This window comes from Brevibacillus sp. AG162, from assembly GCF_006715575.1.
GTDB lineage: Bacteria > Bacillota > Bacilli > Brevibacillales > Brevibacillaceae > Brevibacillus > Brevibacillus brevis.
In genome coordinates, this window is record NZ_VFNO01000005.1 from 461,374 (window position 1) to 518,238 (window position 56,865).

Annotated in this window: 51 protein-coding genes (1 of these 51 only partly in view); 6 read left to right on the forward strand and 45 right to left on the reverse strand. The window is 49.7% G+C overall.

Annotated elements, in window-relative coordinates:
- From FB479_RS18360 to FB479_RS18420, 12 genes are all read right to left on the reverse strand, one after another.
- On the reverse strand, positions 1 to 625 hold the 5' portion of the coding sequence (locus FB479_RS18360) for an ROK family protein (RefSeq protein ID WP_142066254.1). Its footprint begins 554 nt before the window's first position; the window shows 625 of its 1,179 coding nt (coding positions 1-625); its start codon is at positions 623 to 625; its stop codon lies beyond the left edge, outside the window.
- A 783-nt stretch (positions 626 to 1,408) separates the two neighbouring features.
- Complete coding sequence (locus FB479_RS18370; protein ID WP_106778703.1) at positions 1,409 to 1,687, reverse strand: hypothetical protein; 279 nt, start codon at positions 1,685 to 1,687, stop codon at positions 1,409 to 1,411.
- 317 nt (positions 1,688 to 2,004) lie between these two features.
- Entirely contained in the window at positions 2,005 to 2,886 is an 882-nt protein-coding gene (locus FB479_RS18375; protein WP_142066255.1) for a LysR family transcriptional regulator, read from the reverse strand.
- A gap of 129 nt (positions 2,887 to 3,015) precedes the next feature.
- On the reverse strand, positions 3,016 to 3,984 hold the full coding sequence (locus tag FB479_RS18380) for a threonine ammonia-lyase (RefSeq protein ID WP_142066256.1): 969 nt from the start codon (positions 3,982 to 3,984) through the stop codon (positions 3,016 to 3,018).
- 16 nt (positions 3,985 to 4,000) lie between these two features.
- A complete protein-coding gene (locus tag FB479_RS18385; protein WP_142066257.1) occupies positions 4,001 to 5,146 on the reverse strand; it encodes a M20 metallopeptidase family protein in 1,146 nt (381 codons plus the stop codon).
- Positions 5,147 to 5,162: 16 nt separating this feature from the next.
- Positions 5,163 to 6,578 (reverse strand): YfcC family protein, encoded by a 1,416-nt coding sequence (locus FB479_RS18390; RefSeq protein ID WP_142066258.1) that lies wholly within the window; start codon positions 6,576 to 6,578, stop codon positions 5,163 to 5,165.
- Between the two features lie 101 nt (positions 6,579 to 6,679).
- On the reverse strand, positions 6,680 to 7,801 hold the full coding sequence (locus tag FB479_RS18395) for an aminotransferase (RefSeq protein ID WP_142066259.1): 1,122 nt from the start codon (positions 7,799 to 7,801) through the stop codon (positions 6,680 to 6,682).
- A gap of 35 nt (positions 7,802 to 7,836) precedes the next feature.
- A complete protein-coding gene (locus tag FB479_RS18400) occupies positions 7,837 to 8,886 on the reverse strand; it encodes an ornithine cyclodeaminase family protein (protein ID WP_142066260.1) in 1,050 nt (349 codons plus the stop codon).
- Between the two features lie 130 nt (positions 8,887 to 9,016).
- The gene (locus FB479_RS18405; protein WP_142066261.1) at positions 9,017 to 9,748 is read right to left on the reverse strand and encodes an IclR family transcriptional regulator; all 732 of its coding nucleotides are present in this window, start codon (positions 9,746 to 9,748) and stop codon (positions 9,017 to 9,019) included.
- A 27-nt stretch (positions 9,749 to 9,775) separates the two neighbouring features.
- Positions 9,776 to 10,465 (reverse strand): amino acid ABC transporter permease, encoded by a 690-nt coding sequence (locus tag FB479_RS18410; protein WP_106655527.1) that lies wholly within the window; start codon positions 10,463 to 10,465, stop codon positions 9,776 to 9,778.
- Positions 10,466 to 10,529: 64 nt separating this feature from the next.
- The gene (locus FB479_RS18415) at positions 10,530 to 11,342 is read right to left on the reverse strand and encodes an ABC transporter substrate-binding protein (RefSeq protein WP_142066262.1); all 813 of its coding nucleotides are present in this window, start codon (positions 11,340 to 11,342) and stop codon (positions 10,530 to 10,532) included.
- 42 nt (positions 11,343 to 11,384) lie between these two features.
- On the reverse strand, positions 11,385 to 12,107 hold the full coding sequence (locus FB479_RS18420; RefSeq protein WP_106655525.1) for an amino acid ABC transporter ATP-binding protein: 723 nt from the start codon (positions 12,105 to 12,107) through the stop codon (positions 11,385 to 11,387).
- 213 nt (positions 12,108 to 12,320) lie between these two features.
- Between FB479_RS18420 and FB479_RS18425 the strand changes: the two genes are divergently transcribed.
- Complete coding sequence (locus FB479_RS18425) at positions 12,321 to 12,641, forward strand: hypothetical protein (protein WP_255438445.1); 321 nt, start codon at positions 12,321 to 12,323, stop codon at positions 12,639 to 12,641.
- Positions 12,642 to 12,723: 82 nt separating this feature from the next.
- Here FB479_RS18425 and FB479_RS18430 read toward each other — a convergent pair whose 3' ends face one another.
- The 7 genes from FB479_RS18430 to FB479_RS18460 all read right to left on the reverse strand — a co-directional run bounded on the left by FB479_RS18430 (position 12,724) and on the right by FB479_RS18460 (position 17,240).
- Complete coding sequence (locus FB479_RS18430; protein ID WP_142066263.1) at positions 12,724 to 13,536, reverse strand: metallophosphoesterase family protein; 813 nt, start codon at positions 13,534 to 13,536, stop codon at positions 12,724 to 12,726.
- The gene (locus tag FB479_RS18435) at positions 13,533 to 14,084 is read right to left on the reverse strand and encodes a riboflavin biosynthesis intermediates N-glycosidase (RefSeq protein WP_142066299.1); all 552 of its coding nucleotides are present in this window, start codon (positions 14,082 to 14,084) and stop codon (positions 13,533 to 13,535) included. Before FB479_RS18435 ends, FB479_RS18430 begins: the two co-directional genes overlap by 4 nt.
- A 21-nt stretch (positions 14,085 to 14,105) precedes the next feature.
- Positions 14,106 to 14,849 carry a YwqG family protein gene (locus tag FB479_RS18440; RefSeq protein WP_142066264.1) on the reverse strand — a complete coding sequence of 248 codons (744 nt, stop codon included), beginning with the start codon at positions 14,847 to 14,849 and terminating at the stop codon, positions 14,106 to 14,108.
- An 86-nt stretch (positions 14,850 to 14,935) separates the two neighbouring features.
- Complete coding sequence (locus FB479_RS18445) at positions 14,936 to 15,286, reverse strand: DUF6463 family protein (RefSeq protein WP_142066265.1); 351 nt, start codon at positions 15,284 to 15,286, stop codon at positions 14,936 to 14,938.
- 25 nt (positions 15,287 to 15,311) lie between these two features.
- On the reverse strand, positions 15,312 to 15,506 hold the full coding sequence (locus tag FB479_RS18450; RefSeq protein ID WP_142066266.1) for a hypothetical protein: 195 nt from the start codon (positions 15,504 to 15,506) through the stop codon (positions 15,312 to 15,314).
- Entirely contained in the window at positions 15,503 to 16,687 is a 1,185-nt protein-coding gene (locus FB479_RS18455) for an ArsA family ATPase (protein ID WP_142066267.1), read from the reverse strand. Before FB479_RS18455 ends, FB479_RS18450 begins: the two co-directional genes overlap by 4 nt.
- Positions 16,688 to 16,763: 76 nt before the next feature.
- Positions 16,764 to 17,240, reverse strand: coding sequence for a MarR family winged helix-turn-helix transcriptional regulator (locus tag FB479_RS18460; protein WP_106655518.1), 477 nt, complete (start codon positions 17,238 to 17,240; stop codon positions 16,764 to 16,766).
- A 145-nt stretch (positions 17,241 to 17,385) separates the two neighbouring features.
- On the opposite strand from FB479_RS18460, the gene FB479_RS18465 reads away from it, so the two are divergent.
- On the forward strand, positions 17,386 to 17,574 hold the full coding sequence (locus tag FB479_RS18465) for a small acid-soluble spore protein H (RefSeq protein WP_047071337.1): 189 nt from the start codon (positions 17,386 to 17,388) through the stop codon (positions 17,572 to 17,574).
- An 82-nt stretch (positions 17,575 to 17,656) separates the two neighbouring features.
- Here FB479_RS18465 and FB479_RS18470 read toward each other — a convergent pair whose 3' ends face one another.
- The 18 genes from FB479_RS18470 to FB479_RS18560 all read right to left on the reverse strand — a co-directional run bounded on the left by FB479_RS18470 (position 17,657) and on the right by FB479_RS18560 (position 43,797).
- Positions 17,657 to 19,840: a glycosyltransferase gene (locus tag FB479_RS18470; protein WP_142066268.1), complete on the reverse strand. Its 2,184-nt coding sequence runs from the start codon at positions 19,838 to 19,840 to the stop codon at positions 17,657 to 17,659.
- 4 nt (positions 19,841 to 19,844) lie between these two features.
- On the reverse strand, positions 19,845 to 20,552 hold the full coding sequence (locus FB479_RS18475) for a glycosyltransferase family 2 protein (protein WP_142066269.1): 708 nt from the start codon (positions 20,550 to 20,552) through the stop codon (positions 19,845 to 19,847).
- A 46-nt stretch (positions 20,553 to 20,598) separates the two neighbouring features.
- Positions 20,599 to 22,077 (reverse strand): glycosyltransferase, encoded by a 1,479-nt coding sequence (locus FB479_RS18480; RefSeq protein ID WP_255438447.1) that lies wholly within the window; start codon positions 22,075 to 22,077, stop codon positions 20,599 to 20,601.
- Positions 22,078 to 22,106: 29 nt separating this feature from the next.
- Positions 22,107 to 22,304 (reverse strand): hypothetical protein, encoded by a 198-nt coding sequence (locus FB479_RS18485; protein ID WP_106655514.1) that lies wholly within the window; start codon positions 22,302 to 22,304, stop codon positions 22,107 to 22,109.
- A gap of 14 nt (positions 22,305 to 22,318) precedes the next feature.
- On the reverse strand, positions 22,319 to 22,693 hold the full coding sequence (locus FB479_RS18490) for a DUF2642 domain-containing protein (protein ID WP_142066270.1): 375 nt from the start codon (positions 22,691 to 22,693) through the stop codon (positions 22,319 to 22,321).
- 221 nt (positions 22,694 to 22,914) lie between these two features.
- Complete coding sequence (locus FB479_RS18495) at positions 22,915 to 23,904, reverse strand: aromatic acid exporter family protein (RefSeq protein WP_106655512.1); 990 nt, start codon at positions 23,902 to 23,904, stop codon at positions 22,915 to 22,917.
- A gap of 95 nt (positions 23,905 to 23,999) precedes the next feature.
- Complete coding sequence (locus tag FB479_RS18500; RefSeq protein WP_255438448.1) at positions 24,000 to 25,763, reverse strand: YcdB/YcdC domain-containing protein; 1,764 nt, start codon at positions 25,761 to 25,763, stop codon at positions 24,000 to 24,002.
- 21 nt (positions 25,764 to 25,784) lie between these two features.
- Positions 25,785 to 28,019: a YcdB/YcdC domain-containing protein gene (locus tag FB479_RS18505; RefSeq protein WP_142066271.1), complete on the reverse strand. Its 2,235-nt coding sequence runs from the start codon at positions 28,017 to 28,019 to the stop codon at positions 25,785 to 25,787.
- A gap of 125 nt (positions 28,020 to 28,144) precedes the next feature.
- A complete protein-coding gene (gene hemQ / locus FB479_RS18510; protein ID WP_007715842.1) occupies positions 28,145 to 28,897 on the reverse strand; it encodes a hydrogen peroxide-dependent heme synthase in 753 nt (250 codons plus the stop codon).
- A gap of 121 nt (positions 28,898 to 29,018) precedes the next feature.
- Positions 29,019 to 29,783, reverse strand: a complete 765-nt coding sequence (gene nagB / locus FB479_RS18515; protein ID WP_142066272.1) for a glucosamine-6-phosphate deaminase — start codon at positions 29,781 to 29,783, stop codon at positions 29,019 to 29,021.
- Between the two features lie 33 nt (positions 29,784 to 29,816).
- Positions 29,817 to 30,710, reverse strand: coding sequence for a MurR/RpiR family transcriptional regulator (locus FB479_RS18520; protein ID WP_106655509.1), 894 nt, complete (start codon positions 30,708 to 30,710; stop codon positions 29,817 to 29,819).
- A 145-nt stretch (positions 30,711 to 30,855) separates the two neighbouring features.
- On the reverse strand, positions 30,856 to 37,410 hold the full coding sequence (locus tag FB479_RS18525) for a carboxypeptidase regulatory-like domain-containing protein (RefSeq protein ID WP_142066273.1): 6,555 nt from the start codon (positions 37,408 to 37,410) through the stop codon (positions 30,856 to 30,858).
- 233 nt (positions 37,411 to 37,643) lie between these two features.
- Positions 37,644 to 38,009: a YisL family protein gene (locus FB479_RS18535; RefSeq protein ID WP_106655506.1), complete on the reverse strand. Its 366-nt coding sequence runs from the start codon at positions 38,007 to 38,009 to the stop codon at positions 37,644 to 37,646.
- Between the two features lie 153 nt (positions 38,010 to 38,162).
- On the reverse strand, positions 38,163 to 39,167 hold the full coding sequence (locus tag FB479_RS18540) for a proline racemase family protein (protein ID WP_142066275.1): 1,005 nt from the start codon (positions 39,165 to 39,167) through the stop codon (positions 38,163 to 38,165).
- Positions 39,168 to 39,210: 43 nt separating this feature from the next.
- Positions 39,211 to 40,650 (reverse strand): aldehyde dehydrogenase family protein, encoded by a 1,440-nt coding sequence (locus tag FB479_RS18545; RefSeq protein ID WP_106655612.1) that lies wholly within the window; start codon positions 40,648 to 40,650, stop codon positions 39,211 to 39,213.
- A 14-nt stretch (positions 40,651 to 40,664) separates the two neighbouring features.
- Positions 40,665 to 41,549 (reverse strand): dihydrodipicolinate synthase family protein, encoded by an 885-nt coding sequence (locus tag FB479_RS18550; RefSeq protein ID WP_142066276.1) that lies wholly within the window; start codon positions 41,547 to 41,549, stop codon positions 40,665 to 40,667.
- Between the two features lie 32 nt (positions 41,550 to 41,581).
- On the reverse strand, positions 41,582 to 42,607 hold the full coding sequence (locus FB479_RS18555) for a 4-hydroxyproline epimerase (RefSeq protein ID WP_142066277.1): 1,026 nt from the start codon (positions 42,605 to 42,607) through the stop codon (positions 41,582 to 41,584).
- On the reverse strand, positions 42,604 to 43,797 hold the full coding sequence (locus FB479_RS18560; protein WP_142066278.1) for an NAD(P)/FAD-dependent oxidoreductase: 1,194 nt from the start codon (positions 43,795 to 43,797) through the stop codon (positions 42,604 to 42,606). The genes FB479_RS18555 and FB479_RS18560 overlap by 4 nt, the downstream gene beginning before the upstream one ends.
- Positions 43,798 to 43,931: 134 nt before the next feature.
- On the opposite strand from FB479_RS18560, the gene FB479_RS18565 reads away from it, so the two are divergent.
- Positions 43,932 to 45,692, forward strand: a complete 1,761-nt coding sequence (locus tag FB479_RS18565) for a sigma-54 interaction domain-containing protein (RefSeq protein WP_142066279.1) — start codon at positions 43,932 to 43,934, stop codon at positions 45,690 to 45,692.
- A gap of 664 nt (positions 45,693 to 46,356) precedes the next feature.
- Here FB479_RS18565 and FB479_RS18575 read toward each other — a convergent pair.
- The 7 genes from FB479_RS18575 to FB479_RS18605 form a co-directional block, all read right to left on the reverse strand.
- Positions 46,357 to 47,073 (reverse strand): ABC transporter ATP-binding protein, encoded by a 717-nt coding sequence (locus tag FB479_RS18575; RefSeq protein ID WP_142066280.1) that lies wholly within the window; start codon positions 47,071 to 47,073, stop codon positions 46,357 to 46,359.
- Positions 47,070 to 47,846: an ABC transporter ATP-binding protein gene (locus tag FB479_RS18580; RefSeq protein ID WP_142066281.1), complete on the reverse strand. Its 777-nt coding sequence runs from the start codon at positions 47,844 to 47,846 to the stop codon at positions 47,070 to 47,072. Before FB479_RS18580 ends, FB479_RS18575 begins: the two co-directional genes overlap by 4 nt.
- Positions 47,809 to 48,816, reverse strand: a complete 1,008-nt coding sequence (locus FB479_RS18585; protein WP_142066282.1) for a branched-chain amino acid ABC transporter permease — start codon at positions 48,814 to 48,816, stop codon at positions 47,809 to 47,811. Before FB479_RS18585 ends, FB479_RS18580 begins: the two co-directional genes overlap by 38 nt.
- A 3-nt stretch (positions 48,817 to 48,819) precedes the next feature.
- Positions 48,820 to 49,722, reverse strand: coding sequence for a branched-chain amino acid ABC transporter permease (locus FB479_RS18590; protein ID WP_142066283.1), 903 nt, complete (start codon positions 49,720 to 49,722; stop codon positions 48,820 to 48,822).
- Between the two features lie 30 nt (positions 49,723 to 49,752).
- Positions 49,753 to 50,898, reverse strand: coding sequence for a branched-chain amino acid ABC transporter substrate-binding protein (locus tag FB479_RS18595; RefSeq protein ID WP_142066284.1), 1,146 nt, complete (start codon positions 50,896 to 50,898; stop codon positions 49,753 to 49,755).
- A gap of 21 nt (positions 50,899 to 50,919) precedes the next feature.
- Positions 50,920 to 52,587 (reverse strand): peptide ABC transporter substrate-binding protein, encoded by a 1,668-nt coding sequence (locus tag FB479_RS18600; protein WP_142066285.1) that lies wholly within the window; start codon positions 52,585 to 52,587, stop codon positions 50,920 to 50,922.
- Between the two features lie 222 nt (positions 52,588 to 52,809).
- Positions 52,810 to 53,877 (reverse strand): M24 family metallopeptidase, encoded by a 1,068-nt coding sequence (locus FB479_RS18605; protein ID WP_142066286.1) that lies wholly within the window; start codon positions 53,875 to 53,877, stop codon positions 52,810 to 52,812.
- Between the two features lie 148 nt (positions 53,878 to 54,025).
- On the opposite strand from FB479_RS18605, the gene FB479_RS18610 reads away from it, so the two are divergent.
- From FB479_RS18610 to FB479_RS18620, 3 genes are read left to right on the forward strand one after another with little or no spacing between them, the layout of a single operon-like run.
- On the forward strand, positions 54,026 to 54,298 hold the full coding sequence (locus FB479_RS18610) for a (2Fe-2S)-binding protein (protein WP_106655495.1): 273 nt from the start codon (positions 54,026 to 54,028) through the stop codon (positions 54,296 to 54,298).
- Positions 54,295 to 54,630, forward strand: coding sequence for a (2Fe-2S)-binding protein (locus FB479_RS18615; RefSeq protein ID WP_106655494.1), 336 nt, complete (start codon positions 54,295 to 54,297; stop codon positions 54,628 to 54,630). Before FB479_RS18610 ends, FB479_RS18615 begins: the two co-directional genes overlap by 4 nt.
- On the forward strand, positions 54,627 to 55,832 hold the full coding sequence (locus FB479_RS18620; protein ID WP_142066287.1) for an NAD(P)/FAD-dependent oxidoreductase: 1,206 nt from the start codon (positions 54,627 to 54,629) through the stop codon (positions 55,830 to 55,832). The genes FB479_RS18615 and FB479_RS18620 overlap by 4 nt, the downstream gene beginning before the upstream one ends.
- A 30-nt stretch (positions 55,833 to 55,862) precedes the next feature.
- On the opposite strand, the gene FB479_RS18625 is transcribed toward FB479_RS18620, so the two are convergent.
- Complete coding sequence (locus tag FB479_RS18625; protein ID WP_142066288.1) at positions 55,863 to 56,690, reverse strand: DUF2161 domain-containing phosphodiesterase; 828 nt, start codon at positions 56,688 to 56,690, stop codon at positions 55,863 to 55,865.
- Between the last annotated feature and the right edge of the window lie 175 nt (positions 56,691 to 56,865).

A 56,865-nucleotide genomic window follows, 5' to 3' on the forward strand; every position in this document is an offset into this window, starting at 1 on the left:
CTCCTGCTCCACGGACGTACTCGCCCAGTGTCATCATATTCACGTCATTGTCGATAATGACGGGCAGTCCGAGTCGCGCTTCGATGGTCTGCTGAATGGGTGAACCCATCCACCCCGTGCTGGGTGAAAAGCTGACGGTTCCACTGCCACGCTGTGTGACCCCCTGCAAGCCGACGCCCATACCGAGCAGGCGCTCTCGCGGGATGCCACTTTCACGCAGCAAGCGATCCAGTCCAGCTGCCAAATCTTCGATGACGGTTTCGCCATTCGCTGGTTGTGCCAGCCGTTTTCGACAGCGAGCCAAGAACTCGCCTTTCATATCCGCGATGGCCATATCCAGGGTAGATCCTTCAAAAATTGCTCCGGCAATGGCGTAGGCCTGGTAGTTGTACTCCAACAAAATCGGCTTGCGGCCGCCTTTGGAATCGCCCATTCCTACTTCTTGCAGGAGTCCTTCCTGGATCATTTCATCTACGAGAGCGGAAACACATGGTCGGCTGAGCTGTGTCTGTTTGGAGATATCCGCGCGGGAAATCTGCCCGTGCAAGACGACCTGCTGCAATACTTCTTCTTTATTCAGTTTTTTCACGAGTTTGCTGTTACCTGTTTTTTTGGGAGCTTGCACGCTTCATCGATCACCGCCACACAGTTAGTTAACATTACTAACAAAGATAACCAAATTATAGACACGGCAACTACCAATAGTCAAACAATTTACATTTGTCTTTCAGATATTTTTTGGATTTTCAGTATGTATATACCTTGTTAAAAAATACTAAAAATGCAGTCGTCACGCTGTTGTGGTGGGGAGGAAACAGGAGAAAACGCTCAGCTTCTTGTCCCACCCGCTGGGGGATTCACTGCCCGACTCCATGCAAAAAGCGAAACCGCGTCCAAAGTGGTCCATTCAGGATGTGTTTCAGAGGTGGACGCTTAAGAGCGTGTTTCGCTTTTTGCATTCCGTCTCGGTCGGTGTACCAAAGATCTTCGCTTATTTCTCCTGTTTCCTCTACGAGCTTTCGTGTTAGACGGGTTTTAAAAGCCTTAAAAGATGGAAGAATGTACTCAGTCACGACAGAGAAGAATATTTCCAGATGTAGCGACTTGTGGAGTCCTACCGAGCGGAGAAGGGATTTGCGGGTAAAAGAAACGCAACCGTGCCCATGCGACGTAGCGGCTACCACTTTTGCGTTTCCCCGCGAATCTCTTCGGAGCGTGCAGTCCATGCTTCCCCGAGGGACGGAGCACTGAGCCTAGACTGGAAATATTCTTCTCCCCACTGCCGCAGCCACTGATTACCCTTTTGTGTTGTGGTTTTTCAAATAGAATAAAAAAAGCACATCACCCTCTACAGGGGGAATGTGCTTGGAACACTACTCTTCTTTTCCTGATAACCATACATCCTCTATTAGTCTATGTATCCAGCGACTCCTTTTTTAATCAAGTATTCCATCTCTACATCCAGGATCTTCTCGACGGTGATCTCATCCAGCTTCACATCTGACTTACCCATGACATAATCCACGAGATCATCAAAATCAACGTCCACATCACCTTTTGCATCTGCCTTCGCACTGTTCATGTACGCTTGCTCATGCTTGAGTACGATCCTGATTTTTTCCGGGTCTACTTTTGTTTTCGTAGCTACATGTGAAACGAGTTCGGTTTCGTTTACTTGCTTACTCATTTGTTGTCATCTCCTATTTCTCTTACCTTCTGTCATTTTACAATATCATATCCGTTCCACACAAAACCGAAATGGGAAAGGGGGCTGTCCAAAAAGTAAGCACAAAAAAACCGTTTTGCTCTAGAGGTGCAAGAAGAAAACTATTGTCTCCAAGAGATAATGTGCCCCCATGTCGAGTTCGGAATTCTGGTAATCGCACATAACTTGTTGAAAGTAGCGGGCATCCGCCTAGCCACTTTCTGTGAACCAATAAAAACGAAACCTTTTTCCCAGCTTCTTTACTTTTGAGGGACTTCTTAGACAGCCCCTTGTCATGACTACTCTTCTCTTACGGATAACCATACGTCTTTGACCAGTTCCATGAAGCTTTGGATTGCAGGTTCTTCTCGTCGGCGCTCCAGACTGACCAGCGATGTTTCAGCTTTCTTGGAAAAGCGGTACAGCTCGATCAGTTCGCCTGTTCGCAGCTCTTTTTCCACCAGAACCTTACTGAGCAATGCTATACCCGTTTGATTCAGGACGGATCGTTTGATTGTTTCTTCGCTGCTGCATTTAATGACAGAGGGCGGGATGTAGTTTAACTCCAACAGGCATTGGGTAATAAATTCATCGAGATTGCACCCCTCCTGATAGGACAAAAAAGGGAAGGTCACGAGTGCGTCTGCCAGTGTTTTGTCCTTCATCAAATCAGGAGAAGCGATCAAGGTGAATTGTTCCAAGTCCACGACGCTGGAATGAATACCTGGTTGTGCGGTGGTGCCCGCAATGATCCCAATATCCGCTTCGTGGGCTTGGATTTTTTTCAATGCCTCCTGACTGGTGCAAGAAATCACCTGCAGATTGACCTGCGGATGAGTCTCCACGTACGCTTTCAAAATTTGGGGCATGTATTGGATGCAATAAAACTCTGGAGCCGCCACAATCAGCGGACCTACAGGCATGTCTAAGTGATTGAGCCCTTCCGCCATGTGCTGCAAAACGTAGAAAAGCTGATCCGTATGCTGCTTCACTATTTTTCCGGCCGGTGTCAAAAACGTGCGCTTGCCTACCCGATTGAGCAAAGGATGACCCAGCTCCCGCTCCAACGCTTGAATCTGGAGCGTAATCGTAGGCTGGCTGTATCCGAGTTGCTCCGCAGCCTTCGTCAAGTTCAAATGCTCGGCAACGACCTGAAATGTCTTCAGATTGCGTAACTCCATGATTGATTTTCCACTCCTCACCGAACGACACCATTTCTTCGTGCAAGTGCGTGTTCAAAAAGTCGGCTTTTTGAACAACCTTTGTTAGAAAAAGTGTAGCCGAGAGTGGCTCTATGTTCAACCGATAACCTATGCGTACTTCCCTATGATCCCCGCCAGCTTGCCAGCATCTACATTACTGCCGCTCACAATCGTCAGCACCTTTTTCCCTGCCAGTTCGGGTACAGTTCCTTGCATGAGAGCAGCGACACCGACCGCGCCTGAGCCTTCCACCATCAGATGATGCTCTTTTGCCAGCCAGCTCATGGCTTGGGCAACATGTTCTTCCTCTACGAGCAGGAAGTCATCGACGATCTGCAGGGCCAAGTCCAGATTCCCTTGTGTAATTCCCCCATGAAGACCGTCTGCGAGCGAATCGCTGTATACCACATCAGCCAACCGCTTTTCGCGGAACGAGTAGTACCATGGCGGAGACGCATGTGTTTGAATCCCAATCACCTGTACATCCGGATTGATTGCCTTTGCTGCGAGGGCCACCCCGCAAATTAACCCGCCACCACCAGCAGGTACGAGAATGACGTCAAAATCCGGCTCTTCCAAAAGAGCTTCCAGGGCTGCCGTTCCCTGCCCTGCTATGATCTCGTTGTCTTCAAAGGCATGGACGAATGTGCGCCCAGTTTCTTTCGCCAGTTCATAGGCGTGACTTTCTGCGTCATCATAGCTGTCCCCATACACGACCAACTCCGCACCGTAGCGCTTGATCCCCGCTTTTTTGGTCTCCGGCGCCGTTTTTGGCACGACAATCAAGGCCGACACACCTCGAAGCGAAGCCGCATATGCGACCCCTTGCGCATGGTTGCCTGCTGAAGCCGTAATAACGCCCCGAGCCAGCTCCTCATCCGTCAAGGATGCGATTTTATTAAGCGCACCGCGCGCCTTGAATGAGCCTGTTTTCTGATGGCATTCCAGCTTCAGCCAGACATCGGCATTTGCGATGGCAGACAGCGCGGGTGATGATAGTAACGGGGTATGAATAACCTGCCCCTTTAGATTCTTGTGAGCTTTTACAATATCGAGAAAGGATACGGACAACGACATGAACTACTCCTCCTTGTTAAAATCTTTTCACTAATTGAATCAATAGTTCAACAGCGGTCGGAATGACATCCTCATCAATGTCAAAACGCGGATGATGGTGGGGATAGCTGCTCTTTTCTCCACGCATTCCGATAAAAATAAAACTGCCAGGCTTGCGTTCCAAATAGTAAGAAAAGTCCTCGCCCCCCATAACCGGCTCCACATAAGCAAGAGAACTCTCACCAAATATATCAGTTACAACGTCAGCAACGAATCGGCTCATAGACTCATCGTTGACAACAGGTGGTGTCCCCCAATCCACGATGACTTCACCATCCGCGCCCCATGCCGAACACAATGCCTCAATCTTCTGCTTCAGCTCGCGAGCCAAGAGCTGCCTCGTTTTTTCCGACTGTGCCCGCAGTGTTCCGTATAAAACAGCCTGATTCGGAATGATGTTATAGGTCGAGCCAGCTTCCATCCGACAGATGGAAATGACCGCAGGTTCGATTGGGTTGACGCAGCGACCCACGATTGCTTGGATCGCGTTAATCACCTGACTTGCCACATAGATCGGATCGACGGTTTCGTGCGGCATCGAGCCGTGTCCTCCACGTCCGGTTATGACGATGCGCAGGTCATCAGCAGACGCCATCATCGCGCCTGTACTGATTCCGATCTTTCCTTTCTCAAGAGGCTGCCAGAGATGCAGCCCAAAGACAGCGTCCACATCATCAATCACACCTTGACGGACGATAGCTTGCGCTCCACTAGGAAGCATTTCTTCTGAGGATTGAAATAGAAAAAGCACATTTGGTGCTACGTCTGCGCGGTTTTCCGAGAGCCATTTGGCTGCTGCTAGCAAAATGGCCGTATGTCCATCGTGACCGCATACATGAGCGACACCTTCATTTTTCGAGAGATAAGGCTTCTCTCCCTCTTCAACGATCGGTAGTGCATCCATATCCGCCCGTAACGCAATGGTTTTCTTGCCATCCGTCCCCCGCAAAATGCCGACCACATTCGGCGGCTCACATGGGAGCAGTTCCATTTTCCATTCCTGCAAATACTTCCGAACATAGGCCGCCGTCTGATACTCCTGACCAGACAGCTCTGGGTATTGATGCAAGTATCGCCTTTTACTGATGGCCCATTGGGCAAGCGTTGGTGTGCAAAGTGCCATTCATAATCTCCTCCCGTCAATATGGTCCATAACCAATCAGATGCGCGACGACGACTGCGACTGTCGCAATCCCGTACTGCATCAGAATCAGCGGCATAATCCATTTCATCCAGCGCAACCACGGGATGCCAGCCAAAGCCAAACCAGCCATGAAATAGCCGGAGGTCGGAATGAAGATATTGGATATGCCATCCCCGAACTGATAGGCAAGAACCGCGGTTTGACGCGTGACGCCAACTAATTCTGCCAAAGGCGCCATGATTGGCATGGTCAATGCAGCCATTCCACTTCCGGACGGAACAATAAAGCTGATCACGGTTTGGAGGACGAGCATGCCAAACGCTGTAAGAGCACCAGGCAATTGATTCAAGAGGTCAGCCGAATAGTAAAGAATCGTATCGAGAATATGGCCGTCATTAAGCACTACAACAACCGCCCGTGCAACTCCAATGACCAAGGCCCCGGCTATCAGGCCAGCAGCACCTTTCATGAAGTTGTCTACCATTTCGTTGATGCCGAGTCTTCCCACGATTGCGATGATGATTCCCAGCAGCAGAAAGATTCCGGATAGCTCGGTTAGATACCAGCCATATTGAATGACACCAAAGACCAACACGACAAAGTTGAGAACAAAGCAAGCCAAAATTCCTTTATGTCTGGCCGTCAACTTCATGTCTTCACGCAAAAGCTCAGCCGTGTTTTTCCCTTCGAACAATCCGAAGAAGCCCTGCGAACGGTCTTTTTTGACTTTCGACGCATACCGCAGGACGAATGCAGTCGATACGAAGTACATCACGACAAAAACAGCAATTCGATAACCCATTCCCGAAAAAGTGGGAAGCTCGGCGATGCCTTGGGCAACCCCTACTGTAAACGGATTCATTAGTGCAGATGTAAATCCGACCGACGCTCCTACCAGCACAATGGCAGCGCCAGTCATTGCATCAAAACCAAGAGCAATCGCCAGCGGAATCATGATTGCGATGTAGGGCAATGTTTCTTCGGCCATACCCATGAGCGAGCCACCTGCCGCAAAAAACAGCATCATGATGGGAATCAGCCACTTCTCTTGATTCCTGAGTAGACGCGATAGTGTGACTATGAGCGCTTCAATCGCGCCAGTTGCCGTTAAAATACCGAATGTTCCGCCAATTATCAATACAAAAAAGATAATGCCTGAGGCTTCCACCAAACCGGTATGCACGCTGTTGACCAGCCCGAGCGGCTTGACTGGAGAGGATTCGATCCACTGAAACGACCCCGGATCAATGACGCTTCTACCGTTTACCTCGACCCGTCCGTATTCTCCGGCAGGCAAGATATACGTCAGGATGACTGCGATCGCAATCACGGCAAAAAGTAACGCAAACACATTGACTTCCCACAGCTTCTTCTGTTTTTTCGGCTGCCAATCTACATTAGGCTGACTCATGATATCCCCCCAGTTCGGTATCGTGATCAGAAATGCCAAAAGCCTAGGGGGAGTCTCCCTCCGCTCTCATTGAAGAGAGTCTCCCTCCCCTGCTTCATTCGTTATTTGCGTGACTCCAAAAACTCCGATACTTTTGCCAGACCAGCTTGAAGCACGTCTGTCGCGCAGGCGTACCCGATTCGTACCCACCCTTCCATGTCAAAGCAGCTGCCAGGTGTCAAAAACGCCCCCGTTGTTTTAAACAAGTCGATACAAAACGCTTCCGACGGGATATCCAGCTCGTACTTAAGCATCGCGGTTGTTCCTGCCTGCGGCTTGACGTAAGAGACCAACGGCTCCTTCGCCACCCACTCATCGAGAATCTCCAGATTGTCCCGCACGATCTTCAGGTTGCGCTCCATAATCTTGTCGCGGTTTTTCAGTGCATGGACAGCCAGCATGTCATCCAGCATTCCGCAGCTGATAGTGGTGTAATCGCGGTGCTGGAAGCAGCTTTTGATCACATCCTGAGGCGCTGCAATCCATCCCAGACGCAAGCCCGCCAATGAAAACACTTTGGACATGCTGCTTGTCGCAATCCCTTTTTCGTACAAGTCGACGATAGATGGTACCACCACCTCCGGTTCTTGGTGCAAATTTCGATACACCTCGTCACACAGCAGGTAGGCATCAACAGAGCGGGCAATCTCTACGATTTCTCGCAGCATTCCTTCACCCATCAAAGCTCCAGATGGATTGTTCGGATTGTTGATACAGATCAGCTTAGTCTTGTCTGTAACGAGCGAGCGCAGCTCATCCAGATCAGGCAGAAAATCATTTTCCGGCAAAAGTCTGAGCAGCTTGACCTGCGCTCCGAACGACTCCGGTACCGAATAAATTTGCTGATACGTCGGATGAACGGCAATCACTTCGTCTCCAGGCGCGACGAGCGAGAACAAGGTGAGAAAATTTGCTCCGATCGCCCCGTTCATCGCCAAAATGTTTTCCGGCTTCATCGTTTGATACATACTCGCGACAAGGCTGCGGAATTCCGGCGAACCCTCGATATGACCGTACGTCAGCTTCTTTTGGGCCATCTCGCGGAAAAAGTCTTCCGGCTCATCGGAAAGGCGAATCAACTCTTCTACCGTCAGCGAATCGACGCATGTTTCGGCAATATTGTAAACAGCCTCCATCTCGTAGGCATTCATCCATTCTTCTACTTTAAAAGGTGCAATTCTCATGGGTCGTTCCTCTCCTTTGTTCTAGTTTTTCTTTCCTACAGATCGACAATCGTACCTACGCCGCGCTTATCGGCTTCTTTCAAAATGTGGTTAGCCGTCAGCAAATCCTGGATCGCGATACCCGTACTATCAAAAATCGTAATCTCTTCTGTGCTCTGTCTTCCACCTGCAAGTCCGAGGATCACATTGCCGATCTCCGCTTCAATATCGCTCTCTGCTATCAGCCCTTTTTTTACAGCGACCTTCGTCTCTCCCACGCGTACTGCCTGCCCGATATCATCCACAAAGACGCGCGCTTTTGCAAAAAGCCGTTCATCGATTTCCTGTTTTCCTTCCATATCTGCCCCGATGCAGGTGATATGCGTCCCCGGCTTCACCCACTCCTCTTGGATCATCGGTTCGCGTGAAGGGGTTGCCGTGATGATGATGTCTGCTTGCCTTGTTGCTACTTCGAGATTGTCCACCGCGATAAACTCCACGTCACAACGGCTGGCATACCGCTCGTACTCTTCTCCCGCATACTTGGAGACGAATTTGGTTATCAACTTAACCTTGATTTGGGCGGCAAAGCTTTGCGCCTTTTCTGCGGACCGCGGATTGCAAATGTACACCCGCTTGATCTGCTTCATCGTCATCAAGGTCGCCATGATTTGAAAAGGAGCCTGATGCCCCGTCCCTACAATCAGCAGGTTCTCTGATTCAGGGCGAGCCAAATATTTAGCGCCGATTCCGCCTGCGGCTCCCGTACGCATGCAAGTAATGTGCTCTCCACTCAAAATTCCCTGTGGTACGCCGGTTTGGCTGTCCAAGACCATCACAGTTCCGACTAACTGTGGCAGACCTTTCTTCTCATTGTCACCGAACCACGAGACGAGCTTGAGTCCAAATATATCGGCTTGCGGCAAATGCCCAGATTTGATATCCATGTCGGCTCTACCCTCTACGAACTCATGAAAAATGAGCGGAAACAACGTCGCCTGCTGACTCGATTTCATTTGATAGGCTTGCTCAACCACTTCAATCACGCTGGCCATATCCAGCACATCTTCCGTGGTTTCCTGATTAATGACGCGAAATGGAAACATGTCTATCTTCCCTCCCCACTGTTTCTTTCACACTAACACAGTTTTTCAGGGCGAAAAAATTGAAAGATCCAATGGTTAATATTAAAAAAAGCAAACCCTCCACCAACAGATGCTGGAATGGAGAGTTTGCTTATGCTCCGCCGATTCTTGCCGAAATCGTCGCGGCTTGGCGCTTTACTTTTTCGATGAGTAGGGGCAATCGATTCTCTGTCACCCGAAAGCACGGGGCATTGATCGAGAGCGCTCCGACAAGTTGATTTCCGTAGCCGATGATCGGAGCGGCGACTGCCATGGTGCCTTCCGTCTTCTCCTCGTAGCTGATCGCATAGCCACTTTTCTTGGCTTCACTCAGCTGCTCCAAAAATGACGGCTGCTTGTCTCGCGCAAGCTGGGCGGAAACGACTTTCGTAATCGCATCCTGCTTCAAATACGCGAGAATGATTTTGCTAGGGGCGCCGATTGTGAGAGGAATCCGCTCCCCCAGGTTCTCGTCTATGCGTATTTTCAGTGGACTTTCTACTTTTTCGATCGGCATCGAATCCGCACCAGCCAAGACGTTAAGGAAAATGCTCTCCTCGACTTCGTTCGCCAGCTCCTCCATGAAAGGTCGCGCCACAGCTCGCAGGTTTAGCTTTTCATGCAGGATAAAACCGATTTCCATCCATGTATATCCCGGCTTGTAATGCTTGGTGACTGGGTCTTGCTCAACCAATCCGAACTGGATCATGGATTCGAGAAAACGGTGGAGCGTACTGATTGGTAGACCCGTTGCGCTCGCCAGCTCCGAAATCGGCCAAGCATGTTTTTCGTCTGAAATCAGTACCCGAATAATTTTCATCGCCCGTTCGACTGATTGAACCATCCTTCTTTCGTCCTCCATGACAAAAAGTTACGCTGCAACACTCGTGTTATCTTTCGTTTGTTTATTGGGGGCTTTTCCTCTGGCTAGCCTTGCTTCCAGCTTGTTCACGAAATACGAGAAGATCATGATCAGCACGAGATAGTACAAACCTACGACCATGTACGTCTCCAGCTGCTTGTAATTGGAAGCTGCTTCACCGAGACCCGTTCCCCATAAATCCTGCATCCCTACGTAGGCGACCAGCGACGAATCCTTCAACCCGATAATAAACTGATTGCCAAGCGATGGGATTGCCCGGCGGAACGCCTGCGGCAAAATAATTCTGCGCATCGCCAACGGATACGACATACCGAGTGATCGGGAAGCCTCCATCTGCCCGCGATCGATTGACTGGATGGCGCCTCGGAAGATTTCTGCAATATACGCGCCGTTATGAACGGCCAGCGCGATGGCCCCTGCCCAAAACTGTGACAGCGTGACCATATTCGCCAAGCCGAAGTACAGAATACAAATTTGTACGATCAATGGCGTTCCGCGAATGACGGTAATGTACACGTGTGCGATGTAGTTCAATACTTTGGAATCGGATATCCGGAAAAAGGCAATGACAAGACCTACCACACAACCGAGCATCAGAGCAACTGCGGTCAATTGAACCGTGAGCCATGTCGCTTTTAGAAAAAGGGGATAACTGGATAGAAAAATATCAACAATCACGTTCAATCCTCCTCACATGAAGCGTTAAAAGTGGGGCGTCCATCACGGACACCCCGTTGCCCACTCACTGTTTTTGCAGGATATTGCGACCAAACCATTTTTGGCTGATCTTCTCATACGTGCCGTCCTTGACAATCTCGTCCAGCGCCTTGTTGATCCGATCAACAGCCTCCTGGTCACCCAAGCGCACAGCGATTGCTTGCTCGTCAAAGCTGAGCGGTTCGCCTACATCAATCACTTTTCCGCCGCCTTCTTTAATGAACCGCAAGCCTACTACCTGATCCGTAATCACTGCATCGAGTCGTCCTGTCGGCAGGTCGAGCAAAGCGGTGATATCGCTATCATACTGCGTGATTTTGTCTTCATCGGTCAGCTTTTTCGCCCAATCCAAGTAGTTGGATGCTTTCACGACGCCGATCTTTTTGCCCTTCAAATCCTCTTTGCTCTTGATCGTTGTATTGCCCTCTTGCACGAAAATTTGCGAACCGGATCGGTAATAGGGATTGGTGAACAAAACCGCTTTTTGACGTTCAGGTGTGACAGTCAAGCTCCCGATGACAGCGTCGTATTTTTTCGCGTCCAGACCGGGGATGATTGTTTCGAATGGGTTGGTGATCGGTACTGCGTTCATGCCCATTTTTTCTGCCAGCGCTTGTCCGATCTCTACATCAAAGCCAGTCAGTTGTCCGTTTTCCTTGAAGCTAAACGGCTTGTACACGCCACTCATCGCGTACGTAAAATCTTTCTTTCCACCATCCCCAGAAGCTTGTCCACCTGCTGCCGGTGCACTTTCCTGTGATCCACAAGCAGAGAGCAACAACGAGCCTACTAGAACAGTGGACAACAAAATTCCGGACCATTTTGCACGTTTTTTCATTGGTGATTCCCCCTGTTTTATTCTCTTTATATAGTGAATGGTTTAGCGGATGCTGCCTAAAAACTGCTTGGTGCGCTCATGCTGCGGGTTTTCAAAGAATTCACTCGGTGGTCCTTGCTCCAGGATTTGCCCATCGTGCATGAACACCGCCCGATCTGCTACTTCACGAGCGAACCCCATTTCATGTGTCACGACAATCATCGTCATTCCTTCTTTGGCGAGCTGCTTCATGACCTGTAGCACTTCACCGACGAGCTCGGGATCGAGTGCAGAGGTAGGCTCATCAAATAGCATGATTTTCGGTTTCATTGCAAGCGCCCGGGCGATGGCAACCCGCTGCTTTTGTCCACCGGAGAGCATGTCCGGGTAGACATCGGCCTTATCCTGCATATTCACTTTTTTCAGGAGCTCGTACGCCAATTGTTTGGCTTCTGCTGCATTCATCCCTTTGACGTGAACAGGGGCCTCGATCAAGTTTTCCAAAACGGTCTTGTGCGGAAATAGATTGAAGTGCTGAAAAACCATGCCGACTTCGGCGCGGAACTGATTCAGATTCGTCTTGTGTGGATCAATCTGCTGACCGCCGATTCGAATCTCTCCGCTGTCATAAAATTCCAGAAAATTCAAACATCGAAGCAAAGTACTTTTGCCTGAACCACTGGCTCCAAGCAAGACGACAACTTCCTTTTCTTCCACCGTGAGCGTAACGCCCTTCAACACGGTTAACGGGCCAAAAGATTTGACAAGCTGCTTAACCTCAATCATCCTGCTATCCCCCATTTATCTCCCGGATGAATTGCGTATTAGTTTTTCCGAATACCGGAAATGTTTTCTGATTTAAATTATAATTATATATTTTCTGATATTCAAGAAAAATATGTTTTATTGAATAAATATTCACGATAGGACTATGGAATAGTTTTCCTCCTTGCGTGGAATGAATATACGGGAGTGTTTTATACATCAAGGAGGACCGTGATGAAAGTAGCAACGTACTTCTATGTAGGACTCATCATCATTTTTCTGCTCTCCGCCTGTTCGCTCCCAGGTCCACAAGCGGCACCACCGCGACAGCAAACAACTCCATCTGACCCTGATCCGGAAGTCAAAAGACCGACAACCGATGAGATCAAAGGTCGAACCATAAACAATCAGTTCACGGTGCCGATCCCGATCATCGAGACATTTACCTTTACCATTCCTCCCTCTTGGACAGGAAATTACATCGTAGAGGAGTTCTCATCGACGACGAAGCGTCCCCCTCGCCAACAGCCGCTGGAGGGCAAGCTGTATGAGTAAATGGTCATGTCGCTTGATCAGGTGAAACGTGCGTTTTCCGTTCAGTAGATAGAAAAAAAGTGGTTAGCAGCGCAACGTCTGCTCAACCACTTTTTCGTGTAAAAACAAATAGCTTCCCATCCGCGTTCAACACTTGTGTCCCTTGGGCAAGCTCGATCCAAGACCGCTCCCAGTGTACATGCCCACAGCAGACGAGTACGGGAGGATGCTGCTGCAAGCATTCACGAATTTCAGACAAGCCTTGCAGGTCCAATGAAGGCTCATCCGGTCCTTGATGGAGCAACAAAATGTCAGGCTGCTTCTGAAGCAGCTCCCGCAATCCTTTCAGGAACTCCTTCCTTTCCCTGCGATTCGGTTTATCCGCACGTCCGACGATTCCGCCCAAGCCCGCAATACGGAGCTGACAGACTTGCACCATTTCAGGATCATTGATGATGGTGATACCTGTCATTCCTTGAAGCTGTACGATTGAACCCGAGTCAAACAAATCGTGATTGCCAACAACCCCGACCACAGTTCCAAACTCGCGTCGAAAAGCCTGCCATACGGGTGAGGGATCACCGCTGCTTCCTCGTTTCCATGGGTCGGCATACAAGTCTCCGCATAGCAAGACCAGAACGCGTTCCCGTCGAATAGATGGCTTTTCGATTTGGAGTAACAGTGAAACCATCTCTGGCAACGCTTCGCCAAGCAGTACCTGCTGCCCGTGCACAGACTCTATCACCCCTTGCAGATCGGAAGTAATGATCATCGCATCATAAGCATCAGGAATATTCTCCATTTCCCCAAAAAAGATGGGCAGCCTGTTCGGAACAACACCTTTGCCATTCGTGCCCGCTGCTAGATAGGGAACCTGCTCGACGGGTTCTTCTCCGATTTTGGCAATCCGGATCACGAACGCAGCTGCTCCCTGACTGCCATCAATGCAAAACCGAACAAATTTTCTCCCCGCCACTTTTCGGGCTGTTCCGCATGTGGATGATCTTGGGCCATTCCGATTCCCCAAATCCGATCATACGGACTCGCTTCGACAATAATGCGGTCACCTGTGTCCAAGAGGTATGCTTTCAAATCGGCATGCTGGCTGAATTTTAATAGGTTTGCCTGGCGAACGATCGCCGTCTTGTTCGCATTCCACACCGCCTCGTCAAAATCATGAACCTTTCGTCCCAAATCCTTCGCTTGTTTTGGATGGCTTTTCCTGAGTATTTCATCACGGATGGCAAGATCGTCGAACAGTTCTGCCTTTTTCGCCATCATGTAATGCTCTGCGGTCAGGTACGTGATGCCATCCTCTACAAAAGCGGCCGGATACCATTGGCTGAAGCAGGATTTATCGATAGTGCCTGGCTCCTTCTGTGTATGTCCCCAAAAGAACAAGTATTTCACTCTGCTCTTTTGCGATTCTTTAATTAAGGTTTGGACGTCATGTATACGCTCCATCATGTTATCCCCGTCTTTCTTTTATAAACAATCCCAAGTATAAAAAACCTTTGAAAAATCCAGACGAAGCAGATCCTCCCTGCGAATGAAGAAGTTGCCCACTCCGCTATCTCCCCACGACACATAGTAATCGTAGTTGTCGCCCTCCATATCCAGCTGAAGGAGCAGCTCCCACCCATCCTGATTTACATACGCTTGGGTAAAGTAAGGATATCCACCGATCCGTGATCCGCTTGCATCGGCGAGGTCCCAATATTTCGAATAGGCCACTTGATCCTCATCAGTAGGAAGTTGAAAATTCACCGCCTGTGGATCTCGATGAGGGACGTACTGTGACTCTCGTTTTCCTGTCAGCTTGTATGGTCCGCCCAAAACCGGACTGTACACGTCGGGGTCCTCTGGTTGAAAGGGGTCGATTTCCTGTGTGTCCATGACCTCTTCAAAATGAAGCACTCGAAAGGATTGGTCCATCAATCCGAATGTATCATCCTCCTTGACAAAAAAACTGGTCAATCCACTAGCGGGGTAGCCATCGAGCTGCGGCATTTGCGCCCAGTTGATTTGTGCGAGAAACAAGCAGTCGTTCCCTTCTTCATCCTGTGGGTGTGGAATTTCTGGCGGCAGCCAAGGCTTTCCGCCCACCTTGCTATCCGTTAAGGTAGCCGCTTCTTTCGTCAGCGTGAGCTTGATGGATGACTTTGCGGATTTTTGGATGTGTTCCAAAAATTCTGGGGTCCATTGGTTATTTGCATCTAAGAAGTTCATGGAAGATCACCTCGGATATTGAACCATATGGAAAATGGTTACATTCATTTTATCTGAACCATCTACCTATCCGCAAATTTCTTACATCACTTGCGAAGCAGGATGCCAGCCTGTGGTATGCCGAGCCAGAAGCCCGATGCAGGCATGGCAATCGCCCCGACCACGCATATCCCGAGTATCGTCCACCCAAAGGCAGCTGGCGTCTCCATTCCCTTCTTTTTCATTAGCCAATCCGCCATATATCCGAGCAACATCAACAAAAAGCCAAACATCATAAACCAGAAAGCAGCAACTTCCTCTCGCCCTACCGCATTCCAAAAACCGTTTGCGACGATCTGCTGAAGAGGCTCCGCATATAAAAACAGACCGACAACCGTATGCAGCAGTCCTGTAATGATGAGAGTGAAACCCATTTGGCGCTTGATCCCACTTATCATGTCAATTCTCTCCTCTCAAGTTGGCCTATTCCTTGGAAATGTTGATCTTATGAGCTCTCGGGCGGTCTTGTTCATCCTGTAACGCATCAATCATGCTGTCGATCACTGACCGCGATGCGAGCAGCCATTCTTTGCAGGCATTTTTCATATGGCGCTCGGTTCCGTGCTGTTCCATGTTCCCGAGAATCGTCAGCACCCGATTCAATCCAATATCTCTCAATGCTGAGCAGCCCCTTCCCTTGCGCTAAAACGAATGATCAGCCGATCCTCCGCATATTTCGCTCCCGTTACCTGTCGTCCCATTAAAACTCGTGGCAAGATGACTTTTCGCTTGTAGTCACCTGCATTTACGGTCAATTCATCTCCTGTTTGCGTTAAATCCAGCGTTGCTTTATCCACAAAAGGAATCATCAGCTCCAAATGCAGCTCGCCGTCCACTTCTCGAATCAGTTCCGTTCTGCCCTGATAAAGCTTGGCGGATGGGTCTTCTGTTCCAAAAACGATATCAGCCAATTCTTCTAGAACGGGAAGCCCAATCACTTCTTTTGGCATCATCGGTGCTTTCAAAATCGGGAGCGGCTGAAAGTTTTCCACGATTTCGTTCTCATACTTCCGTTGCAGCTCTCGCCAGTGGGCAAAAAATCCCTCTCCCGCTTCATCCGGAAGCACCCGATTCACGACGATGGCGTCCGTATTGAACCCGAACAGATTCAGGTACGTGAACGAGCGCTTTGCTTCCGCAAGCACCATTTTTTCCGGGTTTACTACGATCCTCACTGATGTGATCTCCGGGTCCAGAACAATTCGTTGCATTTCCTCCAGCCCTCGAGCGAGGTGCTCTACGCTGTCTAGCACATCATCGGATGGAAGCTCCACTTTGTTGACGATCTTGGCTACTGGGCGAACGAGTTTGATCAGCTTGCGCTCGGTCGGAAAAATTTTCTCCAGCCACCAATTCAATACGTTTGGATAACTGAGCAGCCGCAATGTTTCTCCGGTTGGGGCACAATCGACTACCAGGACGTCGAATTGCCCGCTTACGGCGTGTTCCTTGATCTGCAGCAAACTGAATAATTCCTCCATGCCAGGAAAAACGAGCATTTCCTCTGTTGTAATATCAATCAGCTGTGCTTTGTCGAGCAATGTGGTCAGCCATCCCTGAACTGCCCCCCAGTTGCGCTCGGTTTCCCGCAAGCTGTTTACTTCCTGGCCCCATAAATTTTCGCTGATTGGTACGGGGTCTGGTCCGATCATGGTCCCTAATGAATCTGCCAAACTGTGTGCGGCATCTGTGCTGAGTACGAGCGTCCTTTTTCCCTGCTTTGCCAGCTTAACAGCCGTTGCCGCTGCAACACTCGTCTTCCCAACTCCACCTTTGCCGGTGTAAATGATGATTCTCATCTCGACTCTCTCCTTCATGATCCATTTAATACGATTTCGTAGTAATTAGACAAAAAAAGAAGCAGGCTCGAACGGACTATTCCTCAATGTTGATCTTGATGGAACGAACCTTTGATTCACGAGGCTTGACAGGTCCTCCTTCCTGAAATACCTTGGCAGCTTTGAGTAAAAGGGTGGTGAATTGCTCCATTTCTTCCGGAGTAAACGCCTCCTGAAGCCTGCCCAGCATCGTTAGCATCATTTGCTCGGATTCTTTTGCGAGCTGTTTGCCTGGTTGTGTCAGAGTGACGAGCTTCACCCGTTGATCCTCTACAGAGGTCGCCCTCGCGATGTATCCTTTGCGTTCAAGCCGTTTTGCGATGCTGGTCATTGAACTAAGCGGCGCCCCCATCTCTTGCGCCAGCTCTGACATGGTTAAATCTCCACGGAACAGCAATATGAGGAGTGTCGACAAATCAGAGCGAGTCAGTTTTTCTTCAAGCTGCATCGTATCGGACATAAAGGCGAACGGACGCAAACCGGTTTTCAGAAAGAGGTCATATAGTTGCTGCATACCGCTGACTCCTTTTAGTACGATTTCGTAGTAATTTCCTCTTCAATTTATTACATATTTTAGGGAATGTCAACAGGCGTTAAAAGTATACCATGCTGGACTGACGTACATATTATAGCTGTTACGAATGACAGGAGGAGTCAACGTGAATAAACAGCGCGCGAAAGAAATCGCAGCTTCGCCCGTGATGGCGAACGTCACCTGCGACGGAATACCCGTATACATCCAGCACATCGATGATGACAACGACATGGCGAGGATTTACCCGCTCGACCAGCCTGATCAGGAGATGAGCGTTCCCGTAGCCAGCCTGCGGGAGCACGGTGAGTACTGATTTTCGCCACAACACGAATGAGGGGACCTGTAGCGAATCCGCAGGTCCCCTCGTTTTCTTCTTTTTCATTGTACAAATGGCCTTACAGCAAGTCTTGGATGAATGGCAGCTCCAAATTCTCGATCATTTTTTTCTGACTCGCCGCTAATTTTGCTGCGATCTGCTCCCTGCGCGCGATTGCCTCCCACGTGCAAGAAACAATTCGTTCGCCTAATTGTGGCTCATCTGTTGGGACGAGGAGCTCCGGCAAATCCAGTGAATAAGCAAAGTCGATGCCCTTGATGCGATACGCCAAACAAACGAAGGGAACACCGGCAGCAGCACTCAGCACATTGGCATGCAGCTTAAAATTGATCGTCGCCTGAAAGCCTTTCATCAGCTGCAGCATTCGCGTATGATCGTGCAGCTCCAGATCCAGGATCGTATGCGCTGGATCGTCGATTTTTTTGTACAGTCTTTTAATGGCTTCCCGATCCGGTCCCCACATGGTAAGCAAGTGGATATCGTAGCCTGCCTCGATCAGCCTCTTGGCTGCATGCGCCAGCGCATCCTCTACTGCGAGCTCGTTTTTCCCATAAATCCGGTTATAGGACGTACCCCAGTTGATGCCAATCGTGAATCGCTTGCTTTTGTCTACCACTGTTGGCAATGATGCTGGGAGAAGCAGCATCCCCGGGTCTCCGCTAATCGCTGCCCTTTCTCCCACTCCCGCTTGCTGAAGGTATTGAAGTGTAATTGGTCCGCGTACACCAAAAAACGTGGCGTGCTCGGCGATTTTTTGCAGCATGTGGCTCATTTTATCTTGGCCAGTTATCAGCTTGTTCGTCAACCTGCCGGAAGAATCCAGATTGACTTGATCTTGCGAGTCAAATCCGCTTCCCCAGACCCATAGATTTTTTTTCTGTTCAACAGCACGATAAGCTACATCCACATACCCCGGAATGAGAAGCGATCCTCCCCCCAAAACGACGGTATCGTACGCACTTAAATCCTTCAGATCAACCCCGGGCAGAGAAGGTATTACCTTGTATTGTGTAGGGTCGAGGTATTTGCATGACAAATTGTAAAAGGCATGCCACATCAGCTCGTCACCCAAATTGTTGAAGCCTAGCCAGCCAACGTACAATATTTTTTTCATACTTGTCGTCCCCCCTCCACTCTTTATTTGTGCATAAATAGTGAGCAAGGAGGCACATTTTTGCGTGATATGAAAATGGTTTTGGACCCACGTTCTTCCTTGACCTCCTATTTCCTTCAATTGACTCCGGTCGCGGCATGCTTGACGCAAAGCACTGTCGATCAACGGAGGAGACGGCTTCTGCACAGAGGAGTGGTCACCGAAGTAACAGTCCCAAGCCAAATCGTAAGAGGAAGGTTCGACCAAACCGACGTAGCCATGATTCCCGATTGCAAGCACAGGCTTTCCGCACGCCATCGCTTCGAGTGCGACCCTGCCTGTTCCGATCACCAAATCACTGATTTCGTAATACGGCCGGACATCGGTTTGCTCCCCCACAATGTGAATATAGGGCTTCCCTGCGGCTTTATTCAGCGCTTTTGCCAGCTCATGAACATGAATGGCCTGGGCACCCGACCCCACCACCACGATATGCAGGTTGGGGATGTCACTCCGCAGCGTTTTGGTTGCTCGCAATACCATGTTGCACACCGATGCTTTTTGCCAAGCCAGCCGGCTCACGTACGTAACCACCATAGCGTCAGGCGGCAATGACGGTACATCAGCCCTACTTGCAAAGCCAGACTGGAACTCTTCCACATCAACCCCATTGGAAATGAGTGTGCTTTTTACCCCTCGTTTTTGCCAGAATAGTTGGACAGGTTTGCTCACACTGATCACTGCGGAGCAGAGCTGGGCTACTTTTATCGCCTCATCCTTTGGGTAGTACGTTCCATGCAAGGTGAACACGACAGGAATGCCGAGCTCATTGGCTGCCGTAGCGGCAAGAAAGCCTGAAGGAGTCTGATGCACATGGACGATGGTAATACGATGCTTCTTCATACATGCACGGTAACACTCGATCAGATGCTGTCTGCGTGCCGAGAGCGGTTCACGTGCGGATTCTATCGGTTCAACCAAAAAGCCTGCATCAACAAATTCTTGATAGAGGGGGCCATTCCCACCTGCATAAAACAGTTGGACGCCTTTTTTCCTCAATGCTTTACCCATGCTAAGAACATGCGTCTCCGTTCCGCCTGTCCTCAAACTGTCCAGCACCATCAATATCCGATCATTACTGCTAGTCAACTTTTTACCCTCCCTTCTTCCGATAATAGTGGGCCGAACGCTGCTCAGCGTGGGTACGGTAATAATACAATGCTTCTGCTATATTGTTCACGCCTGCTCTCGCATTCAAAGCTTTGGCGATAAATTCGTAGTCTTCCGCACCCTCAATCCGGCGTGTCGGGCCACCAATCTGGTCAAACAATCGTCCTCGAAACATGCAGGTTCCATGACAGACGCAGTGTCCCCCGTTTCCGTATACTTTGCGAATGTCATCGTCGTACTTGATCCATCCAGCGAGCTGCTTTTTTTCCGGATTATCGGATGAAAACGCATAGTAATTCGTACCGACCAAATCGATCTGGGGATGATTTTTCAAGTATTCAACCTGCCGCGAAAGACGCAGGATATGGGAGAAATCATCCGAGTCCTGAATCGCGATGAACTCGCCTCTGCTCAGGTAATGCCCGACGTTGATGGCACCCGCAAAGCCAATATTGCGAGGGAGCTCATGAATCAGCACCTGATTCTCCCCTGGAAAAAACCTTTTACTCTCTTCAAGCCACTCTCTGGCCACTTCTACGGAATGATCTGTCGATGCATCATCGATCAGGATAATCTCCCAATTTTCATAGGTTTGCTGGAGGATGCTGTCCAAGCATTCACGTATATAAGCAGCCCTGTTGAAATTGGTAATGACGACACTTACCAGACCTTCTATTCGCTCTCTTGCCAATTTCAATTCCTCCTTCCAGCCTTTTTGTTTTCATATGGCATCCCCGCTACCTTCCTTTCGCCAGAAACTGCAAGGCTTCCACATGGTCACCCGCAATCTGCTCGACGGCAGGGGGCATTCCGGAGCTGGCGAAGTGTTTTTCAGGTCGGAATCGGTTGGAGGTGAAGCTGTTCACTTGATGAACCAATTCCATCCTTACACCTGCCTGTGCGTATGCTGCTTGCGCTTTTGGCGGGCAGAGCAATATGGGCCACCCGAGCGGAGCAACCGCTTCCCTGCGTAAGGCAAAGGGGACGGTCACCATAGACCCGATCCCCAAATCCTTACGATTCAACGACAAGTTGAGAGCTTGGCGACAAGCCACAAAAACGTTGTCTGCGAAAGGCTGATTCAAAAATACAGCAACATCATTCAGGGCAACATCCACGCCGCACTCGCACGCGAGAACAAATGGGTACAGATCATGCGCGGTCATGACAACATCTGCATCGACAAACAGCAGGATGTCGCCTTTCGACAGGCTTGCCCCAATTGCCCGTCCTGTGTCTACGCCTAATGCATATGGGAACTCTACGGTCGTCGCGCCGCATTCACGGGCAAGCTGCGCTGTTTGATCACTCGAGCCATTGACGACCACGATAATTTCAACTGGCTCCAGCCGAAGAACTTCACGGATCACTTGCTGGATCGTCGCTGCCTCGTTGAGGGCTGGAATGATCACGGATACCGTTTTGCCGCTGTAAAGAGTTGTTTGTCGCAAAGGCCATTTCCCTACCTGCGTAACAGGCATACCACTGTTTTTACCGCTCACATTCTCTGCTATATCTCTTCGCCTGCCTCCATCGGACAGCCCGCCGCGAAAAGGAAGACGCGAGACGAGATCAAGCTGTTCGGCAATCACCAGCTTTTCATACAAAGAGAGCTCTTTGAGCAACGAACCATGAAGCTGTGGCAAAAACATCCGTTCTTCCGTTCCCGTTCCAATAGCTTGCGTGGTAATGGACAGACCGCTCTCGACCGCCCGCTTGTGCGCTTGAGCAGGCTGTGCCAACTGTTCCACTCCGATTTTGGAAAGTGCCTCTCTGGTCATCGCGTGAGGTGTGTTCAGCAAGGAAGCTTCACGCAGGTCAGAGCGACCGAAGAGGTTATTTACCAGCAGGGAAAAACTGTGGATAGGACTTGGTTTTGTCATCCTCCTGTGTCGCATATCCTGCTGGGGCAAAACGACCTGTGCATTTCCATATAAAATCGGAAACAAGAAGCGCTGCAATCCAGACAACGATTCGATTTGCTCTTCGCCGAGAAAAAGCAGGACATTCCCTCTTGCATGCTTGGCAGCCTCTGTCCGCCATGAGAACAGATTCTCAACACCCTCTGCAAGAACGACGCGAATACCGGAGCCAAGTTCCAAGGCCCCTTTCGAAATCACAATGATCTCCAGAGGTGCAAGCTGTTTGCATACGGCAATCAGCTTTGGCAGATGAGCTGTCCCATGCATGGCAGGAATTAGAATGGATAGGGGCACTAGGCCCCTTCTCCCTTGCCGCCCTATCATTAGAGAACGCGCACATACGTGATGCGGTCGAGTTGAAATACCACTGTTTCGCCACCGCCATAGCCTGGCTCACTTGCTGCAAGCAAGGTTAATGTCGAATTGGTCACGCCGAGCAACTCACCGGTAATCACATTCAACCCGGTTACGACTTGTACACTATCACCTATAAACGTTCTCAATTTCTGTACATAGTTCATTTGTCTTCTCCTCCTTACACCTCATGAACATAATTAATTTGCGCAAAACGAATCAGCACACGTGTACCGCTTGGCTCTATGATTTCAGCATAGTCCCAGCCAACCTCATTCAGGACCCCTGTGACACTCCCTGCATCTGTTCCCAGCTCAACGGTTTCATGCAAATAGCGCAGCAGTACTTTGCGAAAAGAATCACTATGCAAATCACTGTGGTTTTCTTGCAGAAATGCGGCGAATTCTTCTGCGTACAGTTCTTTGCGTAGCGAACTACGAATGGCTTCTTCCTTGTCATTTCCGAGTCCTTCGTCTGTTTGCTCCTTACCCCAGACGAGACTCCGCAGCCCTCGAAAATACTCTTTCAACTCTTGTTCATTCACAATTAATTTCATTTGGTCACTCTCATCTCCTTAATCCTATTCTTTTGATTTTTTTTCGCCGCTTGTACACGGTATACAAGTAAGCTGAAAAACGTACTAGGACAACGGTGTATTTTTTTGATTTTAATGAAAAGTTCACGGGATTTTTACCGAAAAACAAAAAAAGACTGCGAAAAGTATTCGCAGCCTTCCTTCGTATTCTACAACTCTTTCATTGTTACGTACTGTTTTGTCTAACTCTTTGCCACCTGTGCCTTTTCGTCCCTGTTCTTGCCTAGCTCATGCTTGATGAACAAATAACTCTCAATTTCTCGAAGGAGATAAAACAGCGAGGCACGCGTCTCAAATTCCTCTCGCGTTCGCGGCAACTCTGCTGCCTTGATCTCCTCTTGCATCACACGCAGTTGGTCGATAAAGCGGTAGGCAGTATTGCCCGGATGTACCGAGTCGCTGATTCGCGCAAGAAAATCTGCGATCCGATGGCTCTCTGTCACCTGATGATCCAAGGAAGAGACAATCGGCATCATGCGTTCCAATAGCTCGAACTGCTTTTGCCGCATGACAAAATACTCATAGTACGAATCGTTTCGGCGGCCCAATCGATTGTCAACATCTCGCGAAGCTAAACGAATCGCCGTTTCCAAGACACCTGTTGTTTCAATTAATTCTTTCCCGTCCCAATCACTTTCTCCGTGACGCAAGTAATAGCAGAACTCCCGCAAGATTTTGCTGAACAGCTTCTCCACCTTTACTTGCATCCCTTTTAGCTCTTTATCGAGACTCGGCATGTACAGATTGACCAGTAGGGCTACGCCCACACCGATAACGAGCAAAGCGACCTCATTCAGCAATAGCATTCCGTCGATTCTCTTTGAAGAATACAGGTGCATGAGCACAACCATGCTGTTGACGAAGCCTTCCTGAATGCCAAAACGCACCGCCAGCGGCAAGAAAAGCAAAATGAAAAGGAGAATGGCAATCGGCGTATAGCCCATGAGGGAAAACAGGCAGACACCGATTCCCAGCCCCAACAAGCTGGCCAGAATCCGATTCCACGCTGTTCGAAACGATTGCTTGACCGTCACCTGAATACACAAGATCGTAATGATCCCAGCCGAAGAAGCATACATCAAGCCCAGTTGCTGGGCGATCAGAATCGAGATAGCCGTTCCGATGGCTGTTTTTAATGTGCGATAACCAATTTTAAACTTGAGAAAGCCCAGTCTTGTTCCCCTCCGCTGTCAAAAATGCTTTCCTGTTTACTTTAACAAAAAGTATCGGGGAACCAAAGGAAAGAGTTCGTAAATTTTCAAAGCATCTATTCCTGTTTGTGCTTCTCTGCATAACTGTGCCACTTGCCATCTGCTTTGACGAGCCCTTTTTCTCCCACATAACGATAGACGAGGAGTGGTTGTTCAAGCATTTTCTTTCTTCCATAAATTCCATCAACTTTTGGCTGAAAGTAGGTGAGCATGAGCTTCTTGTTCTCTTTCATGACTTTTTTCGCCGTATTCAGATCGATACCAATATTTTTTTGAGAGGGACGTGGTAGTAAATATTCCTGAAGTCCGTTGTTATACATTTGCCATACTTCCCCGGTCGCAGGGTTGATATCGACGTGAAAGATGGTATCCTCTTCTGGTATGCCTTTGATCATATAGCCAAATTGGATATGATACGGTTCACCATTTTCCAAGATTTCTTTGATCCTTTTCTCATTCGGAACGTAATCGACCGCATAAATTATTCCTAACTGATCAGGGTAGAATGTTTGTAAGAACTTTTCTGCACTTTCTTGTGCTTGTGCCCAAGTAATACTCTTTTCTATTTTCTTTTTCTCTTCTAAGAACCTGCTTTTTTCATTCATACTGAATTCGACGAAATAACCACGGTTGTTAATCCCTATTTTTACAGTATCTGACTCACTTCCATCCCTTGGTTGCGAAACAAACTCAAAATTCCAGTTCTTTCTATCAAGTACTGAGCGTGACTCATAGCTTCTACCATTCCATCGGTAAGTACTAGGTAGCTTTTTAATCTGTTGCTCTGCTATTTTTAACGCTTCGTCTTGTGTAATGATCTTTTGTTCAGTGGTAGAAGGAGGAACGGTTTTCCCTAACAGCCTTATCTTCTTTTCATTGACAGTCTGTCCGTACGAATCAAGCATTTCCCCTGTAATGGCATTGACAATTTGCGGGTCTTCACTCTTGAAATCATAAACAGGCTGGTCTATTTCAGCAGTATCCTTGTACATGGATGACAGAATCGCCTCTTTATCCCATTTCTTTTCAGCTTTCTTTATATCTATAACTTTCGAAGTATCTGGAAGTTCCTCCTCTGTCCAATGTCGCTCAAACCTGATCACTTCCCCATTGCTGCCCACTCTGAATCGAAACCCATTTTCCAGAAAAGGAATCTCGTTTTCGATACGGGTAAAGTTTATAATGGTTCCTTTGCTAGTAGAGTTATAGTTAACATATGGATCAGGATATTCATTCGGCTTGGATAAACGGCTCCGTTCTTCTTCCGTCGTTACTTGCTTAAGAAATTCGGTTGCCACTTGGATCGCCTGATCTTCCGGAAGCTTTTTTTGAATTGCGTCCAAGTCCCGCTCTTCCCCACGACGTTCATATTTCAAAATTCCCCCTGATAATGCATCTATTCGCAATTCAATACTCCCACTATTTTCTTTATTCCAACTGCTAGACCATATGGGTTTTCCCCATAGCATTTCAATACCGTCGACAAATTCGACTCTTGCCAGCTTGTACTCACCCAGAATCGTCAATTGCTTCTTGGCAAGCGCAATTGCCTCTTCCTCCGAAAGTGCCTTCTCGTCTGCATGTATGACTGGTGCCAAACTTCCGGCCCCTGCTGTAGCGAACACAGTTGTCATCAAAATGGAAAATGTCACACCGAGTGAAAGTCCCCTCGATATAGTACGTCTCAACACGAATAACCTCTCCTCTCCATCTACAAACAACCTCATTTTACCATTTATGAGAGAAAATAGACCAAAAAAAAAAGATCCGCCGATGCGAAATCTCACAACAGATCTTTTGGGATGTTGATTAAACGTCAAGCTTTTTCACGATCTTGCAAATCAATTCCGCTCTTGCTGCTGGTCGTAAATCAATTTCAGCAGTTCAGCGGCTTGTGCACGCGTAACTGTTGCATCCGGATCAAAATTCGTTGCTGATTTTCCCTTGAGCAAGCCATTTGCTGAGATGAGGGTAACAGCAGGAACATGCTTGCTTTGCACGTCCTGATATGGCGACTTGAATAGTTCGGGCTTTTCCAGGAGGTCACCATAACCGAGCAGTCTTGCCACCATATCCGCTACTTCGGCGCGTGTAATCAACCGATCTGGCTCAAAGTTATTTCCTGTTTTTGGAATCAATTTGTATTCTACGTTTCTTTGAATGGCAGCGTAGTTTGGATGGGAAGAAGGTACGTCAGCAAAGTTATGAATAAGCCGTTCTTCATCGCTGTCGAAGTAAGGACGCAGATATCGGAATTCGCCCTCATCTGCCATCTGCGCCATCATCATGGCCATTTCCCCACGAGTAACCTCTTTTTCGGGTCCTAACTGGCCGTCTGCGACCGTCATCCATCCCTTACGGACCGCAAAATCAAGCACTGCCTGTTGCGGATGCTCATCGATATCAGTCGGGGATTGCTTTTTTTGTGCCTCAACAAAGCTGTACCATTCTCCGGTATCTGCTTTCACAACCCCATTATCTCCAACATAACGATAGACGAGAATCGGTTCAGACGGCTTTATCGGTATCCACTCTGGCACAGGCTGGAGGTAGGCAAGCTGAAGCTTCTGCTGCTTCTTGATTACTTCTTTCGCACTTTGCCGTTCGATTTGCTTGTTAGTTGGCTTGGAAAGCAGCTTCACTTCCGAGCGTGACCTTTGGCTCAATGACTCAGCCATCCCCGTCTCCGGATTGACCTCGACTCGAAATGTTTCATCCTCGACCGGAATACCATTGATCAGCATGCCAAATTGAATTTCATATGGTTCGCCATTATCCGCATAACTTTGGAGAGTTTCCTTCGAAGGCTCCTGTTCTATCTGATAAATTTCTCCCAGCTGGTCGGACAAGAGAGTGTTTACAAGTTTCGTAGCACTTTCTTCGGCCTGTTCCCAAGTGATGACCATCTTTTTGGGAGTTTCTTCAAATCGACCGTTTGGATTCACTTGATAACCGACCAATTCTCCCCGATCGTTAATATCCACTTCTACTTGCTCTGACTTTTTGCCTCCTCCATTTTGAGGGGAGAAATCAAAACTCCAATGGCGTTCAGAGATTCCACCTGGTCCTGAGCTCGAACCCCCTCCGCTGCTGCCGTCAAAACGATAGTTGCCAGGCAGTCTTTTCACATATTGTTCCGCAATTTTTTGTGCCTCTTCTTTTGTAATCAACCGCTTTTCTGACGTTTCTGAGGATATCATATTCCCCAACGGCTTGATTTTTTTCTCACTTGCTACTTTTCCAAATAAATTAATGACTTCTCCAGTCGTAGCATCGACCAGTTGCGGGTCCTCATCCTGGAACTCGTAGACCAGCTCGTAGGAGCCAGGTGCCTGCTGATATCTATTCGTCATCCCTGCCATATCCTTGTACATAAGGGACGGGCTTGCTTTCTCCTCCCATTTTTTCTCTGCTTCGGCTGTCTCAATCACTTTCGTAGCTTCCGGGAGCTTGCCGTCATACCACTCCCGGTTAAAGTTGACGACGTCCCCATTCCTGTCCACGATTATTTGAATACCATTTCCCAAAAACGGGATTTCGCCCACCATGCGAGTAAAATTTACAAATTCTCCCTGATTTCTGAAATAGTAACCGTTCTGGTCCGCATATTCATTGGGCTTGGATAAACGCCCCCGCTCCTCTTCGGTTGTCACTTTTTCCAGAAACTTCGTCGCTACTTCTATTGCCTGCTCTTCCGTAAGCTTGTTTTTAGTGCTTCCTGGTTGATCGTCCTCCAAACGGTTAGAATATCGGGATAATGCACCAGAAACAGCGTCAATCGTCACATTAATGCGTCCAGCCTTGCCTTTTTCCCAAGAGATATTCCAATATGTTCGACCTGTAACATTGTATTCCTCGTCCGGCTCTGTGATTCTGGCACCTCTCAGCTTGTAGTCTTCCGGAATTGTCACCCACTTCTGGGCTTGTTTAATTGCCTCTTCCTGCGACAGCGTTTTCTCGGCTGCATGTACGACTGGGACAAGACCCTCGACACTTGCTGTAGCGAATACAGTCGTCACCAGAATAGTGGATGACACGCCGAGTGAGAGCCCCCACGACGTTGTACGTCTCAACACGGATCAACCTCTCCTCTCTATTATCAAAATATCACCTTATTTTACCATTAAAGAGAGGATATGTAGTCCAAAAAAAGATCTGCCGATGCGATTTTCTCGCAAAGCAGATCTTTTGGGGGCATTGCTTATACTTCCAGCTTTTTCGCCAGTGTTTCTACGTTCAATACGTTTCCTACGAGGAAGTTGCCGAATTCACCGAAGCGTGCGCTTACTTCATCAAAGCGCATTTCGTAAACGATATGCTTGAATTCCAACGGATCGTTGGCAAAGAGGGTAACGCCCCACTCCCAATCGTCGAAACCAACAGAGCCACCGATGATTTGCTTCACGCGGCCAGCGTAGGATCGGCCGATCAAGCCGTGGGAGCGCATCATTTCTTGGCGCTCCTGCATGGAGAGCATGTACCAGTTGTCTTGCAGATCACGCTTTTTGTTCATTGGATAGAAGCAAATGTGCTCCCATTTTGGCAAGATCGGATAGAGGCGGTCACGCACGTGCGGATTCGCTTTTGGATCTTCACCTGGATTATGTACATAGTTGCTCAGCTCTACTACGGATACATACGAATAAGGAGCTTCTGTATAGGCAGCAAAGCGAGTTTTGTTGAACGCTGTTTTGATCTCATCGAGTTCTTGCATGGTTGGACGCAGGAACATGAACACGAGGTCTGCTTTGTGTCCGAGGATGGAGTAGACAGCCGTGCTTCCTTGGTTCTCGCCCTCATTCGCTTCCCATGTGCGGATCAATGCATTCAGCTCGTCCAACGCTTCTTGGCGTTCTGCTGCGGACGCTGCTTTCCACTTTTCCCAATTGATGGTGCGGAAATTATGATACGTATACCAACCTTCTAATGTAAGCAACGCTTCGTTTGCGCTCATTCTAAATCAGCTCCTTTGAAAAATCTGGTGACCTTCTTGCAACATTCCCAGTATAGCATAAGGAACAAGTGCGTATTCGGAACAGATTGGTGAACAAGAAAAATGAAAACCAAGCGGTGCATTAACTGCCGCTTGGTTTCGTTCCTGCCAGCACAGAGGTTGTCAGCTTGCTCGCTGCTCCCTGATCCACAATAACTGTTACATCCGGATGCGATTGCAATAAGGAAGCTGGTACATCTGCCGTAGGCTCTTCCTCCAGCATCAATCGCACTGCTTCTGCTTTTGCCTCTCCACTTGCGAGAAGCACGACTTTTTTCGCGCCAAGAATCGTCTTGATTCCCATGGAAACTGCCTGAGTCGGAACCTGGTCCACACTATCAAAATAGCGGGCGTTTGCTTCGATGGTGCTGTCAGTGAGCTGGACCACGCGTGTCACTGAGTCGGCAGGAGATCCTGGCTCGTTGAAGCCAATATGGCCGTTATTGCCGATCCCCAACACCTGGATGTCGATCCCGCCTGCCAACCGAATCGCTTCCTCGTAGCGTGCACACTCTGCCAAATGATTTGTCGTATTGCCAACTGGCACATGTGTCTTCTCCGCAGGCATATTGATGTGATTGAACAAGTTTTCTTGCATATACGCGCGATAGCTTTGCGGATGAGTCGAGGAAAGACCGACGTATTCATCCAGATTAAAGCTGCTCGCTTGCGAAAAATCGATGCTCTCTGCCTGCGACAGCTTGATCAGCTCACGGTACATCCCTACTGGCGTGCCTCCGGTTGCGAGACCAAAGACGGTCTTCGGATTTGCTTTTACTTCGCTTACGAGCATTTCAGCAGCTTTTCTGCTGAGCTCCGTGTAATCTTTCACGATCACGAGCTTCATTTCCAACCACTCCTATTCAATATAAGATACCTCTTAATATTTTCTCTCTAGGACAGCCTTCGCTGTTCTCTCTTTATATAAAAGGGCCTTTTCCTTGTTGCGCATCGTGATTGTCGTACTAATGACATCCAGTACATGCAGCTGTGCAATTTTGGCTGCGAGCGAGCCTCCCTGCAACGGCCCTTCTTGCGCTGCTGTCAGAAGCGTAATGTCCGCTACATTCGTAATCGGTGAGCGTCGATAGTGCGTCAGGCAAATGCAAGTTGCGCCTGCCTGCTTGGCGACTTTCAATGAATCGATGGTGTCTTTCGTACTGCCTGATACAGACAAACCGATCGCGACATCCCCCGGTCCCAGAGTCGCTGCAGCCATCGCTTGCAGATGCGATTCATTAAAAGCGTCCACTCGAAGCCCGATCCGCAAAAACGTGTACTTGGCATCCTGGGCTGTTACCGCTGACGTACCTACCCCGTAAAAATGGATTGTGCTTGCTTTTTGCAAAAGGTCTACACAGCGCTCCAGCTGTTCGATCTGAAACAAAGCCGAAGTATCCCCAATCGCCTGTTGATTGGCGGCTGTTACTTTGTGCGTAATGATGTCCAGCGAATCGTCTTCTCCTACTTCGCCATGCAAGTTTTTGACTGGATTGACCATTTCCTGTGCCAATGCCAGCTTGAATTCCTGATAGCCATGGAACCCTATTTTCCTGCAAAATCGCAAAACGGTCGTCTCACCCACTCCCGCCTTTTCGGCAAGGTCAATCACCGATGAATAAATCACGCTGTCTGTCTGCTGCAAGACAATATGGGCAACCTTTTGCTCCGATTTCGTAAAGGAGGGAAGGAGACTCTGAATATGTAAAAGCGTATTTGTCTTCGTGATGGTAGCTGTCAATGGATGGGACAGCTCCTCTTGCTGTTTTGCCATATGGCTCGCTCCCCCTTGAATAAAAGTCAGGATTTTCACAGCTGTTTTCATCCAAAACAAAAAAGCTGTATTTCTACAGCTATTATATCAAAAAAGGAGTTATCCGCCATCTTTATTATTTTTAGTGGAGCAATTCTCCAAAACATCAAAATGGGGTAAACAAAATGGTCGGACATATTGCGACCCGAAAAGATCCGCTCATTGCTGCCGGAAGCAAAACCAGATCGAGCGTCACGATTTCCCCTGTGCCTAGGGTCACTGTCCCTCTCGCTTCTCCAATCCCCATCGCATTGGCTACAACCAAGTAGGTGCCAGGAGCAAGATCAGTCACCTTGTACCTGCCGAAGCTGTCTGTGTGGGCGATGACAGTGATTATGTTTGGCTGATTCACCTTTTGCACATACACGGTTGCCCCAGCAACCGGCAAACCTGTCAAACCGGATCGAACGGTTCCTTGTATCGTACCCGTTTGAGAAATGCGAATGATGATAAAGGTTGTTTGGTTCGGCAAAACGACTGCTTCTGCCTGACCGGTACCAATGCCCGGGATGGTCCCGATAACGGTATAAGTCCCCGGAGCCACATCGACAAAATGAAATGTTCCATCCGGCTCGGCCAGGATATTTTGCAGACGAATCTGGTCTGAGTTGAATAGGGACAATTGAATATTGTTTCCGGTGGCTTGGATTCCGTTTGGCAAGAGGACAATCCCGGATATCGTTCCGACGAATGGCAATAGCTCGACAGTCGTAACCGTCGTCTGCCCGCTTGCGACCGAAACGGTAATGTAATGCGTACCGAAACCCTCTGCGCTTGCAATGACATTGTACTCTCCAGCCGTCAAGCTATTCACCTGGAATTGCCCGCTCTGATTGGTTACGGTGTTGGCAACAAACAAGCCATTGGCAAACAGCTGAATCGCAACGGCCGCTCCTGTGATCGGGAGTCCTGTCAACTGATTGGTCACCTGTCCGAAGATATTGCCTGGAAGAGGAGCCATCGTGAGAATGACTCCGTTAAGTGTCTGTCCAGCAGTCACGGTTATGTTACTGGTTGCCGCTGCATAGCTGTCTTCACTTGCGCTTATCACATACGTTCCAGGCGGCAGGTTACCGACAGAGAAATTGCCGAGGTCATCCGTAATCGCACTGCCGAACAATGTTCCGTGTGAATCCTTCACCTGTATCAACGCGTTGGAAACAACACCGCCACCCTCAGACTGAACCTGACCTGCGACCGTAGCTGGAAACGGGGGAAGACCCACATCGATGACCGTCGTCTGACCAGAAAAAATTGTCGCGCCAACTGGCTGGGTAGCATAGTTGAGAGCACTGATCGCCAGCGTATAGGTTAAAGGTGCCAAGCCGTCGATTGTAAACTGGCCGAGACCGTCTGTAATCGCCCGAGACAGCAGGTTGTTTGTTCCCGGGAAAAAGATCAGAACCTCCGCTCCTACCAGAGGTGTCCCATCAAACTCATCTCTGACGGTCCCCTGCAAAATGCCTGGGTTTGGATTCAGCGGAATATTGACAGTAGCGATTCCCCCTGGCGCTACATCAAAGGATACGTTTTCTCTCTGATAGTTATCGTTTCTTGCCAAAATGGTGTAGTTTCCTGCCGCAAATCCATCGATGAAGTATATCCCCTGAGCGTCTGTTTGAGTAGAAAAGAGAATCGTATTATTGTTGCCTAACAAGCGGACGAGCGTGTTCGGCAAGGGTGTGTTGAGAAGGGCATCCGTAATTTCTCCCGTGACGCTCGCAGGAAGACTCGGCAAGGAAAAATCGAGACCTGTAGTCGCTCCCAATCCGACCATAATGGTCGAGGCCTCAGCTGCATGTCCTGAGGCAGTAGCGATCAGTGTATAACTCCCCGGGGGAAGTCCGCTTACCATATATTGTCCTTGCTCATCAGCCTGAACAATGGCAATGATCGTTCCAGATGGACTTCCCTGCCTAACCGTAATGACCGCGCCGTCAATCGGCAAAGCCGTACCTTGCTCTCGCACTGTACCTACAATCGCACCGGGCAACCCTTGTAGTGCAAAGCTTAAGGTGGACATCGCCCCGGCTTGAATTTGTGCACCCGCTACATCGCTTGCATACCCAGATGCATTTACATTGACGGTATACCCTCCGGGAGCCAGCCTGTCAAACGAATAGTTCCCTGCAGCACCTGTCAGGACAGATCCTACCGCTGCACGGGTGTTGTCGTATACGGTTACCGTTGCGCCAGTAATCGGCAAGCCCGTCTCCAGATCAGTCACAACGCCGGATAAACTGCCGGGATTGGGAGTCAATGCCTGCTGAAAGTTGGTAGTAATGCCCCCTTGCAAAATAACAGCTTGCGAGACGGATACTAAATTCGGGGCAGAAACGGTTACATTTACGACACCCGGTGGAAGCTTCTCTGCCAAAAAATTGCCTTGCTCGTCTGTCAATAATTGAGCAAGCACAACACCATGGTCATCCGTAATGAGCACTGTGCTTCCCGGAATCCCGAATCCCGTCATCTGATTGGTCACTACACCCGAGATAGCCGCAGGCAAGTCAGGTAACGTAACGGTCGCTGAAGTTGCGGTATTGGCCGCCACGATCACACCGATGCTTCCTACGGCATAGCCAGGCGCTGACGCGATAACGGTGTAAACGCCGGGAGCGACACCCGCAAAGAAAAACACGCCCGATTCATTCGCCAGTAAGCTCTGTATGACGGCCTGATTGCTATCCATCAGCTTGACGTTGATTTCGCTTCCCGTAACAGGTACACCCAAGCTGTTTATGACACTTCCCACAATGGAACCAGGCAAAGAAAAGAGCGCCACGCTAGCCCCCGTCGTTTCTCCACCGACTACATTGGCCCCTACTGATTGATTAGCATAGCTAGGTGCGCTTACCGTGACGGTATAAGCACCCGGCAACAGATGTTCAATCAAATAGCTGCCCGTCTGGTCGGTACTAGCTGTAGCCACTACATTTCCGTCACTTATGGAACGAACCAGGACAACTGCCCCTGAAATGAATATCGCGGGATTTGTCGCGTCCGTCACCTGTCCACTAATCCCGCCTGCATTCGCCCCAAGAGTAAAGTCTACTCCGGTTTTATTTTCACCGGGTCCAAGTGTAGCACCAACCGAACCTATAACATATTCAGGGGCACTTGCCACCACGACAAATGAGCCCGCAGGCAGGTTGGCAATTGTATAGGACCCGTTTGAATCCGTATAGCCAAAGCCTATTGTCGTCTCATTCAAATCCAGAATACGGACAACGGCATTGACAATCGGCTGCAAACCCGTGTCTCGCACGGTTCCGGAAATACTGGCCGGATTCGGGGTAAGCGTAAAGGAAACATTGGCCGTCTGCCCAGGCTGTACGATCGCCCCAAAAGATTGAACAGCATAGCCGGGAGTGGTAGCTGCAAGGACATAAGAGCCTGGTGCGACTCCTGAAAATGAAAACGCCCCATTCCCATCTGCGACGACAGTACCGATCAACAGGTTATTGATATCAAACAATTGAATAGTGGTTCCCGGTACGACAGGTGCTACTGTACCGCTAATAAAACCGAAATCCTGATTGAGCTGAAGCTGGAGAGGAGTAGTTGTATTCGCGAGCACAATGGCCCCGACATGATTGGACTGAAAGCCACTTGCTGAGGCAGCGATGACGTATTGTCCCGCAGCCAAGCCCGTGATGACAAAGCTTCCTTGACTATCACTGTATACTGAATTCACCACAGAGCCGTTGGAGTCAAGCGCATTAATTTGGGCACCAGCAATCGGCTGCAACGTCCCTGCAGCAAGTACCTGTCCCTGAATATCACCCGGACTTGCAAAAAGAGAAAAGGAGACTGGCGTATTTGTATTCGCCAGCACAGTGGCGGTAGCACTGCTCGCTTCGTAATTCGTTGCACGTACCGTAACGGTATAAACCCCGGGTGCCAGCCCTGTGATCTCGTAATTGCCAGCTAGATCGCTGCTCGCATGGGCCACGACTGCCCCCGCTTGGTTCAACACGCTAACCTCTACCGAAGCACCAGATATCGGTAGACCGGACGTAGCATCGAGGATCGAACCCGAAATGCTCCCCGGCAAATCTGCAAGCTGTACATTCACCGTTGTTGTCGTCAGGGAAGCGACGCTTGCCCCTGTGAATACAGTCGTTTTGTCCGGAGCAGACACGATGACGACGTACGCCTGCGGCAGCAAATCAGGTACCACATACTGTCCGTTCCCATCCGTCAATACAGTAGCAATTACAGCCCCTGCTGCCGTATTTTCCCTAATGATGACAGTGGCACCCTGAATCGGCTGATTGCCGCTGTCTACCACCTGTCCTGCGATTGATCCCGGAGAAGCTTGCAGGACAAAAGCAAGGGACGATATTTCCTGAGGCAGCACTGTTGCCCCCAACACAACGGTGGAATAGCCAGAAGCTGTAGCTGTTACGGTATAGGTGTCCGGTGCCAAGTGCGGGAAGGAAAAGGTGCCAGCGCTGTCGGTAATGGTCTGTGCCACAGGAACAGTTCCCTTCAAAACAACGACGATGGCGTCAGCTAGCGGATTCATGCCTGTGTCCGTGACAGTCCCATTTAATATCCCTGCCTGTTTTTCCAACTGGAGGTCAACCGCTGTAGTAGCTCCCGCATTGATTTCGACGCCTACGGTTTGACCCGCATACCCTTCTGCTGTAACCGTCAGGACATAAGTTTCTGGGCCAAGCAAGGACAAGGAGTAGTCTCCATTCGCATCGGTTAACGTCTCACCTACAGCAATTCCCGAACGAGTGACAACCTTGATGCTCGCATTTGGGATTCCCTCGCCCGCTTGCGCATCAGAAATGGTTCCGCTTACTGTTCCAAATGCTGTAGTCAATTCAAAATGAAGTACCTTGGCATCTCCCGCTTGCAGACTGATTCCAGCTAACTGTGTGGAAAAGCCTGCGGCACTGACACGGATTTGGTAACCGCCTTCTGCGAGCTTGGTCAGCAGATACGTGCCTGCACCGTCTGTTGTCGTTTCCGTCAGCGTAATACCTGCCTGGTTCAGCACTTCCACCAATGCCCCGGGAATCGGTATGCTACCCGGACCTGTCACCAAACCGGAGAGCTGCGCAACTGACGTCTGGAGCACGACATTTTGTGTAGTAGACTGGGCACGAATGACGTTGATTGCGACTGTTGCTGGCTGGAATGTATCCGCACTGACTGCAAGGGTATAGGCACCCGGCACGACATTGGTAAACTGATAGGTTCCCCCTGCGCCTGTCACTGTCTGGTTTATCGTCACGCCTGTCGTATTAATGAGCTTTACCACTGCACCTGAGATGGGTGACAGTCCGGTATCTGTTATCGTCCCATTCACCTGACCTGGACTCGGAGGAAGCAAAATGTCTGCTCTTGTAGTCTGCCCTGCCAAAACGCTCACGAATTGGATTTTGGGCTCATAAATCGGCGCGGTCACCGACACAGAATACAGACCAGGAGCCAATCCAGTAAACGAATAGGCACCATCTGTGTCTGTTGTCGTCGTTCCGATTAGCACAGGAATCGAATCATACAACTCGACCTGTGCACCTGCTACAGGCAAGTTCGTGGACTGGTCAAGCACCACGCCAGCAACACTTCCAGCCAAGTTAACCGTGATGACAATATGATCCTGAACAGGAGAAAGTGTCCCGCCAGAAAAGCTGTCTACACCAGTGACTGTCGCTGTATTTAACCGCCTTGTTCCACCAGGAGAGACCGCAAAAACCCCACCGACCGTAAATGTCAAGCTGGCAGTAGAACCAGCGGCCAAATTGCCGATCGTCCAGCTGAGCACCTTGGTGAGCGGATTGTAACTGACAGAGCCGGTGCTTGTTGCATTTACCGCAAAAGCTGTTACCTGATCCAGCTCGATCAAATCATTGACAACGACAGTCGTTGCCTGGCTCTTCCCAGTATTGGTGACAGTGATCGATCCCGTCCATTGTGACAGCTGTCCTGTGGTAACGACGGCTGGTCCTGCTGTTACCTGCTTGTCGATCGCGAGTTTCGCCCGTACATCTCCCGCAGATATCGTGGTGTTATTACTCTGGGAATTTTCAAAAGTGTAGCCTTCACTGATTCGCAGAGAGTCCTTGTTGTAGTTATTTTCATTCGTGGAAGTAAACGGAAGGAAACGAAGGGAAGTAAGAGAGGTAACACCAATCGTTGAAAAAAAGGTAGCAGCCGGCATGACGAGATCAATGAAGTAGTCAGGATTGCCGCTAAAATTAGAGCCGTCATTCGTCAGCCGCACACGAGCTGTGTCAAAATTGATAATCGGCGCTTGCCAGTTTGGTGCTCCACTGCCGTTTGTGCCCTCTGCCGGATCGTTCCAGGAGTTGAATTCTACGACCGTGTTTTGAATCAGGGCAATACGATTGCGTAAGCCTTGCACACTTAACATCCATTGATAGGTGCCAGCCACTCCGTTTGTATTGATCAGATAACCCCAACCAAAGTTTTGGAAACCTGTTTTTTGCGAATTTCTTGGATCTTCATTGACTCTCATCCGAAAGTAGAGATACGTTCCATCATACGCTGAAAAAGCAACAGGAAACGTAGCGTTTCCTACCAAGTCGACAGAGCCGGGATTTTCATCGTTCGGGACGTCTCCGAATGGACTTCCCCCGAGCATAAACGGGATGAATTGACTGTCAGAAGGATAGGCCATTTTTCCTCACCTCTCCCGTCTAACATATGTACATAGAGTGATATGGCCCCCGCCCTCTCTTTGCTAATTGGCTTGTCCGTGCCCGTCCCAACAAAACGGTCATGACCGTTTTGTTGACCGCAAGCGGTCACATCCACTTTTATGAAAAACGTCGAGACGTTTTTCACAGAAAAAAGGGCTTTCGCCCGCAAATATTTCTTGCGAGGAAACCCTTTCCCTCCTTATTACCTATCTTACATAAATACGCGATAGCCAAGCAGAATAACCAGCACCAAAACGACAATACAGCCGATGAAGAAGCCGATGCTGCCTTCTTGTCGCTTTGCTTTGCCCAAGGACATTTCCATCAAACCAAAGGCGATAACCGCGATAATGCCCTTCACGTAGTAATAGAAATCTGATGCATGACCCACGAAAAGCATCCAAGCTCCCGATACAAGAATAATGACCATCATGAGTCTGAGCAGCATATGTACGATCTTTCCTGCTTTTGCTTTACCCACGCGATACAGGATGTAGGCAACGATCAAGAGAACGAATGCGACTTCCCAGCTACCCACATGCGCTTCAATTAACGCTTTGTACGGCAAAATATTCAACCCCTTTACTCCTAAATTCAATCTTATCCATTATAACAGAAGAAGGGGAAAAATGCTGATGTCCCAATGCGTGGCAGTATTGTGACCAGGCTTTTTTGGGGATGAAAAAGAGGCTGCCTGTCATCGGCAACCTCCTTTTTCTAGCAAACGATCCTATCGCAGTAAAAATCCGTCTTTCAGCGGGTCCGTAGGGTCCACGACAAATTGATGCAAACCTGTGATATACGCCTTTCCTTCTATGCTCGGAATGACAGCCGGATAACTACCCACCTGCGTGGTTGCTGCCACCTTGCCGATAAACTGGCTCCCGACAATTCCTTCATGGACAAACGATTCTCCAGCAGCCAGCTTGCCTCGCGCATGCAAGGTGGCTACGCGAGCCGCAGTACCTGTACCACATGGTGAACGATCGACCTGCTTGTCGGCGAAAATCGTCACGTTGCGCAGGTCTGATCCTTCCACTCTCGGCTTATCCGAGATAATCACCCCGTAAATGCCTTTGAGCTCTGGCTCCAATGGATGAACGACCTCCATTTTCGCCTCGATTTGTTCCTTGATTCGCCTTCCCCACTCTTGCAGCTCTGCCAATTGCTCCATTTCTACCTGAACCCCGATATCTTCCGCCTGTACAACTGCATAGAATGCTCCGCCAAAAGAAATGTCCACTGAAAAAGTACGTCCTCCCCACTCAATGGGAACGTCTTGTGCCAAAACAAAGGAGGGGACATTTTCAAACGAGACGGAATGGACCAGCGATTCTTCCACCTTGGCGTGCGCAATGATTCTTCCTGCCGGACTGTCAATCACAATACGCTCTGTCGGATCTTCCAGCCGAAGGATTCCCGTCTCAATGGCAGCCGTCACTACCGCAATGATTCCATGCCCACACATTGTACTGTAGCCCTCGTTATGCATGAACAGCACGCCAAATGCCGCATCTGGGCTGACGGGCTCTGTCATGACACACCCGTACATACCATGATGTCCGCGCGGTTCATACATAAGCACCCGACGGATATGGTCCAGCTCCTCCCGAAAGTAACGTCGCTTCTCCAGAATCGTCTCGCCCGCGAGCGGAGGAATGCCGCCTGTTATGATGCGCAGCGGCTCCCCTCCAGTATGGGCCTCGATCGTCGTAAACAACTGATTGATGTTCATGACATCCTCACCTTTTTATGCGATTGGCGAAAAGCTCGATGGATCACCATGCGTATTTGATCGCGCATGTTTTCGTCGTACTGTAAAAATCAAGTGCCGCTTGCCCCTGCTCCCGTGTATGCGAGCTGGATAGCTTCATGCCGCCAAATGGAGCCTGATATTCCACACCTGCCGTCTCCTGATTGACCCGAACCATCCCCGCCTGCGCCACATCCAAGAAGCGATGGGCACTCGCCAAATCTCGGGTAAACAGCGAAGCGCTCAGTCCGTATACAGACTGGTTGCACAGCTCCACAGCCTCGTCAAAACCGTCCGCTGTCAATAGCACAGCCAATGGTCCAAACACTTCCTCCTGAACGAGGCGATGATTGGCAGCGACACCCTCGACAATTTGGGGACGGATGTAATAGCCTTGCTCCTCTTTTGCATAAGCAGGGCTTTGGGCAATGACTGTTGCTTCATCGCTCGCCAATGCGATGTATTGCCCAACCGTCTCATACTGTGCAGCCGAGGCAACAGGCCCCAAATACGCTTCCAGATCGCTGGCATCCCCTACCCGGCACGTCTCCATAGCCGATTGCAACCGCTCGACAAGTGGCTGGTAGATCGCCTTCTCTACAATGATCCTACTGGTAGCCGTACATTTTTGACCAGCCGATCGAAACGCGCCGCTGAGCAAAATCGGAACCGTTTTATCCAGATCAGCATCTGCCAAAACAACTGCTGCATTTTTTCCGCCCATTTCGGTTTGATATTTGATATTGCGACCCGCGCACGCGATGGCAATCTGTCTGCCTGTTTCCGATGAGCCAGTAAAGCTGACCGCATCGACTTCGGCTTCATTCGTAAGTGTATGGCCGATCTCTCGGCCCTTGCCAATCACCAGATTCAGCACACCCGCCGGCAGCTTCGTTTCCGCAAATATTTCGGCTAATCGTGTCGCTGTGAGCGAGCCGTTTTCCGCTGGCTTCCAGATAACCGTGTTCCCGCAAATGAGTGCAGGGGCGATCTTCCAGATAGGGATCGCAACGGGGAAGTTCCATGGTGTGATAACCGCCACGACTCCGAGCGGGACGCGACGGCTGTATTGCAGGACGTTCGTATCGGAAGAAGGAATCAGGTTGCCGTTGGAACGCATCCCTTCTCCGGCATAATAGCGCAACAGACTGACCCCGCGCGCCACTTCTCCGCGCATCTCGCCAAGCTGTTTGCCCATTTCCCGGCTTGCCAGCTGTGCCAAGCTGTCTGCATTTGCCTCTAATGCGGCAGCCATTTGAAAAAGAATATCGCCACGAGCCGCACCTGTTTGTTTTGCCCAGCCGATCTGTGCCGCACGAGCTGCCTGTTCAGCGGCAAAAACTTGTGACCGATCAGACAGATGGAGAACGCCGACTTCTTCTGTGATACGCGATGGGTTTTTGACCGTTAGTTCCTTCCCTGACGGCGTCATCCATTCGCCGCCAATCCAGTTTTTGCTGTGCATCCTGCCCGTCCCCCTTATCGTCCACTTGCAGCGCCGACAGCGTAGTCAAACGCCTTTTTAATGCCTGCGTAGTATTCTTCAGACAGCGGCAGACGCGGCGGACGAGTCGGTCCTACTGGGAAATTTGCCAGCTCCATCATGTATTTGATCGACTGTACCAATTGTGGGCTCGCATCATAGTGGAACAGTGGCAACAAACGACGATAAAGCGCTTGTGCTTCGCCGAGCTTGCCTGCCCGTGCCAGACGGAACAGCTCCACTCCTTCTTTTGGCAGCGCATTCGGCACACCCGAAATCCAACCAGTCGCCCCGATCAAGCCGCCCTCCATGACGAGATCGTCTACACCGACCATAACTTCCAAGTCCGTCTGCGCGAGAATGTCCTGCATGCGGCGCACGTCACCGGAGAATTCTTTCACAGCGACGATATTTTCGAACTTCGCTAGTCTTACCAAAATGTCTGGTGTCAGGTCGATTTTGTAGTCGTGTGGATTGTTATAGGCAATAATCGGCAGCCCGACAGTGTTCAGCGCCTCGTAGTGGGCAAACACTTCATTTTCCAATGGCTTATAGTTAATCGGAGGCAAGGCCATCACGCCTGCTGCTCCCGCATCCTTGGAGAATTGCACCCATTCCACTGCTTGACGGGTAGACGGAGCAGCAGAGCCTACGACCACCGGAACCCGACCTTTTGCCGCAGCGATCACGGTATGAATGACTTTTGCCCGCTCTTCTCCTGTCATTGTCGCGTATTCCCCCAGCGAACCAGACGGAACCAGTCCGTCTACGCCCTCCTGAATCAGCCAGTCACACAATTCCGTCAAACGTTTGTAATCCACCTCATACTCGTTTGTAAACGGCGTGACAATCGCCACGTACACTCCTTCAAATCTTGCCATTTCTCATTCTCCTCTCACATTTGTGTTGTGTTTTAATGATCAGTTGCGGCTGGGATGAGCAAAAAGCCATTCGCCAGCTCGTCTTCCGGATTGTAAAAAATCGTATGCTTGCCCATCAGCCAGGCCGATCCTGCAATTCGGGTGATGACAGCAGGCAGCCCTCCTTCCTCCGTCTCATGGAGCACTCTTCCTGTAAACAGAGAACCGACGATGCTCTCATGCACAAACGGTTCGTCTATCCCGATCTCCCCTTTGGCAAACAAGGTCGCCAGCTTGGCGGAAGTGCCCGTTCCACATGGCGATCGGTCTATTCCGCCCGGCGGTACGACGACAGTATTTTTCACATCCGCTCCCGGATTGTCAGGGGCCGTATAGAACTCCACATGGGTCAGTCCGCGAATAAACGGCTTCTCTGGATGAACGATCTCCATGGCCTGATTAATCGCTTTTCGAATCGTGACGGCCGTATCGACGATGGTGGATGCATTCGCTGGTGTCAGTTCGAGATGGAGCTTGCGTGCATCCGTGATGGCATAAAAGTTTCCACCGTAGGCAATATCGCAGGTTACTGCTCCAATCCCTTCTACTTCTACAGTCACATCTTGCTGATAGAGGAAGGCTGGAATGTTCACAAACGATACTTCCTTGGCTTTTCCTCCCTCTACCTGTATATCTACCTCGACCAGTCCTGCTGGCGTATCGAGCGTAAGCTTTGTCACCGGCTCGGTCACAGGGATCATGCCTGTCTCCACCAGCGCGGTGCATAGACCGATCGTATCGTGACCGCACATCGGCAAGTATCCGCCTGTCTCGATATAGATCACGCCTACATCCGCATCCGGATGGCATGGATCAACGATCAAGGCCCCGGACATCACATCATGCCCGCGCGGCTCATACATCAAAAACGTGCGAATCCAGTCGTACTCGGCCTTCATCTGGAGCATTTTTTCTCCCATCGTGGTTCCGGTAAGCTTTGGCAGACCACTGATTACCGTACGGGTAGGATTTCCCCCGGTATGCGTGTCAATGGTGGTAAACACCCTCGTTGCTTTCATGGATGCAACACTCCTTTTTTCGTAAACCGTTCCAAGCGCAGCGGCTCTGTCGGAATGATGGTGTCTGGCTGATCGACTAGCATCTCGGACACTAGCTTGCCTGTGACGGCAGCCAGACTGATTCCATCTCCTTCATGACCAGCTGCGATAAAGTAACCGGGAACTTCTTCTACGCGAGAAATAATCGGTAAGTGATCCTCTGTCCACGGGCGTAAACCGCAATACGTGCGAATAATGGCGAAGTCGGCGATCTTCGGATAAAAACGCAGTGCTCTTCTCGCCATGCACCTGACGACATTCAGATCAATCCGCGTATCGAAGCCTGCAAACTGACGACTGGAGCCAATTAAGAAGTTCTGGCTCTCTGTCGGCTCAAAAACGAGCGCGACTCCGTACTTCTCTGTCTCCTCGTCTACTTGTCGGACTCCACCAAACTTCGAGATGAGATAGCCGAACTCCATCACCTTTCGCACGCCGACTGGCATCTGTCGCGAGGCGACGATCAAATGCCCTTTGCGCGGAACGATCGGAATATCCACCCCAACCATTTTGCCAATGACTGGCGCCCACACCCCTGCGGCATTGACGACCTGCTTGGCTGTCATGCTGCCTGTACCAAGCCCGATGTGGAACGTACCCGTCGCCTGATCACGTCTAATCGACTTGACCTCTGTACGGCGCATGATCCTCGCTCCATGCTTTTTCGCTCCTTCAAACAGGGCAAAGGTCAGTATGTACGGATTGACGGTAGAATCGGTGGCGCACTCCAAGCCTCCCAGCAAATCGTCGGCAAAGTAAGGCGACTCCTGCCGAATATCCGCTCGGTCCAGCATCCGAAACAGCAGTCCGGCTTCCTTTTGCCGTCGCACCCATTCATTGGCGGCTTCCATCTCGGCCTCTGATTCGCAGACGAGAATGCTCCCAGGAGCCCGATATTCAAACGTATGGTCCAGCTCCCGGCTAAGCTGATCTACGAGCATCTGGCTTTTCAGGGACATCTGACTGTCAAAGCCGGGGTCCTTGTCGATTGCCAAAATATTCCCGTCACAGCGCGAGGACGTCCCGGATGCCAGCTCGCCTTTTTCCAGGACAACGACATCCAATCCAGCCTTCGCAGCGTAATACGCAATCGCCGCGCCGATGATGCCACCACCGATTACCGCAATCTGCGCATGGGTTTGTACTGTCATGCTGATTCTCCTCAAATGCGTATTCTGCTACTCACTTTCTCTTTTTTGCAAAAGCCATGCCAATCGTTCCAAGTGCGATTTCCAAAATATTTCGTCTAAATTCTTTGACAACAGAAAGAGCAAATGTATAATAAATGAGAAATTGTTCAAAATTTTATACACTTGAACGACCTCTTTCAAAAGGGATGATCGAGTTGAATCACAAACTTCCTGCTTTAACCGAGTTGATACAGACAAATATGCAGATTTTCAACGATCACGAGCTTCTCCCTCCTCAGGTGGACGAAACCATTCCTGTATTTGCCCAGCGTCAAACCAGCTGGCATGTCGCCGATTCCTCCCATTTAACCGCCAACTTGACGACCGATTTCACACAAGCCCCTTGGGAACCAGCTGCTGTAATGACACTGGATTCAACATTGGCCGACGCCATCCACCTGCTGGCTACACACAACTATCTCCTGATCGAAAAACAGCCCGGAGTCCCTGTCGGCTACCTTCATCGAGGTGCAGTCATACAAGCCATTTTTTCCTCGTATGAGATTTTGGAAGCGTATTTCGAGACGATGATCAAAACCATGGACGCTTCCATATCCGTCATCGATGAAAAAGCGCGTGTGATGGTTTGGACAGAAGGGGCTGAACGAATCTTTTCCTTGAAAGCAAAAGAAACGATGGGTCGCCCGATCACCGAATTTTTCCCGCTCGAAATGCTCGAAACACTCAAATCTCTCCAAAGTGGACAGTCTCTCTACCGCCATCAGCATCAGCCTCGGGAGGATCTCGTCGTGCTCATCAATACCAATCCGATCTATTTGCATGACAAAATCATCGGTGCTGTTGCGGCGGAAACCGATATTACGAGCCAAGTCCGACTGAACCAGGAGCTGTTGAACGCCAATAAAAAAGTGAATCACTTGCAGCAGGAAATGGCGAAGCTCAGTCCGACGCCTGATCCATTTGCACAGATCAAGGGAACGAGTCTCCCCATTCGCCATATCAAGTCCATGATCCAGAAGCTCAGCGCTACACAAGCAACCGTCTTGATCACAGGGGAAAGCGGCGTCGGCAAGGAGCTTTTCGCCAAAGCCGTGCATGATGTGCGGGAAGGCTCCAATGCGCCCTTTATTGCCATCAACTGCGGTGCGATTTCGCCTACTTTGTTTGAAAGCGAGCTGTTCGGGTACGAAAAAGGTGCCTTTTCTGGTGCGGATCAAAAAGGGAAAAAAGGAATGATTGAGCTGGCACGTGGAGGAACGCTGTTTCTCGACGAGGTAGGAGAAATGCCGCTCGATATGCAGGTGAAGCTGCTTCGTGTGCTTCAAGAGAAAAAGTATTATTCCGTCGGAGGGACCAAGCAAATTGAGGCGGACTTCCGCGTGGTTGCCGCTACGAATAAAAATTTGGAGGAGTTGGTGAAGGAAGGGAAATTTCGCCAAGACCTGTTCTATCGGCTCAATGTCGTGACCTTGAAAATTCCTCCGCTTCGAGAACGTATTGAAGATACGATTGAACTCGCCCACTTCTTTCTCTATGAATTCTCTTTACGTTACAACCGTCCCATTCATGCCATCTCGCAAAATGTCATGCAAAACCTGCTCCAATACGACTGGCCAGGCAACATTCGCGAGCTGCGAAATGCCATTGAACGATTGGTGGTATTTGCGACAGACGGTATTATCAAAGAAGAGGATTTGCCGTATTCCTTGCAAGGTCAGACGAAACAGGTACCGATGGAGCTCCCTCCCGATCTCTTTTCGCTGCAAGAAGAAATCGAAGCGCACGAGCGCCGTGTCATTTTGCGAGCCATTGAGCTGGAAAACGGAAACAAGCAAGCCGCTGCGAAAAGACTCGGCATATCGCGGGCCACACTCTATAACAAATTGGGAAAGTAAAAACGCTGTCCTTCAACGGTTGTGCACGGGGAAGCCCTGCCACATGCTTTCCAGTCGCCTGTATCCTCTCTTCGTTCGGGCGGTCTCCTTCCAAACATGTGACAGGGCTTTGAGCAGTTAGGTGATCTTGCGGCTTTTCAAATCGTTTTTGGGTCAGTTCAAGGTAGATCCTTTGACTAGCGATCATCTTGAGTTATCCAATTACGACTGTTGAAGTATTTGCGGTTCATTTTGAAGTTTAATGCTCGATTCTATTCCTTCTCGGATCGACTTGCAATCATTTTTCAGCTAAAGCCGCGTAGGAAGAAGCGGATTTCCAGTCCAAGCGCCTCTGGAGCCCACCCCAGCGTAGGAATGAATGGCGGGGAATTTAAGCTTCACTTATGGAATACTTCTTCGAAACTTCTACGTTTGAAGCGCTCCCGCCATTCATTCCGGAGCGTCCAGTCAATCCCCCTTGCGGGGCGTAGGCCGAAGCGTAGACTGGAAATACGATTCTTCCCTCCACTACAGCCGCTTCTTACACGCCAAAAACGCACGCCAACGCAAACAAAAATCAGGAAAACTTCGCCCCGCTTTTGGCGGCAACACCTCAGACAAAATACGGATCAATTCCATGGTTGATTCCTCCTTTGTCGTCGGGCACGTAAGCAGTGCACGCGGCCTACGCGCCCAAATACGCCTTGACGATCGAATCATCTGCCCTGAGAACGTCTGCCTTATTTTCCATGACGATGCGCCCTGTCTCCATTACATAGCCGCGATGAGCAAGCTTCAACGCTGCCTTCGCATTTTGTTCGATCAAAAGGATCGTCGTGCCCTGCCTGTTTATTTCTCTGATTATATTCATGATCTCAACCACAATTATCGGGGCAAGCCCCATCGACGGCTCATCTAGCATCAAGAGCTTTGGACGTGCCATGAGACCGCGGCAGATTGCGAGCATTTGCTGCTCGCCTCCGCTCAGCGTTCCTCCCATTTGTTCACTCCGCTCCTTCAATCGAGGGAACAGCGCAAAAACCTGCTCAATCCCCTCAGCGATGGCCGCCTTCTCTTTTCTCTGTGTAAAACCGCCTAACTCCAAGTTTTCACGCACAGTCAAGCCAGCAAAAATCCGCCTGCCTTCTGGTACATGGATGATGCCTGCTTCGACAATTTGGTGAGGAGCCCAACCTACGAGACTCTGTCCATGAAGCAAGACATCTCCACTGCTTGGTCGAACGATTCCAGAAATCGTTTGGAGTGTCGTGCTCTTGCCTGCCCCATTGCTGCCTAGCAGTGCGACAATCTCGCCTTCATACACGTGCAGGTCAATGCCTTTAAGCGCTTCAATTTTTCCGTAAAACGAACGAATGCCGCTGATCCTCAAAAGTGGTGTCATATCGCCTCCTCCTCCTTTCCCAGGTAGGCTTCTACAACAAGCGGATTGCTGAGTACATCCTCGGGAGTTCCCTCAGCGATCTTCTGTCCGTAGTCGAGGACGATTACTTTTTCCGATATTTTTTTGATCAAACCCATATCGTGCTCGATGATCAGCACGGTTAACTCGTAATGGGTGCGGATTCGCTTGATCAAAGCAATCAAGTCTTCCTTCTCCTCATAATTCAGCCCCGCAGCAGGCTCATCAAGAAGCAACACTCGCGGCTTGGTAGCTAAAGCCCGCGCGATCTCCAAATAGCGCTGAGCACCATACGGTAAGTTTTTGGCAATGCGCCAGCAGCTGTCTTCCATCCCCACGAAGCGAAGACAGTCCCTTGCCGTATCCTCGATCAACTCTTCCTCTCGTCGCTGTGCCCTTGTCTGCCATAATGCTCCCCAGACGGTTTGGCTCGTGCGGCTGTGCATGCCTGATTTGACATTATCCAAGACCGTCAAATTCGGAAACAGCCGCAAGTTTTGAAACGTTCGCGCCATGCCGAGCCGTGTGATTTGGCTTGGCTTTTTTCCCACGAGCTGGTTGCCGGCAAGGATGATCTGCCCCGCAGTCGGACGGTAAAATCCGGTGATCATATTGAAAACGGATGTTTTCCCCGCTCCATTCGGGCCAATGATACTGCTGATCGAGCCTGGGCTGATATCAAAAGACAAATCGTTTACGGCAGTCAGACCGCCGAATTTAAGCGTTACATTTTTCACTGTCAAGCTTGACGTCATTACCGCTGCCCCCTTCCGTAGCCTCCTCGGTTTCGCCACGTCTATCGTCTCGTTTCATCTCATAGAGGGCAGGCCACAGTCCTTGGGGGCGAAACAGCATCATCGCGACCAGCGCGGCACCGAAGATCAAATACCGCCAATCTTCCACTGAGCGCAGCAGCTCCGGCAAGGCAATGACCAGCACGGCGCCCAAGACGACGCCGGGAATGCTGCCCAAACCCCCGAGTACCACTGCCAGAAGAATCATGATGGACTGGGTAAAGCTAAAGCTGAGCGGCGCAATTGCACTCATTTTGACAGCAAAAACAGATCCAGCCAGACTCCCGATGACAGCTCCGATCGAATACGCCAACAGCTTCATATTGATCCGGTTAATGCCCATCGCCTCGGCAGCATCCTCGTCCTCGCGGATATACATCCACGCCCTGCCGATGCGTGATGTGCCCAACCGTTTGACAGCCACGACCGCCAAAACAGCAATGATCAAGATCAAATAGTAAAAGTCGATCTGTCCGCCAAGAACATAGCCCCCAATAGAAGGACGCGGGATTCCGTAAATGCCAGATGCTGATCCGGTAATCGTTAGATTAATCGCTAAAATACGAATGATTTCCCCAAAGCCGAGGGTGACGATGGCCAGGTAGTCACTGCGCAGCCGAAGTGTCGGTGCTCCGATGATCACACCCACCATAGCCGCAAATAACATGGACACAGGCAAGGTCAGCCAAAACGACCATTGATAGACCGTCATCAGAATGCCTGTCGTATAAGCGCCTACGGCAAAAAAGGCGGCGTAGCCCAGGTCAAGTAATCCGGCAAAGCCGACTACCACATTCAGCCCCTGGGCCAAGACAACGTAGAACAAGGCAAGTGTCGCAACATCCAGCCAGTAGTTATTGGACAGAAACGGCAGTACACACGCGACTGCGAGCAACAGGACAACAGCGATTTTTTTTCGAGATGGATTCATCCGCTACATCCTCTCTGTCACTTTCTCACCCATGATGCCCGTTGGCTTCAATACGAGAATCAAGATCAACAGGGAAAACGCCACAACGTCCTTCCATGAACCGCCGAACATAAATGTTCCGGCTGTCTCCATCATCCCGAGCAACAGCCCGCCCAGCATCGCGCCCGGTATGCTGCCAATTCCCCCCAAAACCGCCGCCGTAAACGCCTTGAGCCCAATGATAAAGCCCATCATGAAATTGACGGTTCCGTAGTAAGCACCTGCCATCGTGCCTGCCCCTGCTGCCAACGAAGCACCAATGAAAAAGGTCAAGCCAATGACTTTATGCACATGGATGCCCATTAAATGACAAGCCGTCTGATCGAGCGCAATCGCCCGCATCGCCTTGCCGTACAGCGAGCGATTGATGAATAGATGCAAGCCCAGCATTAAAAGCGCAGAGATGATGACAAGCCCGATTTGGACATACGTAATTTTGGCCCCTAAGAGGCTAATGCCGTCGTGAGAAAGCTGCAAGGGATACACTTGATACTGCGCCCCCCAAACAATCATCGAGCCGTTCTCCAAAAAGAGAGAGACACCGATAGCCGTAATCAGGATAGAGAGTCGTGGAGCCAACAGGAGCGGCCGATAAGCCACCCTCTCGATCCCCATCCCGATGACGCCGACAATCACCATCGTCAGCAATAAGACAATCAATATTCCCATCAAGCCTGCTCCGGAAGAGTCTCCACCGAGCACGCTGAGCAAGGTATAGCCGACAAATGCACCAAGCATGTACAAATCGCCATGCGCGAAGTTGAGCAGCTTGATAATGCCAAAAACCATCGTGTAGCCCAAAGCGATCAAGCTGTAAAAAGCACCGATGACCAGTCCGTCCGCCAGTGTTTGGACGAGAATATCCATTCCTCCACCATCCTTACTTTGACGTATGCCCTACTTCGCTAACGTGAACTTGCCACTCGTCACTTTCAAAACGGCGAAGTTGGAGGTATCCAGCGTATTTTGGGCGTTGAACGAGATCGTTTGACCAAGTGCCTTGAAAGCTTTCGTTTCTTTGATTGCTTTTTTGATGGCATCACGATCAGTCGAGTTCGCTCGCCCGATCGCATCTGCCAGCAGATTGACCGCATTGTAGCTCAACGCTGAGAAAGGCCCCGGTGCCAAGTTGTTGTACGTCTGCTTGTACGCAGAAGTGAACGCTTCTGCCCCCTCGATGAATTCGGCTGTAGGTGTCGCGGTAATCAAAAGCCCTTCCGCATTGTCTGCGCCTGCAATCTTGATGACGTCCTCACTGAATGAGCCATCGCCTGCGAGGAACAGACCGGATACGCCTTTTTGCTTGAATTGCTTGACCATGAGTCCTCCAGCCGCATAATAGCCAGTAAAATACGTCGCGTCCGGCTCGAGGCCTTTTATTTTTGTTACCAACGCACTGAAATCTTTTTCTTCGGGGTTGATCGCTTCATACGCGATGACCGTGCCTCCGGATTTTTCAACGGACGCTTTGGCAAAATCGGCCAAGTCTTTGGCATAGGCAGAATTGTCATGGATGAGCACGACTTTTTTCGCCTGGTTGGCTGCCATGTAATCTGCTGCAGTTTGTGCTTGATCTGGGGTTAGGCCATTGATCAAAAAGAGGGTGTCATAACCTTGAGCGGGTAATTTGGCTGAGTTGGCTGCGGGAACGATCATGGGAATGTTGGCATTTTTGAATACACCTGATGAGGGGAGTGTCGCACCTGAGCAGTAGCCACCGACGACAGCCACTACGTTTTGGGAGACCAGCTTATTGGCTGCTGTCGTCGCCATTTGTGGATCGCAGCCATCATCAGCTACCTCGATCTTCAATTTTTTCCCAATAACGCCACCGCTGTCGTTTATTTTTTTGACAGCCATTTCGATGGCGTTTTGCATGTCTTTTCCATCCGTTGCATTGTTACCAGTTACTGGCAAAATCACACCCACGAGTATCTCGCTAGCGTCTGTACCTCCAGTAGAAGCTCCTTGACTAGCACATCCCGCTACTGCCAGTGAAAAAGTCAACATCGCCGCGCCTATCACGCTTCCCCATTTTTTCATAGCCCATCCCCCATTCGAATATTATTCGATTGATGCCCATTTCCAGTCGATTGCGCCTAGACCATCCTGGAAGATTCCTGTTACCTTGTCATTCTTCACCCATGTATGCGTATAGAAGTAGATCGGCATAATCGGCATTTCGTCCATCATGATTTGCTCGGCTTCACGCAGAATCGCCTTGCGTTTTTCCGGATCACTCTCGGTGGCGGACTGATTCAGCAGCTCTTTGAATCTCGGATTCTCCCAACGCGTATCGTTATTGCCCCCATCCTTATCCTTAAACAGCTCCAGGAAGTTGATCGGATCGTTGAAGTCACCCGACCAGCCGAGACGCCCGACCTGGTAGTTGCCCTCGTGCATGGTCTCGAGGTACACCTTCCATTCCTGATTTTCCAGCTTCACTTCTGCACCAAGGTTTTGACGCCATTGGTCTTGAATCGCTTCTGCGATCTTTTTATGCCCTTCCGACGTGTTGTAGCTGAGCTTGATCGGCGGCAGTTTAGAGATACCCAGCTCTTTCATTCCTTCTTCTAACAGCTTTTTGGCCGTTTCTTGATCATTGTCTTTGAAATAACCGCCCGTATTGAGTCCCATTGTTGGAGGAACTGCTGCCATCGCTGGCTGCTGATTCGCTTGGAGTACGTTGTCGATCAAGATTTGACGGTTAATGGCGTAGGCAAAAGCTTTACGGATCTTCACGTTATTGAACGGAGGTTTCTCTGTATTGAACTTGTACCAGTAGGTAGCACCGACAGGCTTCACTTGCAGCTTTCCGCTGTCTTTAAGCGCTGGCATCGCATCTGTTGGCAGCGAGCTTAACGGACTGCCTGCCCAGTCAATCTCGCCATTTTCGAACATGGACAGCTCTGTATTTTCATCCTCCACCATCGAGAACTCGATCTTGTCCAGCTTGACACTATCTTTGTCCCAGTAGTTGTCGTTTTTTACGAGTACCATTTTGCTTTTGTGTTCCCAAGACTCCATTTTGAATGGGCCATTTCCTACGTGGGTTTTGGCATCTCCAGCCCATTTTTCATCTGCTTCGACTACCTTTTTATTTACCGGGAAATAAGTTTGGAAGGCGGTCAGCTCCAGAAAAAACGGGGTTGGATTCGTCAACTCTACTTGGAGAGTCTTGTCATCCAATGCTTTTACGCCGACATCATCCAAGCTGCCATTCCCTTTGTTCGCCTTCTCCGCATTCTTGATGTAATAGAGCTGGTAGGCGTAATTGGACGCTGTCTTCGGATCGAGAGCTCGCTTCCACGCGTATTCGAAATCATGCGCTGTTACTGGTTCTCCGTTGCTCCACTTGGAGTCTCTCAGCTTGAAGGTGTATGTTTTCATATCACTCGATACTTCAATCTTCTCGGCTACTGCTTCCTCTGGCTTGCCCGAAGGCCCGATGCGTGTCAGTCCATCAAATACTGCTTTGACGATGGCAGCAGAGGTCGTATCTTCCGCAATTCCAGGATCACCTGTGGGTGGTTCAGAGTGAAGATTCCAGCGGAGGACTTGTGCTTTTGCTGGTTCTTTAGCCGTGGTGGCAGGTGCTGGCTGCGTGCTTGGCTGTCCACTCTGTGATGCTTGCTCGGCTGGCTTCGCTGCTGGCTGTCCTCCCCCACATCCTGCTAAAGCTAATCCCATTACTGCTAGGCTACTCATTACCGCGAACATACTTTTTTTCATTCGATCAACCCCCCATTACTCAGTCGTTATGTGTTGGTTTTCAGAATTATCAGAATGCAAGAGATGTGCCAAAAATGAAGAGGGCAGTGGCTTCGTTCTAGGGGTGATTGTTGTAAATTTTTTTGTACACTGTATTACTTGTTGTGTTTCAAATCTTAGACACAACTGTTAGACAAAAAAAGCCTCAGCCCACTTACTCGGCCAAAGCTCCTGTCTCTCAATTTACAAAATGATCAATTCGCGCGGTGAATGTGTAAGCACCTCATTGCCACTCTCTGTGACAATCAGATCGTCTTCGATTCGGACTCCACCAAGCTCTGGAATATAAATCCCCGGCTCCACGGTCAAAATCATGCCTTCTTGGAGAACAGCCGTGCAACGTGTAGACATAAATGGCTCCTCATGAATGTCCAGGCCCACTCCATGCCCCATCCCATGTCCAAATCGCGCGCCATACCCGTGCTCCGTGATGTAGTCTCGTGCGAAGGAGTCTGCCTCTTTCCCGGTAATGCCAGGGCGAATGCCTGCGACAGCACGATTGCGTGCTTCCAGAACGATCTCGTAGATGGCTTTGAGCTGTTCATCAGGAGTGCCAACAGCGACCGTACGGGTAATATCAGAGCGATACCCTTGGTACAATGCGCCGAAATCCATCGTGACCATATCTCCTGCTTCAATCATCTTTTCACTCGCTACGCCATGAGGAAGTGCGGAACGATAGCCAGAAGCAATAATGATGTCAAAAGCAGAGCCCGAAGCCCCTTCTTTTCGCATGAACATTTCCAATTCATTAGACACCGCAAGCTCTGTGATACCAGGACGCAGGAAGGAAGCAATATGGGAGAATGCCGCATCAGCAATTTGCGCAGCCGTTCGGATGATCGCCAATTCTTCCTTTGTCTTAATCATTCGCAATCCCTCAATGACACCTGACGTCGGAATGAAGGCTGTTTTAACCGACTCGCTGTATTTGCGATGCAAAGCAAACGTGACATTCTCTTCTTCAAAACCGAGATGCTTGATCCCCATCGCTTCCGCCTGGCACGCTACTTCACTGTATATGGATTCTTTTGTGGGCAAATAAACGATCTCAAAGCCTGTTGCTTGTGCTTGCGCTTGGGCTGTGTAACGGAAATCTGTAAAGAGCTTGGCCTGGTCCCTTGAAATGAGGACAACCCCGTATGTACCTGTAAAGCCTGTGAGGTATCGGCGGTTTTGTCCATTGGTGATCAAAATTCCGTCAATCCCAAGTGAATCGAATTGCTCACGCAGTCTTTTTACTTTTTCCATCTCTGTCATCCCTCTTTTGTTTGTCGTGATTGGGCTCATTCTTTGAGAATATTCAGCAAGTATTGTGCCAGCCAGGTCGATTTCACTCGCTTCTCCATGGCACGACACTTGCATTTTTCATCAAGCAAGAATGAAAGGAGGCTTCATCATGGAATCGCATCCATTGATTATCTGCCGTTGTGAAGAAGTAACTCTCGCTGAATTGGTAGAGACCGCCCAAACCTATCCATGTACCGCACGCGAGCTGAAACTGCGGACCAGAGCCGGCATGGGCTGCTGCGGTGGGAGAACCTGCCGAACATTGATCGATCAGGTCATTCAGCAAGTAACTGGCCAAGCGCCTTCTCATACTGTACCTCTTGGATACCAACCGCCTATCCGTCCTGTCTCATTTCAAACGCTTGGGGGGCAACGGGCATGAGTCAACGAATTGATCACCATCCGGTCCTTGGTTCACTCGGTGACAGAAAGCAGCTTCCTTTTTATTATAACGGCTCTGTCTATACGGCTTACGAAGGCGAGACGATTGCAGGAGCTCTATTGGCCGCAGGGGTCCGTACACTTCGGGTGCATGAGGAAAAAGGAACACCCCGAGGAATTTACTGCAATATCGGTCACTGCTATGAATGTCGTGTCCATGTAGACGGTGTTCCTACCGTGCGTGCTTGTATGACGCTTGTGCAGGAAGGCATGCAAGTGAATGCGGGTTCTCTCCTTCCTACTCCCTTGAAAAAAGGAGGGCATGGTGCATGATCGACCTTATCATTATCGGGGCTGGACCCGCGGGCTTATCCGCCGCAATTGCAAGTGCCAGGCAGGGATTGGCTGTTCTTGTAGTCGATGAGTTTTATCGTCCTGGGGGCCGCTTGCTCGGACAGCTTCACGAAGAGCCGGACGGTGTGTGGTGGAATGGACTGGATGAAGCTGCTCGTCTCACCCAAGAAGCGATTGGGCTTGGCGTAGAGATCCGTTGCGGCGTTTCCGTGTTCCATTTGACCCAATCTCAAAATGGCTGGGTTGTTTCTACCACAGAAGGGGAAATAATAGCCCCATTGCTCCTGATCGCTACGGGGGCTTCTGAAGCAGCCGTGCCCGTGCCAGGGTGGACGTTACCTGGCGTGATGTCCATCGGAGCTGCTCAAGTCATGACGAATGTGCAGCGCGTGCGAGTAGGACAACGCGGGGTCGTCATTGGAATCAATATCCTATCGGTGGCGATATCCCGAGAATTGCAGTTGGCTGGAATTACGGTGGATCGAATGATTCTCCCACCTAGTACGACTGTCAGTGGCACTGCGGGGCAACCACAAGCAGTGATGCAATCCTTATTGCGCGTCGCCCATCTTGCCCCTTCTCTGATAATTCGGCTGGGGAGCAAACTGATGAGAAGTTCATGGATGCAAAAGCTGGCAGTATCCCTCTACCCCTCAAACGGGTTTTCTATGTGGGACATCCCGATACAACTGCGAACAGCAGCACTGGAAATCGTCGGAACCGAACAAGTCGAGGGTGTCCGTATCGCCCAAGTTGCCGTTGATGGTTCACCCATAGCTGGAACCGAACAAGTCATTCCAGCTGATTTCGTTTGTATCGCAGGCGGATTAAGTCCTCTCGCGGAATTGGCAGCGATTGCTGGGTGTCCTTTTGCTTATGTTCCCTCCTTGGGCGGGCATGTCCCCTTACACAATGAAAGCATGCGAACGCCAGTCCCTGGACTCTATGTTGCTGGCAATATCACGGGAATTGAAAGTGCCAAAGTGGCAATGGCTCAAGGCACGGTCGCTGGACTTTCTATTGCAAAAGCTCGGGGGAAGCTGACGAATGAACAGCCGTTATCGGATGCCATTCAACAGGTGAAAATCGTCCGTCAAAACGCAACGATTCAGTTCCATCCAGACATTGTGGCTGGGCGTGCACTGGTGGGACAAATGACAGCAGAATGGATCGCGCACTAATTCATTCCTTCAATAGAAAAAGGCAGCCTGTTATTTTTTCTCTGCAGGCTGCCTTTGTTTTTTCTTTCTGGTTTGTGCTTTGGGAGGTGATGAAGATGGCAACTCTGAGGCCTGAGTAAGCGGACCGTGAATTTCCTCTGCTTGTTCTCGATAGTAAGCAATAAGCTCAGGGTATTCCGCGATTTCTCTCTCTCCTGTCGGAGTGATCGCATAGAGCCCTCGTTGCACACGGGTAAACCATCCATAATGATTTTGGATAAGAATCGACGAGGTTTTCTCCCCCGTCCCTTTACTCTTGAGTAATTTGGGCGATAACGGCCCATACTGCTGAAGCAATGTCGCAATTTGAATACAGCTCTGCTTGTAGGCTGTCATGAGCTTGGTTTGATAGCTGCCGCCAACATTGTAATCGCCGTATCTTCCCCGCATCTCTTCAATGATGCGGTTTCGCTTTTTTTGATTGAATTGCTTGCTTTTTACCCGATCAAACGGTCCTGGTGAAATATTCACTTCCATGACTGCGGCCCCTCTTTTTGGAAAGGACACGAGAATAAGACCGAGCTCGAGACGTCTAACCAAGTAGCATATATCTTGCCATTTTTTCGAAAACAATTTGTATTTGGGCTTCGGGATTGCTATATAAACAAAATCGGTAAAGCGTTGTCGCTTGGTTGCCTGTATGAGCAATTCCACACTTAGGTTGCGCTTAAACTCAACAATAATCAGTTCCTCACCTTTGATGGCAGTCAAATCGCAATGCTTAACCTCGCCAAAAACGTCATATCCTTGCGCGACAAAATAATTTCGAATCGGTTCGTACATGTCAGCTTCATATTTTTTCTCCGCTTTTGGTTCCATGTGCTCCCCTTCTCTTATAGGAAAAAGAGCCAATCCAGTGGATTGACTCCTCTCTTCGTTATTCCTTCAAAACTGAATACGCATGATTGCTAAGAGTGTGTGGATAAGTCCTCGACCGATTAGTATTCGTCAGCTCCACGCGTTACCGCGCTTCCACACCGAACCTATCAACCTC

Excerpts from the sequence above, each read along its gene's own strand:
- FB479_RS18400 (WP_142066260.1), bottom strand. The coding sequence starts at position 8,886 with ATGTTTCCATTTCGCGTCATTAATCAGGAAACCACGGAAGATGTGCTG.
- FB479_RS18605 (WP_142066286.1), bottom strand. The coding sequence starts at position 53,877 with ATGGAAAAAGTAAAAAGACTGCGTGAGCAATTCGATTCACTTGGGATT.
- FB479_RS18620 (WP_142066287.1), top strand. The coding sequence starts at position 54,627 with ATGATCGACCTTATCATTATCGGGGCTGGACCCGCGGGCTTATCCGCC.
- FB479_RS18555 (WP_142066277.1), bottom strand. The coding sequence starts at position 42,607 with ATGAAAGCAACGAGGGTGTTTACCACCATTGACACGCATACCGGGGGA.
- FB479_RS18375 (WP_142066255.1), bottom strand. The coding sequence starts at position 2,886 with ATGGAGTTACGCAATCTGAAGACATTTCAGGTCGTTGCCGAGCATTTG.
- FB479_RS18415 (WP_142066262.1), bottom strand. The coding sequence starts at position 11,342 with ATGAAAAAACGTGCAAAATGGTCCGGAATTTTGTTGTCCACTGTTCTA.
- FB479_RS18370 (WP_106778703.1), bottom strand. The coding sequence starts at position 1,687 with ATGAGTAAGCAAGTAAACGAAACCGAACTCGTTTCACATGTAGCTACG.
- FB479_RS18540 (WP_142066275.1), bottom strand. The coding sequence starts at position 39,167 with ATGAACATCAATCAGTTGTTTACGACGATCGAGGCCCATACTGGAGGG.
- FB479_RS18585 (WP_142066282.1), bottom strand. The coding sequence starts at position 48,816 with ATGAATCCATCTCGAAAAAAAATCGCTGTTGTCCTGTTGCTCGCAGTC.
- FB479_RS18420 (WP_106655525.1), bottom strand. The coding sequence starts at position 12,107 with ATGATTGAGGTTAAGCAGCTTGTCAAATCTTTTGGCCCGTTAACCGTG.
- FB479_RS18520 (WP_106655509.1), bottom strand. The coding sequence starts at position 30,710 with ATGGCAAAACAGCAAGAGGAGCTGTCCCATCCATTGACAGCTACCATC.
- FB479_RS18405 (WP_142066261.1), bottom strand. The coding sequence starts at position 9,748 with ATGGTTCAATCAGTCGAACGGGCGATGAAAATTATTCGGGTACTGATT.
- FB479_RS18590 (WP_142066283.1), bottom strand. The coding sequence starts at position 49,722 with ATGGATATTCTCGTCCAAACACTGGCGGACGGACTGGTCATCGGTGCT.
- FB479_RS18440 (WP_142066264.1), bottom strand. The coding sequence starts at position 14,849 with ATGAACTTCTTAGATGCAAATAACCAATGGACCCCAGAATTTTTGGAA.
- FB479_RS18425 (WP_255438445.1), top strand. The coding sequence starts at position 12,321 with ATGAAAGTAGCAACGTACTTCTATGTAGGACTCATCATCATTTTTCTG.
- FB479_RS18595 (WP_142066284.1), bottom strand. The coding sequence starts at position 50,898 with ATGAAAAAATGGGGAAGCGTGATAGGCGCGGCGATGTTGACTTTTTCA.
- FB479_RS18460 (WP_106655518.1), bottom strand. The coding sequence starts at position 17,240 with ATGCAGCAACTATATGACCTCTTTCTGAAAACCGGTTTGCGTCCGTTC.
- FB479_RS18560 (WP_142066278.1), bottom strand. The coding sequence starts at position 43,797 with ATGACAGTACAAACCCATGCGCAGATTGCGGTAATCGGTGGTGGCATC.
- FB479_RS18565 (WP_142066279.1), top strand. The coding sequence starts at position 43,932 with ATGAGAAATTGTTCAAAATTTTATACACTTGAACGACCTCTTTCAAAA.
- FB479_RS18575 (WP_142066280.1), bottom strand. The coding sequence starts at position 47,073 with ATGACACCACTTTTGAGGATCAGCGGCATTCGTTCGTTTTACGGAAAA.
- FB479_RS18610 (WP_106655495.1), top strand. The coding sequence starts at position 54,026 with ATGGAATCGCATCCATTGATTATCTGCCGTTGTGAAGAAGTAACTCTC.
- FB479_RS18380 (WP_142066256.1), bottom strand. The coding sequence starts at position 3,984 with ATGTCGTTGTCCGTATCCTTTCTCGATATTGTAAAAGCTCACAAGAAT.
- FB479_RS18435 (WP_142066299.1), bottom strand. The coding sequence starts at position 14,084 with ATGGAGCGTATACATGACGTCCAAACCTTAATTAAAGAATCGCAAAAG.
- FB479_RS18455 (WP_142066267.1), bottom strand. The coding sequence starts at position 16,687 with ATGAGAATCATCATTTACACCGGCAAAGGTGGAGTTGGGAAGACGAGT.
- FB479_RS18445 (WP_142066265.1), bottom strand. The coding sequence starts at position 15,286 with ATGATAAGTGGGATCAAGCGCCAAATGGGTTTCACTCTCATCATTACA.
- nagB (WP_142066272.1), bottom strand. The coding sequence starts at position 29,783 with ATGAAGCTCGTGATCGTGAAAGATTACACGGAGCTCAGCAGAAAAGCT.
- FB479_RS18615 (WP_106655494.1), top strand. The coding sequence starts at position 54,295 with ATGAGTCAACGAATTGATCACCATCCGGTCCTTGGTTCACTCGGTGAC.
- FB479_RS18545 (WP_106655612.1), bottom strand. The coding sequence starts at position 40,650 with ATGCACAGCAAAAACTGGATTGGCGGCGAATGGATGACGCCGTCAGGG.
- FB479_RS18550 (WP_142066276.1), bottom strand. The coding sequence starts at position 41,549 with ATGGCAAGATTTGAAGGAGTGTACGTGGCGATTGTCACGCCGTTTACA.
- FB479_RS18385 (WP_142066257.1), bottom strand. The coding sequence starts at position 5,146 with ATGGCACTTTGCACACCAACGCTTGCCCAATGGGCCATCAGTAAAAGG.
- FB479_RS18525 (WP_142066273.1), bottom strand. The coding sequence starts at position 37,410 with ATGGCCTATCCTTCTGACAGTCAATTCATCCCGTTTATGCTCGGGGGA.
- FB479_RS18600 (WP_142066285.1), bottom strand. The coding sequence starts at position 52,587 with ATGAAAAAAAGTATGTTCGCGGTAATGAGTAGCCTAGCAGTAATGGGA.
- FB479_RS18490 (WP_142066270.1), bottom strand. The coding sequence starts at position 22,693 with ATGAAATTAATTGTGAATGAACAAGAGTTGAAAGAGTATTTTCGAGGG.
- FB479_RS18390 (WP_142066258.1), bottom strand. The coding sequence starts at position 6,578 with ATGAGTCAGCCTAATGTAGATTGGCAGCCGAAAAAACAGAAGAAGCTG.
- FB479_RS18395 (WP_142066259.1), bottom strand. The coding sequence starts at position 7,801 with ATGAGAATTGCACCTTTTAAAGTAGAAGAATGGATGAATGCCTACGAG.
- hemQ (WP_007715842.1), bottom strand. The coding sequence starts at position 28,897 with ATGAGCGCAAACGAAGCGTTGCTTACATTAGAAGGTTGGTATACGTAT.
- FB479_RS18485 (WP_106655514.1), bottom strand. The coding sequence starts at position 22,304 with ATGAACTATGTACAGAAATTGAGAACGTTTATAGGTGATAGTGTACAA.
- FB479_RS18625 (WP_142066288.1), bottom strand. The coding sequence starts at position 56,690 with ATGGAACCAAAAGCGGAGAAAAAATATGAAGCTGACATGTACGAACCG.
- FB479_RS18580 (WP_142066281.1), bottom strand. The coding sequence starts at position 47,846 with ATGACGTCAAGCTTGACAGTGAAAAATGTAACGCTTAAATTCGGCGGT.